General features: G+C 59.5%; 58 protein-coding genes (1 of these 58 cut by a window edge). 28 read left to right on the top strand and 30 right to left on the bottom strand.

The genetic code is table 11. The features are described 5' to 3' along the window. Positions 1-369, top strand: partial view of a cytochrome c oxidase subunit 3 gene (locus tag KW840_RS04250; protein ID WP_057712610.1) — the end only. It extends 519 nt beyond the left edge of the window; only the last 369 of its 888 coding nucleotides appear in the window; the start codon falls outside the window, past its left edge; its stop codon occupies positions 367-369. 8 nt (positions 370-377) lie between these two features. On the opposite strand, the gene KW840_RS04245 is transcribed toward KW840_RS04250, so the two are convergent. Further along, entirely contained in the window at positions 378-581 is a 204-nt protein-coding gene (locus tag KW840_RS04245; RefSeq protein ID WP_057712609.1) for a twin transmembrane helix small protein, read from the bottom strand. 71 nt (positions 582-652) lie between these two features. On the opposite strand from KW840_RS04245, the gene KW840_RS04240 reads away from it, so the two are divergent. Genes KW840_RS04240 through KW840_RS04220 form a run of 5 tightly spaced genes read left to right on the top strand, consistent with a single transcriptional unit; the run spans position 653 to position 4,552 of the window. Further along, positions 653-1,393 (top strand): SURF1 family protein, encoded by a 741-nt coding sequence (locus KW840_RS04240; protein WP_218494531.1) that lies wholly within the window; start codon positions 653-655, stop codon positions 1,391-1,393. Then, positions 1,359-1,952: a hypothetical protein gene (locus KW840_RS04235; protein ID WP_090457722.1), complete on the top strand. Its 594-nt coding sequence runs from the start codon at positions 1,359-1,361 to the stop codon at positions 1,950-1,952. The genes KW840_RS04240 and KW840_RS04235 overlap by 35 nt, the downstream gene beginning before the upstream one ends. A gap of 10 nt (positions 1,953-1,962) precedes the next feature. Further along, on the top strand, positions 1,963-3,033 hold the full coding sequence (locus tag KW840_RS04230; protein WP_150812643.1) for a heme A synthase: 1,071 nt from the start codon (positions 1,963-1,965) through the stop codon (positions 3,031-3,033). Further along, positions 3,021-3,920 carry a heme o synthase gene (cyoE, locus tag KW840_RS04225; protein WP_008045805.1) on the top strand — a complete coding sequence of 300 codons (900 nt, stop codon included), beginning with the start codon at positions 3,021-3,023 and terminating at the stop codon, positions 3,918-3,920. Before KW840_RS04230 ends, cyoE begins: the two co-directional genes overlap by 13 nt. Beyond that, the gene (locus KW840_RS04220) at positions 3,917-4,552 is read left to right on the top strand and encodes an SCO family protein (protein ID WP_057712605.1); all 636 of its coding nucleotides are present in this window, start codon (positions 3,917-3,919) and stop codon (positions 4,550-4,552) included. The genes cyoE and KW840_RS04220 overlap by 4 nt, the downstream gene beginning before the upstream one ends. Positions 4,553-4,726: 174 nt before the next feature. On the opposite strand, the gene KW840_RS04215 is transcribed toward KW840_RS04220, so the two are convergent. Genes KW840_RS04215 through KW840_RS04205 form a run of 3 tightly spaced genes read right to left on the bottom strand, consistent with a single transcriptional unit; the run spans position 4,727 to position 7,239 of the window. Beyond that, positions 4,727-5,497 (bottom strand): MetQ/NlpA family ABC transporter substrate-binding protein, encoded by a 771-nt coding sequence (locus KW840_RS04215; RefSeq protein ID WP_218494530.1) that lies wholly within the window; start codon positions 5,495-5,497, stop codon positions 4,727-4,729. A gap of 60 nt (positions 5,498-5,557) precedes the next feature. Next, positions 5,558-6,232, bottom strand: coding sequence for a methionine ABC transporter permease (locus KW840_RS04210; protein ID WP_218494529.1), 675 nt, complete (start codon positions 6,230-6,232; stop codon positions 5,558-5,560). Next, positions 6,232-7,239: a methionine ABC transporter ATP-binding protein gene (locus KW840_RS04205; RefSeq protein ID WP_057712602.1), complete on the bottom strand. Its 1,008-nt coding sequence runs from the start codon at positions 7,237-7,239 to the stop codon at positions 6,232-6,234. The genes KW840_RS04210 and KW840_RS04205 overlap by 1 nt, the downstream gene beginning before the upstream one ends. A 210-nt stretch (positions 7,240-7,449) precedes the next feature. Here KW840_RS04205 and katE point away from each other — a divergent pair, with 210 nt between their 5' ends. Then, positions 7,450-9,588, top strand: coding sequence for a catalase HPII (gene katE, locus KW840_RS04200; protein ID WP_218494528.1), 2,139 nt, complete (start codon positions 7,450-7,452; stop codon positions 9,586-9,588). 122 nt (positions 9,589-9,710) lie between these two features. Here katE and KW840_RS04195 read toward each other — a convergent pair whose 3' ends face one another. Genes KW840_RS04195 through zur form a run of 4 tightly spaced genes read right to left on the bottom strand, consistent with a single transcriptional unit; the run spans position 9,711 to position 12,513 of the window. After that, on the bottom strand, positions 9,711-10,427 hold the full coding sequence (locus tag KW840_RS04195; protein WP_218494527.1) for a PA5502 family lipoprotein: 717 nt from the start codon (positions 10,425-10,427) through the stop codon (positions 9,711-9,713). A gap of 37 nt (positions 10,428-10,464) precedes the next feature. Further along, positions 10,465-11,253, bottom strand: a complete 789-nt coding sequence (gene znuB / locus KW840_RS04190) for a zinc ABC transporter permease subunit ZnuB (RefSeq protein WP_057712600.1) — start codon at positions 11,251-11,253, stop codon at positions 10,465-10,467. Then, positions 11,246-12,031, bottom strand: a complete 786-nt coding sequence (znuC, locus tag KW840_RS04185; protein WP_007989407.1) for a zinc ABC transporter ATP-binding protein ZnuC — start codon at positions 12,029-12,031, stop codon at positions 11,246-11,248. Before znuC ends, znuB begins: the two co-directional genes overlap by 8 nt. After that, the gene (zur, locus tag KW840_RS04180; protein ID WP_008045818.1) at positions 12,031-12,513 is read right to left on the bottom strand and encodes a zinc uptake transcriptional repressor Zur; all 483 of its coding nucleotides are present in this window, start codon (positions 12,511-12,513) and stop codon (positions 12,031-12,033) included. The genes znuC and zur overlap by 1 nt, the downstream gene beginning before the upstream one ends. A gap of 66 nt (positions 12,514-12,579) precedes the next feature. Here zur and znuA point away from each other — a divergent pair, with 66 nt between their 5' ends. Further along, positions 12,580-13,500 (top strand): zinc ABC transporter substrate-binding protein ZnuA, encoded by a 921-nt coding sequence (znuA, locus tag KW840_RS04175; RefSeq protein ID WP_218494526.1) that lies wholly within the window; start codon positions 12,580-12,582, stop codon positions 13,498-13,500. 114 nt (positions 13,501-13,614) lie between these two features. On the opposite strand, the gene KW840_RS04170 is transcribed toward znuA, so the two are convergent. Together KW840_RS04170 and KW840_RS04165 are read right to left on the bottom strand one after the other, a co-directional pair. After that, on the bottom strand, positions 13,615-14,565 hold the full coding sequence (locus KW840_RS04170; protein ID WP_007969797.1) for a homoserine kinase: 951 nt from the start codon (positions 14,563-14,565) through the stop codon (positions 13,615-13,617). A 60-nt stretch (positions 14,566-14,625) separates the two neighbouring features. Continuing rightward, positions 14,626-14,913 carry a DUF2782 domain-containing protein gene (locus KW840_RS04165; RefSeq protein ID WP_057712597.1) on the bottom strand — a complete coding sequence of 96 codons (288 nt, stop codon included), beginning with the start codon at positions 14,911-14,913 and terminating at the stop codon, positions 14,626-14,628. 74 nt (positions 14,914-14,987) lie between these two features. Between KW840_RS04165 and polA the strand changes: the two genes are divergently transcribed. Then, positions 14,988-17,792, top strand: coding sequence for a DNA polymerase I (polA, locus tag KW840_RS04160; RefSeq protein WP_218494525.1), 2,805 nt, complete (start codon positions 14,988-14,990; stop codon positions 17,790-17,792). Positions 17,793-18,141: 349 nt separating this feature from the next. Here polA and yihA read toward each other — a convergent pair whose 3' ends face one another. Beyond that, complete coding sequence (yihA, locus tag KW840_RS04155) at positions 18,142-18,786, bottom strand: ribosome biogenesis GTP-binding protein YihA/YsxC (RefSeq protein ID WP_057712595.1); 645 nt, start codon at positions 18,784-18,786, stop codon at positions 18,142-18,144. 191 nt (positions 18,787-18,977) lie between these two features. On the opposite strand from yihA, the gene KW840_RS04150 reads away from it, so the two are divergent. From KW840_RS04150 to KW840_RS04120, 7 genes are all read left to right on the top strand, one after another. After that, the gene (locus KW840_RS04150) at positions 18,978-19,268 is read left to right on the top strand and encodes a cytochrome c5 family protein (RefSeq protein WP_218494524.1); all 291 of its coding nucleotides are present in this window, start codon (positions 18,978-18,980) and stop codon (positions 19,266-19,268) included. Positions 19,269-19,313: 45 nt separating this feature from the next. Further along, positions 19,314-19,943 carry a cytochrome c4 gene (locus KW840_RS04145; RefSeq protein ID WP_057712594.1) on the top strand — a complete coding sequence of 210 codons (630 nt, stop codon included), beginning with the start codon at positions 19,314-19,316 and terminating at the stop codon, positions 19,941-19,943. A gap of 199 nt (positions 19,944-20,142) precedes the next feature. Further along, on the top strand, positions 20,143-20,784 hold the full coding sequence (gene dsbA, locus KW840_RS04140) for a thiol:disulfide interchange protein DsbA (protein WP_218494523.1): 642 nt from the start codon (positions 20,143-20,145) through the stop codon (positions 20,782-20,784). A gap of 14 nt (positions 20,785-20,798) precedes the next feature. Further along, a complete protein-coding gene (locus tag KW840_RS04135) occupies positions 20,799-21,677 on the top strand; it encodes an endonuclease/exonuclease/phosphatase family protein (protein ID WP_057712592.1) in 879 nt (292 codons plus the stop codon). Next, the gene (locus KW840_RS04130) at positions 21,674-23,632 is read left to right on the top strand and encodes a GGDEF domain-containing protein (protein WP_218494522.1); all 1,959 of its coding nucleotides are present in this window, start codon (positions 21,674-21,676) and stop codon (positions 23,630-23,632) included. Before KW840_RS04135 ends, KW840_RS04130 begins: the two co-directional genes overlap by 4 nt. A gap of 103 nt (positions 23,633-23,735) precedes the next feature. Continuing rightward, complete coding sequence (locus tag KW840_RS04125; protein ID WP_057716533.1) at positions 23,736-24,515, top strand: N-acetylmuramoyl-L-alanine amidase; 780 nt, start codon at positions 23,736-23,738, stop codon at positions 24,513-24,515. A 76-nt stretch (positions 24,516-24,591) separates the two neighbouring features. Beyond that, entirely contained in the window at positions 24,592-26,205 is a 1,614-nt protein-coding gene (locus KW840_RS04120) for an EAL domain-containing protein (protein ID WP_057712590.1), read from the top strand. A gap of 7 nt (positions 26,206-26,212) precedes the next feature. Here KW840_RS04120 and KW840_RS04115 read toward each other — a convergent pair whose 3' ends face one another. Then, on the bottom strand, positions 26,213-28,003 hold the full coding sequence (locus KW840_RS04115; RefSeq protein ID WP_218494521.1) for a KinB sensor domain-containing domain: 1,791 nt from the start codon (positions 28,001-28,003) through the stop codon (positions 26,213-26,215). A 10-nt stretch (positions 28,004-28,013) separates the two neighbouring features. Beyond that, positions 28,014-29,360: a sigma-54-dependent response regulator transcription factor AlgB gene (gene algB / locus KW840_RS04110; RefSeq protein ID WP_057712588.1), complete on the bottom strand. Its 1,347-nt coding sequence runs from the start codon at positions 29,358-29,360 to the stop codon at positions 28,014-28,016. A 436-nt stretch (positions 29,361-29,796) separates the two neighbouring features. On the opposite strand from algB, the gene KW840_RS04105 reads away from it, so the two are divergent. The 4 genes from KW840_RS04105 (at position 29,797) to KW840_RS04090 (ending at position 33,910) form a co-directional block, all read left to right on the top strand. Next, positions 29,797-30,084, top strand: a complete 288-nt coding sequence (locus KW840_RS04105; protein ID WP_057712587.1) for a hypothetical protein — start codon at positions 29,797-29,799, stop codon at positions 30,082-30,084. A 71-nt stretch (positions 30,085-30,155) separates the two neighbouring features. Beyond that, a complete protein-coding gene (locus tag KW840_RS04100; protein WP_090452337.1) occupies positions 30,156-30,320 on the top strand; it encodes a DUF1328 domain-containing protein in 165 nt (54 codons plus the stop codon). An 839-nt stretch (positions 30,321-31,159) separates the two neighbouring features. After that, positions 31,160-32,491 (top strand): glutamate/aspartate:proton symporter GltP, encoded by a 1,332-nt coding sequence (gene gltP / locus KW840_RS04095; RefSeq protein WP_057712586.1) that lies wholly within the window; start codon positions 31,160-31,162, stop codon positions 32,489-32,491. Between the two features lie 189 nt (positions 32,492-32,680). Then, on the top strand, positions 32,681-33,910 hold the full coding sequence (locus tag KW840_RS04090; RefSeq protein ID WP_057712585.1) for a nucleoside recognition domain-containing protein: 1,230 nt from the start codon (positions 32,681-32,683) through the stop codon (positions 33,908-33,910). Here the strand turns inward: KW840_RS04090 and KW840_RS04085 are convergent. Continuing rightward, positions 33,892-34,989, bottom strand: coding sequence for an aminopeptidase (locus KW840_RS04085; protein ID WP_218494520.1), 1,098 nt, complete (start codon positions 34,987-34,989; stop codon positions 33,892-33,894). The genes KW840_RS04090 and KW840_RS04085 overlap by 19 nt on opposite strands. A 59-nt stretch (positions 34,990-35,048) precedes the next feature. On the opposite strand from KW840_RS04085, the gene KW840_RS04080 reads away from it, so the two are divergent. Both KW840_RS04080 and KW840_RS04075 read left to right on the top strand, forming a co-directional pair. Then, positions 35,049-35,471 carry a hypothetical protein gene (locus KW840_RS04080; RefSeq protein WP_090452343.1) on the top strand — a complete coding sequence of 141 codons (423 nt, stop codon included), beginning with the start codon at positions 35,049-35,051 and terminating at the stop codon, positions 35,469-35,471. A gap of 40 nt (positions 35,472-35,511) precedes the next feature. Continuing rightward, complete coding sequence (locus KW840_RS04075; protein WP_218494519.1) at positions 35,512-35,931, top strand: hypothetical protein; 420 nt, start codon at positions 35,512-35,514, stop codon at positions 35,929-35,931. A 4-nt stretch (positions 35,932-35,935) separates the two neighbouring features. Here KW840_RS04075 and KW840_RS04070 read toward each other — a convergent pair whose 3' ends face one another. Next, positions 35,936-36,169, bottom strand: a complete 234-nt coding sequence (locus KW840_RS04070) for a DUF1161 domain-containing protein (protein ID WP_057712581.1) — start codon at positions 36,167-36,169, stop codon at positions 35,936-35,938. A gap of 179 nt (positions 36,170-36,348) precedes the next feature. Further along, positions 36,349-36,780 (bottom strand): OsmC family protein, encoded by a 432-nt coding sequence (locus KW840_RS04065; protein WP_090452349.1) that lies wholly within the window; start codon positions 36,778-36,780, stop codon positions 36,349-36,351. A gap of 239 nt (positions 36,781-37,019) precedes the next feature. Here KW840_RS04065 and KW840_RS04060 point away from each other — a divergent pair, with 239 nt between their 5' ends. Continuing rightward, entirely contained in the window at positions 37,020-38,021 is a 1,002-nt protein-coding gene (locus KW840_RS04060) for an LLM class flavin-dependent oxidoreductase (RefSeq protein WP_057712580.1), read from the top strand. 68 nt (positions 38,022-38,089) lie between these two features. On the opposite strand, the gene KW840_RS04055 is transcribed toward KW840_RS04060, so the two are convergent. After that, positions 38,090-38,311 carry a DUF1161 domain-containing protein gene (locus tag KW840_RS04055; RefSeq protein ID WP_218494518.1) on the bottom strand — a complete coding sequence of 74 codons (222 nt, stop codon included), beginning with the start codon at positions 38,309-38,311 and terminating at the stop codon, positions 38,090-38,092. Positions 38,312-38,433: 122 nt separating this feature from the next. Then, complete coding sequence (locus tag KW840_RS04050; protein ID WP_057712579.1) at positions 38,434-38,649, bottom strand: dodecin; 216 nt, start codon at positions 38,647-38,649, stop codon at positions 38,434-38,436. Between the two features lie 157 nt (positions 38,650-38,806). Here KW840_RS04050 and KW840_RS04045 point away from each other — a divergent pair, with 157 nt between their 5' ends. Next, the gene (locus KW840_RS04045) at positions 38,807-39,130 is read left to right on the top strand and encodes a YqjD family protein (RefSeq protein WP_150812634.1); all 324 of its coding nucleotides are present in this window, start codon (positions 38,807-38,809) and stop codon (positions 39,128-39,130) included. On the opposite strand, the gene KW840_RS04040 is transcribed toward KW840_RS04045, so the two are convergent. Beyond that, positions 39,127-40,020 (bottom strand): LysR family transcriptional regulator, encoded by an 894-nt coding sequence (locus KW840_RS04040; RefSeq protein WP_154909705.1) that lies wholly within the window; start codon positions 40,018-40,020, stop codon positions 39,127-39,129. The two genes, KW840_RS04045 and KW840_RS04040, sit on opposite strands and share 4 nt — an antisense overlap. Positions 40,021-40,144: 124 nt before the next feature. On the opposite strand from KW840_RS04040, the gene trpB reads away from it, so the two are divergent. Together trpB and trpA are read left to right on the top strand one after the other, a co-directional pair. After that, on the top strand, positions 40,145-41,365 hold the full coding sequence (gene trpB / locus KW840_RS04035; protein ID WP_008002146.1) for a tryptophan synthase subunit beta: 1,221 nt from the start codon (positions 40,145-40,147) through the stop codon (positions 41,363-41,365). Next, the gene (gene trpA / locus KW840_RS04030; RefSeq protein ID WP_090452353.1) at positions 41,365-42,177 is read left to right on the top strand and encodes a tryptophan synthase subunit alpha; all 813 of its coding nucleotides are present in this window, start codon (positions 41,365-41,367) and stop codon (positions 42,175-42,177) included. Before trpB ends, trpA begins: the two co-directional genes overlap by 1 nt. 153 nt (positions 42,178-42,330) lie before the next feature. Here the strand turns inward: trpA and KW840_RS04025 are convergent, their stop codons facing one another. From KW840_RS04025 to KW840_RS03975, 11 genes are all read right to left on the bottom strand, one after another. Next, entirely contained in the window at positions 42,331-44,256 is a 1,926-nt protein-coding gene (locus KW840_RS04025) for a DUF4105 domain-containing protein (protein WP_256353209.1), read from the bottom strand. Positions 44,257-44,288: 32 nt separating this feature from the next. Next, complete coding sequence (locus KW840_RS04020) at positions 44,289-44,609, bottom strand: DUF2388 domain-containing protein (RefSeq protein ID WP_057712574.1); 321 nt, start codon at positions 44,607-44,609, stop codon at positions 44,289-44,291. 28 nt (positions 44,610-44,637) lie between these two features. Next, on the bottom strand, positions 44,638-44,955 hold the full coding sequence (locus KW840_RS04015) for a DUF2388 domain-containing protein (RefSeq protein WP_218494516.1): 318 nt from the start codon (positions 44,953-44,955) through the stop codon (positions 44,638-44,640). A 108-nt stretch (positions 44,956-45,063) separates the two neighbouring features. Continuing rightward, entirely contained in the window at positions 45,064-45,384 is a 321-nt protein-coding gene (locus tag KW840_RS04010; protein ID WP_057712572.1) for a DUF2388 domain-containing protein, read from the bottom strand. A 142-nt stretch (positions 45,385-45,526) separates the two neighbouring features. Further along, positions 45,527-45,736 (bottom strand): DUF1127 domain-containing protein, encoded by a 210-nt coding sequence (locus tag KW840_RS04005; protein ID WP_079246815.1) that lies wholly within the window; start codon positions 45,734-45,736, stop codon positions 45,527-45,529. 258 nt (positions 45,737-45,994) lie between these two features. Next, positions 45,995-46,210, bottom strand: coding sequence for a DUF1127 domain-containing protein (locus tag KW840_RS04000; protein WP_008018491.1), 216 nt, complete (start codon positions 46,208-46,210; stop codon positions 45,995-45,997). A gap of 319 nt (positions 46,211-46,529) precedes the next feature. Beyond that, positions 46,530-48,023: an acetyl-CoA hydrolase/transferase family protein gene (locus tag KW840_RS03995; RefSeq protein WP_090452357.1), complete on the bottom strand. Its 1,494-nt coding sequence runs from the start codon at positions 48,021-48,023 to the stop codon at positions 46,530-46,532. 213 nt (positions 48,024-48,236) lie between these two features. Then, positions 48,237-49,688: an NAD(P)(+) transhydrogenase (Re/Si-specific) subunit beta gene (locus KW840_RS03990; RefSeq protein WP_218494515.1), complete on the bottom strand. Its 1,452-nt coding sequence runs from the start codon at positions 49,686-49,688 to the stop codon at positions 48,237-48,239. Then, complete coding sequence (locus KW840_RS03985) at positions 49,685-50,038, bottom strand: NAD(P) transhydrogenase subunit alpha (RefSeq protein ID WP_057712569.1); 354 nt, start codon at positions 50,036-50,038, stop codon at positions 49,685-49,687. Before KW840_RS03985 ends, KW840_RS03990 begins: the two co-directional genes overlap by 4 nt. Positions 50,039-50,049: 11 nt before the next feature. Then, complete coding sequence (locus KW840_RS03980) at positions 50,050-51,171, bottom strand: Re/Si-specific NAD(P)(+) transhydrogenase subunit alpha (RefSeq protein ID WP_102685615.1); 1,122 nt, start codon at positions 51,169-51,171, stop codon at positions 50,050-50,052. Positions 51,172-51,606: 435 nt separating this feature from the next. Then, positions 51,607-52,506, bottom strand: a complete 900-nt coding sequence (locus KW840_RS03975) for a LysR family transcriptional regulator (protein ID WP_218494514.1) — start codon at positions 52,504-52,506, stop codon at positions 51,607-51,609. 157 nt (positions 52,507-52,663) lie between these two features. Between KW840_RS03975 and KW840_RS03970 the strand changes: the two genes are divergently transcribed. Both KW840_RS03970 and KW840_RS03965 read left to right on the top strand, forming a co-directional pair. Beyond that, positions 52,664-53,845, top strand: coding sequence for an acyl-CoA dehydrogenase (locus KW840_RS03970; protein WP_008053124.1), 1,182 nt, complete (start codon positions 52,664-52,666; stop codon positions 53,843-53,845). 11 nt (positions 53,846-53,856) lie between these two features. Beyond that, positions 53,857-55,077 carry a CaiB/BaiF CoA-transferase family protein gene (locus KW840_RS03965; protein ID WP_218494513.1) on the top strand — a complete coding sequence of 407 codons (1,221 nt, stop codon included), beginning with the start codon at positions 53,857-53,859 and terminating at the stop codon, positions 55,075-55,077. Positions 55,078-55,408 lie beyond the last annotated feature (331 nt).

The following is a 55,408-nucleotide window of genomic DNA, read 5'->3' as shown; positions in this document are numbered from 1 at the left end:
GTGACCGTGACCATCGCCCACCATGCCTTGAAAAAGGGCCATCGCGGCGCACTGAAACTCTGGCTGGCGCTCACTGTATTGCTCGGCAGTGCGTTCCTCATCTTCCAGGCCGAAGAGTACATGCACGCCTACCGCGAACTGGGCCTGACCCTGGGCTCGGGCATCTACGGCGCGACCTTCTTCATGCTCACCGGGTTCCATGGCGCCCACGTCACCATCGGCACCATCATCCTGTTCGTGATGCTGATGCGGATCATGCGCGGGCACTTCGACAACGAGCACCAGTTCGGTTTCGAAGCGGCGACCTGGTACTGGCACTTCGTGGATGTGGTGTGGATCGGGCTGTTTGTTTTCGTCTATGTGCTTTAAAGCAGCAGTTACCAGGGGGCATTGGAAACCAGCTGGCCGCTGAAAAAGCCCCAGGCAATCAAGCCAAGGGTAAGGGCGGCCAGGGTCACACGAACACTCAAGGCAATGACGAGGCGGTTTGAGCGGCTGTCGTCCTTGACCAGAAAAAACAGGCCGCTGAACAGGCTGACAACCGTGGCAATCAGCATCAGGACGATGGCTGCTTTGAGCATGGTGAGACTCCGGGGGGACAAGCGATGTACTTGAGTATAGCTATCGCGATGACCGATTTTCTGGCAATGCCATGAAGTGCTTTCGGCCAGGTATCGTGCCAACGCTGGTGGTGGCGCTGCTGCTGCCGCTACTGGTGTCCCTGGGGTTCTGGCAGTTGAGTCGGGGCGCGGAGAAAAGCGCGCTGCTGCAAAGCTACACCGAGCGGCGGGCCGCCGAGCCGATGGCCAGCACCGAACTGCAACACACGACAGACCCGGCCTTCCGTCGGGTTCACCTGTACGGCCGGTTCGATGCCGAACACAGCCTGCTGCTGGATAACAGTCAGCGCAACGGCAGGGTTGGCGTCGAGCTGTTGCAACCCTTTCACGATCAGGCCACCGGGCTTTGGCTGCTGGTCAATCGCGGCTGGTTGCCTTGGCCGGAGCGCCGCACACCACCGCAATTCAAGACACCCACCGAGGCGGTAAGCCTTGACGCGTGGGTCTACGTCTCCCCTGGGGCGACGTTCCAATTGCACGCAGATCCCACAACGTTGACATGGCCGAAGCTGATTACGGCCGTTGAGCCAGACAAGCTCTGGACAGCACTGAATCGCGAAGGCTTTGCCTACGAACTACGTGCCGAAACCGGACCCGCCATCTACCAGGCCGACTGGCCCGTAGTCGCCATGGGCCCGGAAAAACACATCGCTTATGCCGTGCAGTGGTTCGCCATGGCGATCGTCCTGTTCGGTCTTTATCTCTATCTCGGCTGGCACAACGCAAAGGAGAAACACCATGGGAGCGGCCATGAATCCACCCAGCATGTCTGAGGCGAAACCGTTGGTGAACCGGCGCAAGGGCCGTATGCAACTGCTGCTGATCCTGCTCGGGGTGATCGGTCCGATGATCCTTGCCACCGGCATGTACAAGCTGAATTTCTGGGTTCCCGAGGGCCGCAGTTATCACGGCGAGCTGATCGGTAACGGTCAGACCCGGGCGGACATCGGCGTGCAGGCCCAGGAAGAGCGTTGGCAGATACTGGTGACCGCGCCCAAGGATTGCGCGGTGGACTGCCAGCAACTGGTGTATCTGGCGCGGCAAATCCAGATCGGCCTGGGCCGCGATGCGTCCCGCGCCAGCCATGCATTGGCCACCGCGCAGACGCTGAACAGCGATTACGAGACTAAACTTCAACGCGAGTACCCGCAGTTGCAACGTTATTCACTGGACTTGCCTGCCTACACAAAAGGCGCTCAGAGCAATGACGTGCCGCACCTGTGGATCATCGACCCCCACGGCAATCTGGTGCTGCGCTACGACCCGTCGGTGAAGGGCAAGGACTTGCTCAACGATCTGCGCCACCTGCTGAAACTGTCGAACATCGGATAAGGGCATCGTCATGGCCAAGCCTGGATTTCGCCTCGCGTTGTTTGCCACCTTGCTGGCACTGATTGTGGTGTTGCTCGGCGCCTACACCCGCCTGACCCACGCCGGCCTCGGCTGCCCGGACTGGCCCGGCTGCTATGGCTTCATCAGCGTGCCGAAAAGCGAAGCCCAACTGGCCCATGCCGAATTGCATTTCCCGGACGCTCCGGTCGAGGCCCATAAGGGCTGGAACGAGATGATCCACCGCTACTCCGCCGGCACGCTGGGGCTGTTAATCGCGGTGTTGGCGGGTCGTGCGTGGGTGCATCGCCGCCATCCCGGACAGCCGGTGAAGCTGCCGTTGTTCCTGTTGGCGGTGGTTTTTGGTCAGGCCGCGTTCGGCATGTGGACGGTAACGCTCAAGCTCTGGCCGCAGGTGGTCACCGGGCATTTGCTGGGCGGCTTCGCGACCTTGAGCCTGTTGTTTCTGCTGACCTTGCGCCTGTCCGGCGTACTGCCGGCGTTGACGGTGCCACGACGTTTACAGCACTGGGCGACGGCAGGGCTGTTGCTGGTGATCGGGCAAATCGCCCTCGGGGGCTGGGTCAGTTCCAATTACGCCGCCGTGGCCTGCATCGACTTTCCGACCTGCCACGGCCAGTGGTTGCCAGCGGCGGACTTCGCCAACGGCTTTCACCTGACCCAGCACATCGGCCCGAACTACCTCGGCGGGCAACTGGACAGCGATGCCCGTACGGCCATTCACCTGACTCATCGCATCGGCGCGTTACTGGTCACCCTGGTATTGCTCGGTCTGGCCTGGCAACTGAAGGCGGTTGGCATGACGCGCCTGGCAGGCCTGGTGCTGATCGCCCTCGGCGCACAAATCACCCTGGGCATCAGCAACGTGCTGTTCCATCTGCCGCTGCCGGTGGCCGTCGCGCATAACGCGGGCGGCGCGGCGCTGTTGCTGACCATGGTGCTGGTCAATTACCACGCCCGAACCAGTCTGGTTCGGGTCAAGCAAGCGCGCTGGCACTTCAGCCCACGTAAACACTCAGCCGGGCCCATAACAATAAAAGGAGAAATGCCATGGCGATTCTGATCGGCGAACGTCCCAGTCAGGCGATCTGGCGTGACTACCTGGAACTGACCAAGCCCAAAGTCGTGGTGCTGATGCTCATCACTTCGCTGGTGGGGATGTTCCTCGCGACCCGCGCCGGGGTGCCGTGGACGGTGCTGATTTTCGGCAACCTGGGCATCGCCCTGTGTGCCGGTGGCGCGGCGGCGGTCAATCATGTGGTGGACCGGCGCATCGACGCGGTGATGGCGCGCACCCACAAGCGGCCGCTCGCCGAAGGCCGGGTTTCGCCGACCGCCGCGCTGACGTTCGCGCTGGTATTGGCGGTCCTCGGGCAAGCCATGCTGCTGGCGTTCACCAACCCGCTGACCGCGTGGCTGACCCTCGCCTCGTTGCTCGGCTACGCGGTGGTCTACACCGGATTCCTCAAGCGCGCGACCCCGCAGAACATCGTCATCGGTGGTCTGGCCGGTGCCGCGCCGCCATTGCTCGGCTGGACCGCCGCCACCGGTCACGTCAGCGCCGAACCGCTGCTGCTGGTGCTGATCATCTTCGCCTGGACCCCGCCGCACTTCTGGGCGCTGGCGATCCATCGCAAGGAGGAATACGCCAAGGCCGACATCCCGATGTTGCCGGTCACCCATGGCGAGCACTACACCAAGATTCACATCCTGCTTTATACCTTCGCATTGCTTGCCGTCAGCCTGATGCCTTATGTGATCCACATGAGCGGCACGCTCTACCTGGTCTGTGCGCTCGGGCTGGGCGCGCGGTTTCTGCAATGGGCCGTGGTGCTGTACCGTGGCACTCGGCCGCACGCGGCGATCAACACGTTCAAGTACTCTATCTACTACTTGTTCCTGCTGTTTATCGCCCTGCTCGTAGACCACTACCTATTGTTGAACCTATGACTCGAACCCAGAAAACCGTCTTCATACTTGTCGCCCTGGTCGCACTGATCCTGGGCCTGACCGTCAACAAGGTGCTGTCCGGGAAAAACCAGGGCGATCCGACGGCACTGATCGACGCCGGCATCATCTTGCTGCCGCAGAGCCGTAATCTGCCGGACGTGATGATGACCAATCAGGACGGCCAGCCGGTCGCGATCAATGAATTGAAAGGCAAGTGGAGCCTGCTGTTCTTCGGCTACACCTTCTGCCCGGACATCTGCCCGACCACCCTCGCCCAGTTGCGGCAGATAAAGAGCGAGTTGCCGCCCGAGGCTGTGGATAAATTGCAGATCGTGCTGGTCAGCGTCGACCCGAACCGCGATACGCCCAAGCAGCTCAAGCAGTACCTGGGCTACTTCGACCCGCAGTTCATCGGCCTGACCCCGGCGTCGACCGATGAACTGCAAACGATCGCCAACGCGGTGAGCATTCCGTTCATTCCGGCTGACACGAGCAAGCCGAACTACACCGTTGACCACAGTGGCAACCTCGCGGTGATCGGGCCGGATGGGACGCAGCGTGGGTTCATTCGGGCGCCGTTGAACAATGCGAAGCTGGTGGCGCAGTTGCCGGTGATGCTCAAGCGCAACTGAAAACACCACCAAACCCTGTGGGAGCGAGCTTGCTCGCGATGGCGGTGGATCAGTCAGCTTGGATGTTGAATGTTATGGCCCCATCGCGAGCAAGCTCGCTCCCACTGGGGCCGTATTTCCAGGCACAAAAAAGGGGATGCACTTGGCATCCCCTTTTGCATTGCAGCAGTTCGATCAGAACGCCGGCACTACTGCGCCTTTGTACTTCTCGAGAATGAAGGCCTTCACTTCCGGGCTGTGTAGGGCAGCCACCAGTTTCTTCATCGCATCGGTGTCCTTGTCGTCTGGACGGGCAACGAGGATGTTCACGTAAGGCGAGTCGCTGCCTTCGATGAACAGCGCGTCCTTGGCCGGATCAAGCTTGGCTTCCAGCGCGTAGTTGGTGTTGATCAGCGCCAGGTCGACCTGAGTCAGCACGCGCGGGATGGTCGCGGCTTCCAGTTCGCGGATTTTCAGATCCTTGGTGTTCTCGGTGATGTCCTTGACGGTCGACAGGATGTTGTTCGAATCCTTCAACTTGATCAGGCCGGACTTGGCCATCAGCAACAGCGCACGGCCGCCGTTGGTAGCGTCGTTCGGGATGACCACGTTGGCACCGCCAGGCAGTTCAGCGATGGTCTTGTACTTGCTGGAGTAAGCGCCCAGGGGCTCCAGATGCACGCCAGCCACAGAAACCAGATGGATGCCCTTGGCCTTGTTGAACTCATCCAGGTACGGCTGGTGCTGGAAGAAGTTGGCGTCCAGGCGTTTTTCCGCGACCTGCACGTTCGGCTGGATGTAGTCGGTAAATACCTTGACCTTCAGGTCCACGCCTTCTTTGGCCAGGGCCGGCTTCACGAATTCGAGGATCTCGGCGTGCGGAACCGGAGTGGCCGCGACGGTCAGGGTTTCAGCGTGGGCAGAGAATGCCGCAACGGCCGCGAAGGCCACGAGTAGTTTTTTCATTCAGCTAACTCCATGTGAGGCGCCCGTTTGGCGCCTGCCAGCGAATGGCCGGCTCATGTCTTACTTACGGGAAAAGTGGACGACCAATTTGTCGCCAACGGTTTGCAGTATCTGGACCAGTACCAGCAGCAACACCACTGTCACCACCATCACATCGGTCTGGAAACGCTGGTAACCGAAACGGATCGCCAGGTCACCCAGACCACCAGCGCCAACGACTCCGGCCATCGCCGTGTAGGACACCAGTGTAATGGCGGTCACCGTAATCGCCGCGAAGATGCCCGGACGAGCCTCAGGCAGCAAGGCATTGGTGATGATCTGTCGTGTAGTCGCGCCCATGGCCTGGGTCGCTTCGATGATGCCGCGATCCACTTCACGCAGGGCGGTTTCCACCAGACGCGCGAAAAACGGCGTGGCACCCACTACCAGCGGCGGAATTGCACCGGCGACACCAAGGGAGGTACCGGTGATCAACACGGTGAACGGAATCATCACGATCAGCAGGATGATGAACGGCAGCGAGCGCAGGATGTTCACCACCAGCGACAACATCGCGTAGATGCCTTTGGCTTCCAGCAACTGGCGCGGGCTGCACAGGAACAGCAGCACACCCAGCGGCAGGCCAAGCAGTACGGTGAACAACAGCGAACCACCCAGCATCAGCAAGGTGTCACCGGTGGCCAGCCAGATTTCGAACCAGTCGATATTGGCGAAGAAACTTGTCAGGGCTTCCATTAGCGCAGCACCTCCATGTGGACGTCGGCTGCGGTGAAGCGGGCGAAGGCTGCTTCCATGTCGCCGCCGGTCACGGCCAGGGTCAGTTGCCCGTAGGGGATGTCTTTGATGCGGTCGATGCGACCGGCCAGGATGCTGTAGTCCACGCCGGTTTCCCGGGCGACGGTGCCCAGCAACGGCGCGTAGGTTGCGTCGCCCTGGAAGGTCAGACGCACGATGCGGCCTGGCACGTGAGCGAAGTCGTCACGCTGTTCGCTTTCGTCGATCTGCTCGTCTTCCTGCACGAAGCGCTTGGTGGTCGGGTGCTTCGGATGCAGGAACACTTCGGCCACCGAGCCTTGCTCGACGATCACGCCGGCGTCCATCACGGCTACCTGGTCGCAGACCCGGCGGATCACGTCCATCTCGTGGGTGATCAACACGATGGTCAGTTTCAGCTCGCGATTGATCTCGGCCAGCAATTGCAGGACCGATGCGGTGGTTTGCGGGTCGAGGGCGCTGGTGGCTTCGTCGCACAGCAGGATTTTTGGCTTGGTCGCCAGTGCACGGGCAATGCCGACACGCTGCTTCTGCCCGCCGGACAATTGCGCCGGGTACTTTTTCGCGTGGTCGGACAAGCCGACCCGCGCCAGCAACTCGGCCACGCGCGAATCGATCTCGCTGCGCGACAATTCGCCGGCCAGGGTCAGAGGCAGCGCGACGTTGTCGGCGACAGTCTTGGAGGCCAGCAGGTTGAAGTGCTGGAAAATCATCCCGACCTGCTGACGGAAGCGGCGCAGGCCGTTGGCGTCGAGTGCAGTGACTTCTTCACCGTCGACGGTGATTTTGCCGCCACTGGCGTTTTCCAGGCGATTGATCAGACGCAGCAGGGTGCTTTTTCCTGCGCCGGAATGACCGATCAAGCCGTAAACCTGCCCGTTCTCAATCGTCAGACTGGTCGGATGCAGGGCGGGGATTTCCTTACCGGCGACGCGGTAGGTTTTATGGACGTTTTGAAACTCGATCACGTAGCGAACCTTGTGGGGCGCGTTAGAAAAGGATCAGCGGTTAGCCGGGCGCGCATTTTAGCCTGTCCGTATAGAGGTTCTTAGCATTTATTTCGTATTTGTCCTGTCATTTGGCAATAACGCGATCAAAGGTCAGAAAAAAGGAACGGCTGAAGAAGCACGTCAGTCACTACTTAGGCCACTGGAATACGCCTGAGGAGTTCACGCCTGATGAGTACCAAGAAGCCTGCCGCCACCCGGAGTGCCCTGGCCGGGTCCGATACCCCGGACCGCCACAACACCAACGCCAAGCTCGACAGCCTGGAAACATTTCGCTCCGATGCCACTGAGCAAGCCTTGCGCACCAACCAGGGCGTAAAAGTGGCGGACAACCAGAACACCCTGAAGGCCGGGGCCCGCGGGCCGTCTTTGCTGGAAGATTTCATCATGCGTGAAAAGATCACGCATTTTGATCACGAGCGGATCCCGGAGCGTATCGTTCACGCTCGCGGGACCGGTGCCCATGGTTATTTCCAGAGTTATGAAAGTCACTCTGTGCTGACCAAGGCCGGTTTCCTGCAGGATCCGGCGAAGAAAACCCCGGTCTTCGTGCGCTTTTCCACGGTACAGGGGCCGCGAGGGTCCGGCGATACCGTGCGCGACGTGCGAGGTTTCGCCGTGAAGTTCTTCACCGACGAAGGCAATTTCGACCTGGTGGGCAACAACATGCCGGTGTTCTTCATTCAGGACGCCATCAAGTTTCCTGACTTCGTGCACGCGGTCAAACCCGAGCCACACAACGAAATCCCTACCGGGGGCTCGGCCCATGACACCTTCTGGGACTTTGTCTCGCTGGTGCCGGAGTCGGCGCATATGGTGATGTGGGCGATGTCCGACCGGGCGATCCCGAAAAGCCTGCGCAGCATGCAGGGCTTCGGCGTGCATACCTTCCGCCTGATCAACGCCGAAGGAAAATCGCGGTTCGTCAAATTCCACTGGCGACCCACGGCCGGCACTTGCTCGTTGGTGTGGGACGAAGCGCAGAAGCTTGCGGGAAAAGATGCCGACTACCACCGTCGTGATCTGTGGGAGTCGATCGAGATCGGCGACTACCCGGAGTGGGAGTTGGGCGTGCAGATCATCGAAGAAGAGAACGAACATGCCTTCGATTTCGACATTCTCGACCCCACCAAGCTGATCCCCGAAGAATTGGTCCCTATCACGCCGCTGGGCAAGATGGTGCTGAACCGCAACCCGGACAACTTCTTCGCCGAAACCGAGCAGGTTGCCTTCTGCCCCGGGCATATCGTCCCGGGGATCGACTTTTCCAACGACCCTCTGCTGCAAGGTCGATTGTTTTCCTACACTGACACGCAAATCAGCCGACTTGGTGGGCCGAACTTTCACGAGATCCCGATCAACCGTCCGGTGTCACCCTTCCACAATGGCCAGCGGGATGCGCAGCACCGCACCACTATCGACAAGGGACGTGCCTCCTATGAGCCGAACTCCATTGATGGCGGCTGGCCGAAGGAAACGCCGGCCTCCGCTCAGGACGGCGGGTTCGATAGCTACCCGGAACGCATCGACGCCAACAAGATTCGCCAGCGCAGCGAGTCGTTCGCGGACCACTTCTCCCAGGCTCGCTTGTTTTTCCACAGCATGAGTAAGCATGAGCGGGAGCACATCATCTCGGCCTATAGCTTTGAGTTGGGCAAGGTTGAGCGCGAAGCGATCCGCGTCCGGGAAGTGAACGAAATCCTCGCCAATATCGATCTGGAGTTGGCCAGGCGCGTGGCGCAGAACCTTGGATTGCCTGCGCCCAGTCGAGGAACCATCGAGGTGCGCAAAACTTCACTGGATCATTCACCTGCACTGAGCCAGGCCAATCTGTTGCCGGAAACCATCAAGACGCGAAAAGTCGCGTTTTTGGTGGCAAACGGCGTTGATGTCGCTTCGATCGCTGCAATGAAGAAAGCGCTGGAAGCAGAGGGCGCCCACGCGAAACTGTTAGGGCCGAGTTCGGCGCCAGTGAAAACGGCTGATGGCAAAACCCTGGCTGTCGATGCTTCGATGGAGGGTTCGCCGTCAGTGGTGTTCGATGCGGTGTACGTGCCGGGCGGAGCCGCGTCGATCAAGGGGTTGAGCACTGACGGGGTGGCGCTGCATTACTTGCTGGAGGCATACAAGCATCTGAAGGCTATTGCCTTGCAGGGCGAGGCGAAGCAGTTGCTGGATGTGTTGAAACTGGAGGCTGATGCGGGATTGATCGTGGGTGCGGATGCGAAATTGATCAAACCGTTTTTGGCCGCGATCGGGCAGCATCGGGTTTGGGACAGGGAGGCGAAGGCCAAGGCGATTCCGGCCTGAAGATCTGCGGAGCCAGGGAGACCGCCATCGCGAGCAAGCTCGCTCCTACAGTAGAGAAGTGTTGGTCACAAAATGTGTGGGCAACCCGAAACCCTGTGGGAGCGAGCTTGCTCGCGATGCTTTTAAGATTTACGAGGTGTTAGAACCATCTGCGCCGGGACACTGCGCAAAATCTGCCGCTCCAGCTTCAGATCAAACTCAGGATCGAGTTTCTTTACCCGTTTGGTCAGCAAGTTGGCCAGCCAAGGGTAATCATTAGTGCGTGGAGCCTGAATGCTCACGTCGCACTGAAAATTCACCACATCGGCGGCAATGGCATCCAGTTGGCGACGCAGTTTGCCCATATCGTTGATATTGAGCACGACCGTGGTGCTTTCAGCCGTCAGGTCGATAACCTTGGCTTTTGGCTTGGCTTCGGCAGCCTTGAGGGCGGCTTCGGCTCTTTCCAGTTCGGCCTTGCGCGCCTGGGCAATCGAGCCGTTGACTCCGCCGGTCAGTGCCGGAGCCTTGGGCATCAACGCGCGGGCACGGCTCAGGGCAGTTGCTGCGGCATCCACGTCACCCTTTTGCAGCACGATCTGGCTGCGGCGCAGATAGGCTTCGGCCAGCTGCCGCTGGTATTGCTCAAGGGAAGTATCGTTGGGCGATTCGGCCTGCAAGGCTGCCAATTGGTCTTCGGCGATGGCCAGTTCATCGCTGGCGATGTTTTGTTCCAGTTGTACGATGGCCGCGGCCCGCGCATCGGCGGCTTCGGTGGCCGCCGGTGGCGTGCTTTGGCAGGCGCCCAGCAGCAAAGAAAATGCGACAAGGAGCAGATAACGGGAGGCGAACGACTTCATTCCTGCGACTCTCTATTTGCGCAAAAAACGAGCAAGTCTACACCCCTCGACGGGGCAGAACAAAACTCAGCAGAAATAGCGCGGCGGCCGTCACCACAATCGACGGGCCAGCCGGGGTGTCCTTGAACCAGGACAGCGCCAGCCCGCCACACACGGCGAGTATGCCCAGCAGGCTCGCGCCCAGTGCCATCTGTTCCGGCGAGCGAGCATGACGTTGTGCCGCCGCCGCCGGGATGATCAGCAACGAAGTGATCAGCAACACGCCGACGATTTTCATCGCCACGGCAATTACCACGGCGATCAACAGCATTAACGCCAGGCGCAATCCCGCCACGGGCAAACCTTCGACCCTGGCCAGTTCTTCATGCACCGTGATCGCCAGCAATGGGCGCCACAACGTAACCAGCAAGACCAGTACCGCCGCGCTGCCGCCAAGAATCCAGGCCAGATCGGTCGGGCTGATCGCCAGCAGGTCACCGAACAGATAGGCCATCAGGTCGATCCGCACTTCGTGCATGAAGCTTAGTACCACCAGGCCCAGAGAGAGCGTGCTGGGTGCGAGAATTCCCAAAAGTGTGTCGGATGCCAGCGGCTGGCGTTGTTGCAACGTCACCAGCATCACCGCCAACAGCAAGCAGCCAACAGTGACGGCAACGGTCGGGCTGACATCCAGCAAAAAGCCCAGGGCCACGCCGAGCAATGCCGCGTGGGACAGGGTGTCGCCGAAATAGGCCATGCGCCGCCAGACCACGAAAGACCCCAGCGGGCCTGCGACGACGGCCAGGGCCAGGCCTGCAAGCAGGGCGTAGAGCAGAAAATCAGCCATGCTTGCAGCTATCTCCGTGAACATGGGGTTGGCCCGACGCGGGCGCCTTGACCACCGAGCCATGCAAGTCGTGGGCGTGGTCGTGATGGTGGTGATAAATCGCCAGGCTTTGTGCGTTCTTTCCGAACAGCTCGACGAAAGCCGGATCGCCGCTGACCTGCTCGGGATGGCCGGAACAGCATACGTGACGATTGAGGCAAACCACCTGGTCCGTGGTGCTCATCACCAGATGCAAATCGTGGGAGACCATCAGCACACCGCAACCATGACGGTCACGCAGGCGGGTGATCAGGCTGTACAGCTCGGCCTGGCCGGCCACGTCGACGCCCTGTACCGGTTCGTCGAGTACCAGCAGTTCCGGTTCGCGCAACAAGGCACGGGCCAGTAACACACGTTGCATTTCGCCACCGGAAACGCTTTGCACCGGGCTGTCGATCACCTGTTCGGCGCCGACTTCCTTGAGTGCAGCCAAGGCCATCGCACGGTCCACCCCCGGTACCAGGCGCAGGAAACGCAGGACCGACAGCGGGAGGGTCGGATCGACATGGAGTTTTTGCGGCATGTAACCGACCCGCAGTTTCGGCTTGCGCCAGACGCTGCCGCTGTCCGGTTTCAACAGGCCGAGCACGGCACGCACCAGGGTGGTTTTGCCTGCGCCGTTGGGGCCGATCAGGGTAACGATCTGCCCCGGCTCGACGCTCAGTTCGATGTTGTCCAGCACCGGTTGCCCGGCGAACGTGACGGCAACCTGCTCAAGACGGATCAGCGCGTTGCTCATCAAGCCCCCTGGCAACCGGAGCAGAGACCGACCACTTCAACGGTCTGGCCTTCGACGACAAACCCGACATCCCTGGCGCTGGCGATGATCGCGTCGCTGATGGATTTTTGCTCAAGTTCGATCGCGGCGTGGCACACACGGCAGATCAGGAACTGACCCTGGTGAGCATGTTCCGGGTGGTTGCAGCCGATGAAGGCGTTGAGCGAGGAAATCCGATGGACCAGGCCGTTTTCCAGCAGGAAATCCAGCGCGCGGTACACCGTCGGCGGTGCGGCGCGACGACCGTCCTGTTCGCTGAGGACCGCGAGAATGTCGTAGGCACCCAAAGGCTTGTGGCTTTGCCACACCAGCTCCAGCACTCGCCGGCGCAACGCGGTCAGGCGCAGACCTTGACGTGCGCACAGGGCATCGGCCTCGGACAAAGCGCTGTGAACGCAATGTGAGTGGTCGTGGGGACGGCTGGCGATCGGTGTTTTTAGCATGAGCGGCGACGAGGTTTGTGAGAGACGTTATTATGTTACCCGTTCTCGCCTCTTCGAGTGGTCATCGTGTCCCGACTTTTTTCTGTTTTTGTCGCATTTATCGCAAGTTTTCTGCTGATCGGTTCGGCGCAGGCCGAGGTCAAGGTCCTTACCAGCATCAAGCCTCTGCAACTGATCGCCGCGGCGGTGCAGGATGGCGTGGCGATCCCCGAGGTTTTGCTGCCACCGGGTGCCTCACCGCATAACTATGCGTTGCGCCCTTCCGACGTACGCAAGGTGCAATCGGTGGACCTGCTGTACTGGATCGGCCCGGACATGGAGGGCTTCCTGCCACGTGTGCTCAATGGCCGTACGTTGCCCAACGTCGCCGTGCAGGATTTGCCGGGCATGAAACTGCGTCACTTTGCCGAAGATAACCACTCCCACGCTGAAGAAGCCGACGAACACGACCACGATCACCGTCCGGGCAGCCTGGATGCGCACTTGTGGCTGTCGCCGGTCAACGCCCGGGTCATCGCCACGAAAATGGCGGCTGATCTGAGTGCCGCCGATCCTGCAAATGCCGCGCGCTATCAGAGCAATCTGAAAGCCTTCGACGAGCGTCTCGATGCACTGGATGCGCGCCTGAAGAAGCGCCTGGCCGAGGTTCAGGGCAAGCCCTACTTCGTTTTCCACGAAGCCTTCGACTACTTCGAAGACGCCTACGGCCTCAAGCACGTGGGTGTGTTCAGCGTCGCGGCCGAAGTGCAACCCGGTGCCCAGCATGTCGCGGCGATGCGCGCGCGATTGCAGGAAGTCGGCAAGACCTGCGTGTTCAGCGAACCGCCGCTGCGGCCCCGTCTGGCGGAAACACTGGTGGCGGGTTTGCCGGTGAAACTGGCTGAACTGGATGCGCTGGGCGGGTACACGCCGGCGACGGCCCAGGGCTATGAGCAGGTGTTGGAGAAATTGGGGAATGATCTGGCGGGGTGCCTGGAGTCGTTGTAACCGACACCAGACCCTGTGGGAGCGAGCTTGCTCGCGAAGGCGGCATTACATCAACATCAATGTTGACTGACCTGCCGCTATCGCGAGCAAGCTCGCTCCCACAGGTCAAAGCCTTTAAAGGGCGAAAGGCAACGGCGTATTGACCGTCTGCCGCTGCGCCAGGCGCAACTGGAACTCCATCGGATCGTGAATCAACACATCCTGTCCGGCAAACGACTCCGCCGCGATCAGGCGTGACAACCAGAACCGTACGCAAGCCACCCGCAGCATGGTCGGCCACAACTCGGCTTCAGCGGCGGTGAACGGTCGCAAGGCCGCGTAAGCGCCCAGCAAGGCCCGCGCTCGCGGTCCATCGATTACGCCATCGTCGTCCGAGCACCAGTCGTTCAAGGCAATCGCCACGTCGTAGAGCATCGGCCCGGAGCAGGCGTTGTAGAAGTCGATCAGCCCGGTCAGGTGCGTGCCTTCGAACATCGCGTTGTCGCGGAACAGGTCGGCGTGAATGTTCGCCCGCGGCAGTGCCAGGATTTTTTCCTTCTGCCGGGTGATTTCTTCCAGCGCCCGTTGCAGCAGGTCTTTCTGTTCGGCATCGAGGTGCGACAAAAACTGTGTGCCCTCCTCCAGCATCCAGTCCAGGCCGCGATCGGTTTTGCGCTTGATCATATTGGCCTGGGTCGCCAGGTGCAGATGGCCGAGCAATTCACCCACCTGCGCGCAATGTTGCGCGTTGGCTTGCTTGATGTGCTTGCCGGCCAGGCGCGGTTGCAGCAACGCAGGTTTGCCCGCCAGTTCGCGCAAGGCCACACCGTCTGTGGTGCGCAAGGCGTAAGGCACCGGCAGGTCGGCGCCGTGCAGTACGTCGAGCAGTTCGATGAAGAACGGCATCTCCTGAACCGGGCCGCGCTCGACCAAGGTCAGGACAAACTCGCCCTGCTCCAGGCTGATAAAGAAGTTGGTGTTTTCGCTACCGGCGGCAATCCCCTGGAAATCAAGCAGGCGGCCGAGGCCATAAGGGGCGAGAAAAGCTTCCAGCTCGGGCCGAGCCAGGGGGGTGAACACAGACATGTTTAAACTGCCAGTACGGGCGCCGCTGTTGAGCCGGCGCCGATTAAAGTTAAGGACGACTTACCACTTAAAAATTTCCCACGCCGGAATCAGCATATCCGGGTAGTCGGAACGGACGAAGTTTCCCTCCGAGCCATCCGCGCGCACCAGGAAATACGGTTTGCCAACCTTTGGGGTGACCTTGATGGCGTACAAAAAGCCGTTTTGCCGGTATTCCTGAATGAGTTTATCCCCTTCCGTGCGAATGGTGACATCCGGGTCCGCCGATGGCGCATCGTCCGCCGCCATCACGGCCGATGGTGCGATTGCAAACAAGCCAGCCAGCAACAGGCGATTTAGTGTGCGCATGATAACCTTGTCCCTTTGTCGTCAACGGTCCCGCTATTCTAGCGCCGGACCCGCCGAAAAGGTTGATCCTGCTCATGAGCCAAGCCCCCCTCGTCCTGGTGGACGGTTCTTCTTACCTGTACCGCGCCTTTCACGCGCTGCCACCGCTGACCACGTCCAAAGGCCTGCCGACCGGCGCGGTCAAGGGCGTGCTGAACATGCTCAAGAGCCTGCGCAAGCAATATCCGGACAGTCCGTTCGCCGTGGTGTTCGACGCCAAGGGTGGGACTTTTCGCGATGAGATGTTCGCCGAGTACAAGGCCAACCGTCCGAGCATGCCCGACGATATGCGCGTGCAGATCGAGCCGCTGCACCAGAGCGTGATCGCCCTGGGCTTCCCGCTGCTGTGCGTCGAAGGCGTCGAGGCCGATGACGTGATCGGCACCCTGGCCCGCAGCAGCGCGGCGGCGGATCGTCCGGTGATCATCTCCACCGGTGACAAGGACATGGCGCAACTGGTCGACGGTCACATTACCTTGGTCAACACCATGACCGGTAGCAGCATGGACGTGGAGGGCGTGAAGGAGAAATTCGGCGTCGCTCCGGAGCAGATCATCGATTATCTGGCGCTCATGGGCGATTCTTCCGACAACATTCCGGGTGTTCCAGGCATCGGTCCGAAGACGGCTTCCGGCCTGCTGGTCGGTGTGAACGGCGGTCTGACCGAGCTCTATGCGCAACTCGACATCGTGCCGACCCTGCCGATTCGCGGCGCCAAGACCCTGCCGGCCAAGCTCGAAGAGCACAAGGAAATGGCCTTCCTGTCCTATCAGCTGGCGACCATCAAGGTTGACGTGCCACTGGACGTTGGCCTCGACGACCTGAAAATGGGCGCGGAAGATCCTGCGAAACTCTACGAGTTGTACTCCCTGCTGGAGTTCAAGAGCTGGCTGAACGACCTTGATCGCGACGCCAAACGCCTGGAACTGAGCGCTGCTACCGAGCCAGCACCGGCCGCCGATCTGTTCAGCGAACCAGAGGCCGAAGCACCGGTCGTCGCTGCTGAAGCCGCCTATGAAACCATCCTCGATCAAGCGCGGTTCGATGCCTGGCTGGAAAAACTGAACAACGCCAGACTGTTTGCCTTCGACACCGAAACCACCGGCATCGATGCGCAGCAGGCGCAACTGGTGGGCCTGTCGTTCGCGGTTCAGGCTAACGAAGCGGCCTACATCCCGTTGACTCATTCCTACATCGGCGTGCCACAGCAGCTGGATCGTGACACGGTCCTGCGCGCGCTCAAGCCGATTCTGGAAGATCCGAACAAGCTCAAGGTCGGCCAACACGCCAAGTTCGACATGAACATCCTGGCCAACTGCGCCATCGGCGGCGATCAGGACAACGGTATTACCGTCCGCGGCATCGCCTTCGACACCATGCTTGAGTCCTATGTGCTCAACTCCACGGCCACCCGCCATGACATGGACAGCCTGGCGCAGAAGTATCTGGACCACACCACGGTCAGTTTCCAGGACATCGCCGGCAAAGGCGTGAAACAGCTGACGTTCGATCAGATCGCCCTGGAGCAGGCCGGGCCTTACGCCGCCGAAGATGCGGATATCACCTTGCGTCTGCACCAGACCTTGTTCGAAAAACTCTCGGCTATTCCGAGCCTGGCCAGTGTGCTGACCGACATCGAAATCCCGTTGGTGCCGGTATTGGCGCGTATCGAGCGCCAGGGCGCATTGGTCGACGCCGCCTTGCTGGGCGTGCAAAGCATCGAACTGGGCGACAAGATGGTGGCGCTGGAGCGTGAAGCCTTCGAGATTGCCGGCGAGGAATTCAACCTCGGTTCGCCCAAGCAACTTGGCGTGATCCTATACGAGAAGCTCGGCCTGCCGGTACTGAAGAAAACCGCCAAGGGCCAGCCATCAACCGCCGAAGAAGTGCTGGCCAAACTGGCAGAAGACGACTATCGATTGCCGAAAGTGCTCATGGAATATCGCTCCATGAGCAAGCTGAAAAGCACCTATACCGACCGTCTGCCGGAGCAGATCAACCCGCGTACCGGGCGGATCCATACCTCGTATCATCAGGCGGTGGCGTCCACCGGGCGGCTGTCCTCCAGCGATCCGAACCTGCAGAACATCCCGGTGCGCACCGCCGAAGGGCGTCGCATCCGCCAGGCCTTCGTGGCCCCGGTCGGTTACAAGCTGCTGGCTGCGGACTATTCGCAGATCGAACTGCGGATCATGGCGCACCTGTCCCGGGATGAAGGGCTGATGAACGCCTTCCGCCACAATCTGGACGTACACACCGCTACCGCCGCCGAAGTGTTCAAGGTCGAACTGGCCGAAGTGACCTCCGACCAGCGCCGCAGTGCCAAGGCGATCAATTTCGGCCTGATCTACGGCATGGGGGCGCAGAAGCTCGGCAAGGACATCGGCGTGGACACCAAGACCGCCAAGGCCTACATCGATACCTACTTCGCCCGGTACCCCGGCGTTCGCCAGTACATGGACCGCACGCGTGCCCAGGCCGCCGAGCAAGGTTATGTCGAGACGTTCTTCGGCCGTCGCCTGTACCTGCCGGACATCAACTCCAACAAGCCGCAAGAGCGCGCCGCTGCCGAACGCACGGCAATCAACGCACCGATGCAAGGCACCGCTGCGGACATCATCAAGAAAGCCATGGTCGCGGTGGATAACTGGCTGACCGCGTCGGGCCTCGACGCCAAAGTCATCTTGCAGGTGCACGATGAACTGGTGCTCGAGGTGCGTGAAGACCTGGTCGACCAGGTTCGCGATGAAATTCGCGTACACATGAGCGAAGCGGCGAAGCTGGATGTGCCGTTGCTGGTCGAAGTGGGTGTTGGAAATAACTGGGATGAGGCTCACTGAGCCTTCTTGTAGGAGCGAGCTCTGCTGCGGCATAGTGCCGCGGCAGAAGGGCGCAAAAAAATAGCTTGGTTCGGAGGGCTATCAGAGTAATTTCAAAGCTATCTGAAAAAAATCTGAACTAATCTTGCGCACCACCACTCAGAGTTACTGAATGGCTGGTGAAGCCCTTCGATGCTCCTATGTTGTGTTAAGTGTTGGCAGATATCTGGACCCCGCCCTAGCGGTCTAGAGCTTCAACCCCGGAACTTCTCCCTCCCCATATGAAGCCCGGGGTTTTTTTTGCCCCGAGAAAAACTGTCTGTGATGCGCTCAGGCAAGGCAAAAGCGCACCACAAACAGTTTTTGATATTTATTGAATCTCTGCTTCGGCACCCTTGTCCGCCAGCTCCATCCAGCCAGCCAGCACGGTGTAGGCATCTTCCAGGCCCATGCGTTTGGGGGCCGAAAACAGCTGGATTGTCACCAGATCGCCCCAACCCTTGCGGATTTCCGCCTGAACCTTGAGCAGGGTGTTCTTGGCCGCGCCATAGGTCAGCTTGTCCGCTTTGGTCAGCAGAATGTGCATCGGCATCCCGGCAGCCACGGCCCAGTCGAGCATTAGCAGGTCGAAATCGGTCATCGGATGGCGGATGTCCATCATCAGGATCAGACCCTTCAAACTCTCGCGACCACCCAGATATGCCTCCAGGTGACGCTGCCAGTGTTGCTTGAGCGGGATCGGTACTTTTGCATAACCGTAGCCCGGCAGGTCGACCAGACGGCGTTCATCGTCTAGCTTGAAGAAGTTCAACAGCTGCGTGCGTCCCGGGGTTTTCGAGGTGCGCGCCAGGCTGGCGTGGGTCAGGGTGTTCAAGGCACTCGACTTGCCGGCGTTGGAACGCCCGGCGAAGGCGACTTCGAAGCCCTCGTCATCCGGACATTGATCGACTTTGGCGGCGCTGAGCATGAAGGTGGACTGTTGGCACAGACCGAGGATGGGATTCTTGAGTTGCATGGGATTTCCGATGTGGGCGGCGCCAGGAATGGGTGTGGCAAGCAGTGTCGCTTCCGTTTCAGTGACGCCAGTATATAATGCCGCAGATTTTGTGTGCGCTTTGTCCCAGCGTAGGACGAAGTTCACGAGAGCGACAGACCTTGATTGCGCACTAGAACGCAGCTCGCTCTCAACCCTGAAAAGGTCGTTTTATGACGAAATGGCTGCTAGCTGCCGGTGTATTGATGCCGCTTTACAGCGCTCAGGCTACACAGGATCCGGAAGCTGTGTACAACCGTGTTTGTGGTGCCTGTCATTCCGGCCAACTCCCCATGGCGCCGAAAAAAGGCGATCAGGAAGCTTGGACGCCGAGGTTGGCGAAAGGTATGGAGACGCTGGTGCAACACGTGACCCAGGGTTTCAAGGCGATGCCGCCGCGTGGTTTGTGCATGGACTGCAGTGCCGAGGATTACCGAGCCATCATCCTTTGGATGAGCGAGTAAGCCCGGTCCATAACTCTTAACCCTTAGCCGTAGTTGGATTAGCTGATGAAGAAATTGATCGTGAGTCTGCTGTTGACCGTGGGCATCTCCGGCATGGCCCATGCTGCAGGTGAGGCAGTACAACCGGGTGATGCAAAAGCCGGCCAGGCCAAAGCCGCCGTCTGTGGCGCCTGCCACGGCCCGGATGGCAACAGCATGGCGCCAAACTTTCCGAAACTGGCAGGTCAAGGTGAACGCTACCTGACCAAGCAATTGCACGACATCAAGTCGGGCAAGCGCACCGTTCTGGAAATGACCGGCCTGCTGACCAACCTGAGCGATCAGGACCTGGCGGACATCTCTGCCTACTTCGCCAGCCAGAAAGGCAGCGTCGGTGCCGCCGATCCGAAGATCGTCGCTCGCGGTGAGGCCCTGTTCCGTGGTGGTGACCTGGCCAAGGGCCTGCCAGCCTGCACCGGTTGCCACTCGCCAAATGGCGCAGGTAACGCGGCTGCCGGTTTCCCGCACCTGGGTGGCCAGCACGCTCAATACGTCGGCAAGCAACTGGTCGATTTCCGCAAGGAAGAAGGTGGCCGCACCAACGACGGCGATACCAAACCGATGCAGAGCATTGCCAAGAAGCTGAGCGACGAAGACATCGCCGCGGTGTCCAGCTACATTCAAGGCCTGCACTAAGGCCGGTGGATCGGGCGTTGAACGGCGTGCTGATCGCCTGCAACGTTAACGCTCGATTAATCCGTCTCGGCAAGTATAAAAAGGGTGGCCTTGGCCGCCCTTTTTTGTGGCCGCTGCCGTTACACTACAGAACTCAAGCCCGCCAGGATCTGTCTGAAAACAATCGCGCGCGGCGAAAAAATTTGTCCAGGAGTAAAGCATGCGTAATCTGATCATCAGTGCCGTTTTTGCCGCTGCCAGCCTGTTTGGCATGACTGCCCAGGCCGCCGACGCCCCAGCCGCCCCTTATGTCGAGCTGACCAATCCGGTTCCGGTTGCCGTGCCTGGCAAGATCGAAGTGGTGGAGCTGTTCTGGTACGGCTGCCCGCATTGCTATCATTTTGAACCGACAATCAATCCTTGGGCTGAAAAACTGCCATCCGATGTGAATTTCAAGCGTATTCCAGCCATGTTCGGCGGAGCTTGGGATGCTCATGGCCAAATGTTCTTGACCCTTGAGTCCATGGGTGTTGAGCAAAAGGTTCATGCCGCGGTATTCGACGCGATCCAGAACAAAAAAATGAAGCTGATCGACAAGAATGACATGGCTGACTTCCTGGCTACCCAGAGCGTAGACAAGGATAAATTCCTGGCCACCTTCGACTCCTTTGCTATCAAGGGCCAGGTTGTTCAAGCCCGTGAACTGGCCAAGAAGTATGAAATCTCCGGCGTTCCAACCCTGGTCGTCAACGGCAAGTATCGCTTCGACGTGGGTTCTGCCGGCGGTGCCGAACAGGCCCTGCAACTGGCCGACAAACTGATCGACAAAGAGCGAGCGGCTAACAAGGCTGCCGCCAACTAAGGGCAGTCACTGCCATGCGCCGATGGGGTACTGAACGCATCGTTGGCCTGCATGATCCGCGGGTCAACGAGCATCATCTGGAATCCACGGGCCTGCCCGCAGACAGTCGTCTGCGCTTGCTCAGTTTCAATATCCAGGTCGGTATCAGTACCGAGCGCTATCGGCATTACCTGACCCGGGGCTGGCAGCACCTGCTGCCGCACACGGGGCGTGCCGATAACCTGCAGAAAATCGGCAATCTGCTAGGCGACTTCGATCTGGTCGCCTTGCAAGAGGCCGATGGCGGCAGCCTGCGATCAGGTTACGTCAATCAGGTCGAACACCTGGCCCAGCTCGGCGCCTTTCCCTACTGGTATCAACAACTCAATCGTAATCTCGGTCGCCTGGCCCAGCACAGCAATGGCGTGCTCAGCCGATTGCGTCCGTGGGCAATTGAGGATCATCCGTTGCCGGGACCAAAGGGTCGCGGAGCCATTCTGGTACGGTTCGGCGAAGGCCCGGAAGCGCTGGTGGTGGTCATGATGCACCTGGCGTTGGGCGCCCGGGCACGCAGTCTGCAATTGGCCTACATCCGCGAGTTGATCGGCGACTACAAGCATCAGGTGCTGATGGGCGACATGAACACCCATGCCAGTGACCTGCTGCAACATTCCCCGTTGCGCGATCTCGGCCTGCTTGCGCCGCAACTGGAAGCGACGTTTCCCAGCTGGCGCCCACAGCGCTGCCTGGACCATATCCTGCTGAGCCCGAGCCTGACCCTGGAAAAGGTTGAGGTGCTGGCACAGCCCATTTCCGATCACCTGCCGGTCGCGGTAGAGATTCGTTTGCCGGGTTCGCTCACGGCCGATGCATTGCCCGCGTTGAGTCCTGCCCCTCGCGGATCCCATGAATGAGCGACGAAGCACAGCGCTGGAAAGAGAAATACCTCAAAAGCATCGAACAACAGGAAAAGCTCGAACGTCGCTGGGACGCGCGGCTCGACTTGCTGCGTCGCGGGCTGGTGCGCAGCACCCTGGCAGCGGAAGGTACGGACCGCGCCGTTGACCAATGCATGAAGGAAATGCGCGAAGTCGTGCGTACCGATGACATGGACGCCGGCCTGGCTGCGCTGATTCCACGCCTGGAAAAAGCCGTGCTCGACTCCGAACAGCGTCGGGAAACCCGAGTCAACCAGACCAGTGCCGCCTTGACTGCGCTGGTCACGCAACTGCAAACATTGCCATTGCCACGGGATGTGAGTCGGCCACTCAAGAATTTCGCCAAGCACCTGGATGCGCGGGTCAGTCAGGCGCGCGAGATGCCCTTGCTGCTCAGCGAGCTGAGTGGCTTGCAGGGCAAGGCCCTGAGCCAGCTGGAGACCCCAACGGAGAACGGCCGGCCGGGCTTGCTGCAGCGGTTGTTCGGCGGTCGTGAAGCGCAGGAGACGGAGGCATCAACGGCCTCTGCTCCTGCGCTGGCTGCCCCTGTAGCCGAGAGCCCTGCGGCAAGCTGCGAAGTACCCGCTGTTGAGCGAGTCGAGGACGAGTTCGCGCCGACCGAGCCAACCGTGGCTTTTGCACCTCCGGCTGCGGAGCCTCAACCACCCAGTGCAGCCGCGGCGGAAATCGAATCGGCCGAGAAACCGACCCCGGAAACCATCGCGATATCACCTGAGTCGCAAGCGAACCCCGACGAGCTGACCGCGCAAGCATCACCCGATAGCTTGCCCTTACCTCCGATTCCGATGCAGGACGTGGCCGTCGTCGATCATGCGTCATCCGAACACGACATTCTCTACGCACTCCCGGATTCCCCCGAGCCCTCCTACAGCTCGGTGGCCAGCCACATCGAAGACACGTTGCTGGGGCTGCTCGACGACCTGACACTGCCCGAGCGTCATCGTCCACAAGCAGAATCCATGCGCGATCGTCTGAAAAACGGTCTGAACTGGTACGAATTGCTGCCGATTCTCGACGACTTCGCCACATTGATGCTGGCCATTACCGACAGCGGCCAGCATGAGTTCGAAGCCTATCTGCAACGACTGAACGAACGTCTCGAATCGTTCCAGAGCAACTTGCAGGCCGCCACCGCGGGACACGCCGACAACCGTTCGGCTGCGCGACAGATGGACACGCAGATCCGCGAACAGGTCGATGGCCTGCAAAGCAGCATGCAGGAAGCCGCGGACCTGGAAGATCTCAAGCACGTACTGGAAAACCATCTCGAAGGCTTGCTGGGCACCATGGACCAGCACCAGAAACAGCGCGATGAGCGCGAGCAGGAAGTCGCTGCGCGCCTGCACAGCCTGGCCGAGCGGGTCGCCCATATGGAGCAGGAGGCCCAGGGTTACCGCGAGCACCTTGAAGAGCAACGACAGAAGGCATTGGTCGACCCGTTGACCGGGCTGCCCAACCGCGCGGCCTGGAGCGAGCGCCTGGGTCATGAAGTCACACAATGGCAACAACATGGCAACACGCTGTTGCTGGCCATGCTCGACCTCGATCATTTCAAGCGCATCAATGACAACTACGGGCATCTGGCCGGTGACAAAGTGCTGAAAATCATCGCCAGCGTACTGCGCAAGCGGCTGCGCGGAACGGATTTCATTGCCCGGTTCGGCGGCGAGGAATTTGTGCTGTTAATGCCATCCACGGTGCCGGCGGCGGGGCTGAAGATGCTGGAAAGCTTGCGGGCCTCCATTGAAGCCTGTCCGTTCCACTTCAAGGGAGAGCCGGTGACCATCACCGTGTCTATCGGAATGACGGCGTTCAGGCCGGGTGAACATAGCGATCAGGTACTTAAAAGAGCCGATCAGGCGCTGTATCGCGCAAAAAATGCCGGCCGCAACCGAGTGGAACCGAGCTGACGGTGATCTGTTCCATTTTGTTTAATTCGATGGGATTGCCGTCCGCCCGCAAGGCATTACGTTACACTGTTGCATTATTGTCTTGCGTGTACTGCCTTTCGCCATGAAATATTTTGCTCTGATCTTATCGCTGATTGTGCTTGCCGGCTGTGCCAGCGGCCCCCGTTTCAACACCAGCCACTCTTCGGCCAATTACGACAGCCGCGTGCAATTTGTGGTGGTGCATTACACCAATGCCTCGCTGGAGCGTTCGTTGCAATTGCTGACCCACGGTGAGGTCAGCAGCCATTACCTGATCGGCGACGACAAGGGCGCCACCATCTACAAGCTGATGGATGAAAATGTGCGGGCCTGGCACGCCGGGGAGAGTGAGTGGAATGGCCGCACCTGGCTGAACTCCAGTTCCATCGGTATCGAAATCGTCAACCCGGGCTTCGAGGACACCCCGACCGGACGCGTGTGGTATCCCTACACCGAAGACCAGGTCCAGTCGCTGATCGTGTTGCTCAAGGACATTAGCAAACGTCACGGCATAAAACCTCGCGAGATCATTGGCCATAGTGATATTGCTCCCTTGCGCAAGCTGGACCCGGGGCCGCTGTTCCCCTGGAAGCGTCTGGCCGCCGAAGGCTTGGGCATCTGGCCGAATGAACAGTCGGTGGCGCGCCAGCAAATGTTGTTCGCCGAGCAGTTGCCGAGCATCAGTTGGTTTCAGGCGCAGTTGGCCCGCCTGGGTTATGCCTCGCCACAGACCGGCGAGCTCGATGTCGCGACACGACATGTGATAGCGGCATTTCAGATGCATTTCCGTCCGGCGCGTTTCGATGGCACTCCGGATGCGCAAACCGCCGCGCTACTGTGGGTGTTGAACCAGACAAAATAATGACGCCCGCCCGACGGTCAGGGCTTTTTTCCAATCAGCAGCTATAACTCATTGGTAATACATCGGATATTGCACAATGACTGCTGCTCGAGAGACCTTCCGTAGTTGGTTCCATCGCCCCTGGTTCCTGGGGCTGATGTCTACTGTCTTGAGCGCAACATTATTGATGGCCGGCAGCCTGTTCGTCGCCATACACCAGGTCGAGCAAAGCGAAAGCGAAGAAATGAATGCTCAGGGCGAACGCTTCCTCGCCCGTCTCGAACAGCTCTTCGGGCAACTGCGTGAAAGCCTTGATGACCTTGAAGCGCAACCGTTGCGCGGCTGCGATGCTGAAATGATCGCGACCTTGCAACAGGTTACGTTCAATTATCGCTTCGTCTACGAAGCCGCCTACATGGACTCTTCACGAATCTGCTCCAATCGCCCTCGTCAGGAAGGGCTGTCGCTGAGTCGATCGCCAGACATCAAAGGCCCGACTTACAGCTATTGGCTCAATACCACCACTGAACCCGATGAAAACCGTGCCGCGCTGATGCTCGGGCGCGGGAATTTCCGGGTGGCGACCTCTCGCGGGCATTTGACCGATATGGTCGACCTGTCGCCGGGCAGCAGCCTGCTTGTAGTTCTGGACCATGGCGCGCGCGCGATTCCGGTGCTGGGCGCTTCTCAGGTCTGGCCGCCGGCCGAGGCCTGGCCACCGAAAAACCGTGATGCGCTGCAGATCACCCAGGCACGCCTGATATACCGGATGCCCACCGACAACCCGGAATATCAATTGGTGTTGATCAGCCCGCGCACCGGCATGCATATCCCGGCGGTCTGGTGGTGGTTGCTGCCGGCCAGCCTTGCGCTGGGCATATGCGTTGGGTTCCTGGTGTTTTTGCTGGTGCGCCAACGGCAGTCGTTGGACGCCGAGCTGGCCGGCGCGATTCGCCGTGGCGAGTTGCAGGTGCTGTACCAACCGATCTTCGACCTCGATAGCCGCAACTGTGTCGGGGCAGAAGCACTGCTGCGCTGGCGCAGGCCGGACGGTACCCTGACCAGTCCCGACCTGTTCATTCCGATGGCGGAGAACACCGGGCAGATTCGCCAGATGACGGACTTCGTCTTGCAGCGCCTGCTCGAGCAACTCGGCCAGTTGCTGCGTGCGAACCCGCAGCTGTACATCTCGGTCAATCTCGCGGCGTGTGATGTGATGGTTCCGCGGATTGGCCAGGTGATGGCGCGGCTGCTGACCCTGCATCGCGTCGCTGCGCGGCAAATTGCTTTTGAAGTCACCGAGCGCGGGTTGGTCGATGTGGTGGTGGCCCGGGAAAACCTGCAAGCGCTACGGGATGTCGGGCATCAGGTGTTGATCGATGATTTTGGCACCGGCTATTGCAGCCTCGCCTATTTGCAAACCCTGCCAGTCGATTGCCTGAAAATCGACAAGGCGTTCATTGATGCGCTGGGCCATGACGCCGCCAGCAGCGGCGTGGCCCCACATATCATTCATATGGCCCAGTCGCTGCACCTGAAGGTGATTGCCGAGGGCATCGAACATGAGGCCCAGGCCGCGTTCCTGTGCAGTGAAGGCGTGAAGTTCGGCCAGGGCTGGCTGTTCGCCCGCGCGTTGAGCGCAGTGCAGTTCACTGAATTGATTACCCGGGGACGGCGTCGGGCCGGCCGGCGCCTGGATGACGAAGCGTGAGGGTGACCTAAACGGTCAGCGTCATGTAGAACTGAGTACCTTGCCCCGGCCGTGAATAGACACCCATCCGTCCGCCATGCAATTGCACGATTTCCTTGCACAAGGCCAGTCCGAGCCCGGCCCCACCCTTCTTGCGTCCAACCTGCACGAAGGGCTCGAAGATCCGCCCCTGCTGACCGTAGGCAATGCCTTCGCCGTTGTCCTCGACACTGATGATGACCCGGTCACCGTGACGCCGGGCCTGCAAGCGTATCCGCCCGCCGGAGCCGGTGTGACGCAAGGCGTTGTCGAGCAAATTGTCGAGTACCCGCTCCAGTTGCGGCTGGTCGGCCTGCAACCGCGGCAAAGGCCCCTGCACTTCCACCAGCAGATTGATTTCCTTCTCTTCGGCCGATGTGGCAAAACGTGACCGAGCCTGTTCCAGCAACGCCTCGATAGAACACGGCGTCAGGGTGAGTTTCTGCAAACCGTTCTGGTAACGGGAGAAATTCAGCAGGTCATTGATCAACTGCATCAGCCGCTGCATCTCTTCGTTCACGGTATCGAGCAGGTCGGCTTCCCGGGAATCCGGGGCAAAGTGAGCGCGCTCACGGAACAATCCGAAGGCCATGTGCATGCCGGTGACCGGTGTGCGCAATTCATGGGAGGCTCGCAATACGAATTCGCTGCGTACCCGTTCGAACGCTCGTTGCTCCGTGACGTCATGCAGCACCATCACGGCACCCAGAATATGGCCCTGGGTATGGCTGACCGGGGTCAGGCTGTAGGTCAGCAGTCTCGACTCGCCATCGACTTCGACACTCAAGTCTTCCGGCGCCCGCTCCAGCGTGCCGCCGCGCAGCACCAGTTGCAGCTGCTCATCGAGCTCGGGGCGCTCCAGCGCCGTACCCAGCCCCTGACCCAGACGATCTGACTCCCAGCCCAACTGACGCTGGGCTACAGGGTTAAGGTGTTCCAGATGGCCCTGACGGTCGATCATCAGCAGTCCGTCGTCGATGCTGTCGAGCACGGCCTGCAAGCGCTGCTGACCGGCCAGCAGCTCATCTACGTTGGTGGCCTGATGCTCACGCAGCGCCTGGGCCATGATCCCGAAACGCCGGGTCAGCTGGTTCAGTTCCACCGCCGAGGAAATCGGCAGGGTGACATCGAAATTGCCTTGGCCGATATTGTCCGCCGCCTTGGCCAAGGCCTCGATGGGCTCCCCGAAACGCCGGGCGATGGCTTGTGCGGTCACGAAGCCGATGATCAGCACCGCCAGCCCCACCAGGCCAAGCAACCCGGCAAACAGCAGCGCCTGCTCCCGGGCCTGGCGCTCGGTATCGCTGATGTTATCAAGCGCGCGCTTGTGCTCGGCGATCAGGCCATTGCGTAGCGCATTGAATTTTTCCGTCAGGTTGTCGTGGCTGCTGAGCACCTTCGACGGGTCCGGGGACGCTTCATAAGCCTGGATAAAACGCTCGTAGTCGGCTTTGGCTTTTCTGAAACCGTGCTCGCTTGCGGTTTCCTCCGGTTCCTGGGCGATGCCCTCCTCCAGCAGTTGGAAATAACGCTGCTTCGAGGCGGCGAAAGCGGCGGAGTCAGGCTTCTCGCTGAGCATGATGATCAGTTGATCACCCAGGGTCTGACGCAGCTTGAGCCCCAGGTCCAGGGTGATGAAGTTACTGCGGATCAGTGCTTCCTGGCTGCCGGCCATCTGCATCACGCTGACCAGCCCGAGCAAGAGCCCGAGCAACGCGACGGTGATCAGTGCGGAGATGCTCAGGAAAAGCCGGGTCCGCAATTTCATCGCCAGTTTCATCGGCGATTGCTCACAAGTTGTACTGCTTGCGTTTGCGGTACAGCGTCGAGGCATCGATGCCCAGGGTTTTCGCCGCTTGATCCAGGGTATCGGCGGTGGCGAGGACCGCGCCGATGTGGGCCTTCTCCAGCTCATCCAGGCTCAGTGCCGCGCCGATGCGCGGTGCATTGTTGACCGGGGTTTCAGCCATGCCCAGATGACTGATCTCGACCCGTTCCTGCGGACAGATGATGCTCGCCCGTTCGATCACGTTGCGCAGTTCACGGATGTTGCCCGGCCAGCGATAGCCCAGCAGTGCTTCCCGGGCCTCGTCGCTGAAGACGCGCGCGGGACGGGCGTACTCCTTGACGAAGCGTGCCAGGAAACGGTCGGCCAGGTTGAGAATATCTTCGCGGCGTTCGCGTAGCGGTGGCAGGTGCAAGGTAATGACATTCAGGCGATAGAGCAGGTCTTCACGGAAACGACCGTCGCGCACCATGTCCTCAAGGTTGAGGTTGGTGGCCGCAAGGATGCGCACATCGGCACGGCGGGTCACCGGATCACCGACGCGCTCATATTCCTTGTCCTGAATAAAGCGCAGCAACTTCGGCTGCAATGTCAGGGGAAAGTCGCCGATCTCGTCGAGAAACAGCGTTCCGCCGTCAGCTTGGTTGACTCGGCCCAAGGTGCTTTCGCTGGCGCCGGTGAAGGCGCCGCGGCTGTGGCCGAAGAGTTCGCTTTCCATGAGCTCGGCGGTCAGCGACGGGCAGTTGATCGTGACGCAGGATTTCTTCGCGCGTTTGCTCCAGCCGTGAATGGCTTGGGACAGTTCGCCCTTGCCGGTACCGGATTCACCCAGAATCAGGATATTGGCATCGGTCGTGGCAACCTGGCGGGCGGTTTCGAGTACCACTTTCATGGCCGGGCTGTGGGAGTCCAGACCATCCATGGGCTTGCGTACCTCGCCTTCCAGGGCTTCCAGTCGCGCCGACAATTGCCGCACTTCCAGTTGCTTGGCGGTTGCCAGCCGCAATTGATCGGGGCTGCACGGTTTGACCAGATAGTCGGCGGCGCCAGCCTGAATCGCATCCACCGCCGTGTCGACGGCAGAGTGCGCAGTGACGATCACCACCCGCATCCAGGGCGCCTGGATACGCATCTGGGCCAGCACATCGAGGCCGTTGTCTTCACCCAGGCGCAAGTCGAGGAAGCACAGGTCGAAGACCTGCCGTTGCAACAGGGCTTCTGCCTGCGCGGCGCTGGTGGCGGTGGCCACGCTGTAGCCTTCGTCTTCGAGGCAATAACGGAAAGTACGCAGGATGGCGGATTCGTCATCCACCAGCAGAATGCGGCCTTGATGCTCAGTGGCGGACTCCATTTTCCTACGCTCCTTAATGAATGATCGTTATTTAGTCTCGGAGAAATCGGGCAAGTTGCATGATTGATTCTGAGCCATTCCTGTCATGGCAGGGTAGCTTTCATCCCATGTATCGCTTAGCCGGCGAATTTCGTGGGTCTTAAATGGATGCCCGGTTTCCTGCAAAGGCCAGCGTGTATTTCTGACATCCGCGCCCTTCTCTCAATTCAAAAAATTTACGTCTTCCTTCAAACCAATCGTGCAATACGCACGACTGAACAAGAGGCATCGTGCAGGATGCGTGCGAAGTTAATTTTTTATGTTCGTAAAGTATTGATATAAAAAGAAATTATTCAAAATAAAAGCTGGCATGCAGGCTGCAATTGTCTGGTTAACCAGGGCATTCAAAAACAAACGCCCGCAATCGAATACCGACCCCAGTGGTAGGAGCTCCAGGATGAACCGTCAACGTGCCGCCCACCTGCACCTCTCGCCTGTGTCTATCCAGCAAGGGTTGTTTGCCGTTCTGGCACTGTTGATCACCCTGATCGGCGGCCAGCAGTTTCTGCGCTGGGAGCAGAGCCAGCAGCCGGAAGCGCCACGTTTGTCGATTCCGCATCCGACCCAAACCCATTTCAGCGCTGTCAGCAGCGGTCAGGCCGATAGCCCCCCGATGCGCATGATGGATGTCGACCAGGCCGGGCCTGTGGGTGAGATACGTCATCAAGAGCGTTGGGTGTTCTAGGCAAAACTTCCGCCGCACCCCATGCGCCGGGAAACGCAGCACCTTTAAACAGAAGCGTAAGGAGAATCACCATGTTGAGCTGGGCAATCACATTCCTGATCATCGCCATCATCGCTGCTGTACTGGGCTTCGGTGGTATCGCGGGCACCGCCACGGGTATCGCCAAGATTTTGTTTGTCGTGTTCCTGGTGATGTTCATTGTCTCCTTCTTCTTGGGCCGTCGCGGTCGAGGCTGATATGAGAAGGGTTGTTCAAGACTTGGCAGCCGCCCAGCTGTTGGGCGGTAGTGCCATGGCATGAGGGCTGGCGTTTCCCCGATATGCCTGACCTGCCCATGCAGGCTTGTTGACCGGACAGAATTTGTACACGAAGGAGGCCACAGCGCCTCTTTCCACCTGCGCCACCTGAGGAAGGCCGGCGCATGACCAAGGGGTCGGGACGTTCTGCCTGTTTCAGGGGCGGAGTGACCTACGGGTACAGGGAGTACCTGCGCAAGGGCCGGGTCAGGAAAAGCTGCTGCGCAAGTTCGTCGGACCGCCAAGGCTCGACGGACTTGCCAAGGGCTTGATCAAGCAACACATTGAAATAGAGCGCTCGTCTCGATTTCATCAGTGTTATCCCGTCCTTGTCCGTGTTACGTCGGAAAATACTTTTCCCGGTGTTTCATCTGCGACCGTATATCGAGAAAAATCACCTTTCTTTGGCCGCGATTTTTCCCTTCGTCCTGCGCGATTTTGCTGAAAAATCAACGCTCGGCCACTGCTCGAAAAATACTCAATCTGCTCTGTGATGGCCGGTTCACGGCACTTATGCCTGCCGAAATGTCGTATTCGAACCGGTTGGGACGCGCGTTTCGGTAAAAAAACCTCATGCCGATTCGGCATAGGGTAGGCGTTTACGGCATTAGACGGCGCTTCCTTGCATCGGAATAGTTGCGCCTTTTTTCGCCTGCCAGAGAGCCGTAAACACGCGTTCCGGGGCACCTTATACGGGGGGCAGATGCACTGGACTTTTTCGCCACAAGCGTTCCAGTTCGCGCATCTCCCTGAGTCAAACAACAAGTAAGGGTAAAGATATGAAGAAGGCAAAGCTTAGCCTCGCCTGGCAGATCCTCATCGGTCTGGTATTGGGGATTGCAATCGGTGCGCTGCTCAACCATTTCAGTGCCGAAAAAGCCTGGTGGATCAGCAACGTCCTGCAACCGGCAGGCGATATCTTTATCCGTCTGATCAAGATGATCGTGATCCCGATCGTCATTTCCTCTTTGATCGTCGGCATTGCCGGCGTCGGTGACGCCAAGAAGCTGGGGCGCATCGGCTTCAAGACCATCATCTACTTCGAAATCGTCACCACCATCGCCATCGTGGTCGGCCTGCTGCTGGCCAACCTGTTCCATCCGGGTGCCGGCATCGACATGAGCACCCTGGGCACTGTGGACATTTCCAAGTACCAGGCCACAGCGGCCGAGGTTCAGCATGAACATGCGTTCATCGAAACCATCCTCAACCTGATCCCGTCGAACATCTTCGCGGCCATGGTTCGCGGCGAAATGCTGCCGATCATCTTCTTCTCTGTATTGTTCGGTCTCGGTTTGTCGAGCCTGCAGGCGGACCTGCGCGAGCCGCTGGTGAAGATGTTCCAGGGCGTATCGGAAAGCATGTTCAAGGTCACTCACATGATCATGAACTACGCCCCGATCGGCGTGTTCGCACTGATCGCGGTGACCGTTGCCAACTTCGGCTTCGCGTCGCTGATACCGCTGGCCAAACTGGTGATCCTGGTTTACGTCGCCATCGCCTTCTTCGCTTTCGTAATCCTGGGCCTGATCGCTCGCCTGTTCGGCTTCTCGGTGATCAAGCTGATGCGCATCTTCAAGGATGAGCTGGTACTGGCCTACTCCACCGCCAGCTCCGAAACCGTGCTGCCGCGCGTGATCGAGAAGATGGAAGCCTACGGCGCGCCGAAAGCCATTTGCAGTTTCGTGGTGCCGACCGGTTACTCGTTCAACCTCGACGGTTCGACCCTGTACCAAAGCATCGCGGCGATCTTCATTGCCCAGCTGTATGGCATCGACCTGTCGATCAGCCAGCAACTGCTGCTGGTACTGACGTTGATGGTCACCTCCAAAGGCATCGCCGGCGTACCGGGTGTGTCCTTCGTGGTACTGCTGGCCACCCTGGGCAGCGTCGGTATTCCACTGGAAGGCCTGGCGTTCATCGCTGGTGTCGACCGCGTCATGGACATGGCTCGTACCGCACTGAACGTGATCGGTAACGCCCTGGCCGTTCTGGTTATCGCTCGTTGGGAAGGCATGTACGACGACGCCAAGGGCCAGCGCTACTGGAACTCCCTGCCGCACTGGCGCAGCAAGGAAAAACTGCCGGCGGGTGAAACCTCCAGCAATTGATGCAAAACCTGTGGGAGCGAGCTTGCTCGCGATGGTGGCAGGAGCACCGGGCTTATCCAGAATGCCCGCATCATCATTGACGTCCATCGCGAGCAAGCTCGCTCCTACAACAAACCCCGGAGAAATCCGGGGTTTGTCGTTTCTGGCTACCCCGCTATCATTCGCGGATCTTTTGGGGGGATTTGACTGATGCTCAATGGCCTGTGGCTTGGCTTCTTCATCGTGGCAGCTGTATCGGCGCTGGCCCAGTGGCTGATCGGTGGCAACGCCGGGATATTCGCGGCGATGGTGGAAAGCATTTTTGCCATGGCCAAGCTGTCGGTCGAAGTCATGGTGCTGCTGTTCGGCACCCTGACCCTCTGGCTGGGTTTTCTGCGCATTGCCGAGAAAGCCGGGATCGTCGAATGGCTGGCAAGGGCCCTGGGGCCACTGTTTTTGCGCCTGATGCCTGAAGTCCCGCCGGGTCATCCAGCCATCGGCCTGATCACCCTTAACTTCGCGGCCAACGGCCTGGGCCTGGACAACGCCGCCACACCGATCGGCCTCAAGGCCATGAAGGCACTGCAGGAGCTCAATCCCAGCGCTACCGTCGCCAGCAATGCACAGATCCTGTTCCTGGTGCTCAACGCCTCCTCGCTGACCCTGCTGCCGGTGACCATCTTCATGTATCGCGCCCAGCAAGGTGCGCCGGACCCGACGCTGGTGTTCCTGCCGATCCTGCTGGCGACCAGTTGCTCGACCATTGTCGGCTTCCTGTCGGTGGCGTTCATGCAGCGCCTGCGCGTCTGGGACCCCGTTGTGCTGGCCTACCTGATCCCCGGCGCCCTAGCCCTCGGTGGCTTCATGGCGTTGCTGGCGACCCTTTCGGCGACCGCTCTGGCCGGCCTGTCATCGATCCTCGGCAACTTGACGCTGTTTGGCCTGATCATGCTGTTTTTAGTGATCGGCGCGCTGCGCCAAGTGAAGGTCTACGAGGCCTTTGTTGAAGGTGCCAAAGAGGGTTTCGATGTCGCCAAGAACTTGCTGCCCTACCTGGTGGCGATGCTCTGCGCGGTGGGTGTCCTGCGGGCATCCGGGGCACTGGACTTCGGTCTGGACGGGATCCGGCATCTGGTGGAATGGGCCGGTTGGGACACGCGTTTCGTCGATGCGCTGCCGACGGCGATGGTCAAACCCTTCTCGGGAAGCGCCGCCCGGGCGATGCTGATTGAAACCATGAAGACCTCGGGCGTGGACAGCTTCCCGGCGCTGGTGGCAGCAACAATCCAGGGCAGTACCGAAACGACGTTCTATGTGCTGGCGGTGTACTTCGGTGCCGTGGGCATCCAGCGCGCACGCCATGCGGTTGGCTGCGCATTGCTGGCGGAGCTTGCCGGGGTGCTGGGGGCTATCGGGGTTTGCTACTGGTTCTTTGGTTGATCGGCCCCGCCAGCCAACACTTTCAGCGCGGCCTTGCGCTCGCCCGTCGGCAAGGCGCCTAGCTTTTCCACGGCGGTGTAAAATTTGAGCCAGTCGCCACCCTCCTGATGGAACAGCGCGGCAAAAGCCGGCACCCATTGGTCGTACAAACCAAACGGCAATAACCGGGCGTTGTTCATGGGGGCATGGATCCACGCGTCGTAGCGTTTGTCTGCGGCCCACTGACGGTCACGCAATTGCCGGTATTCGCTGCGCAAGCGTTCGAACTCGGCCGCCTTGCGCTGGCGCATTTGTTCGGTTGGCAACGGCAAGGTGTAGAGCTTTTCCAGTCGGGTGCGGGTCTTGAGTACCAACTCAGTGAACTGGTCGCGCTGACGTGCCTGCGCATTGTTATCCGGTGGCATGTGGCGGTAGGCGCGCCATTGGCGAGTACCTTCCTGCTCGACGAAGGTGGCGAAGGATTCGTTGAACTCCGTGTCGTCCTTCACATAGAAACGTTGATGGGCGAGCTCGTGAAAGATCAGCGTGGCCAGTCGCTCATCCCCCCAGCCCATCATCGAACTGATGATCGGGTCGTTGAACCAGCCAAGTGTCGAATAGGCCTCGACGCCGCCAATCGACACGTCCATGCCTTGCAAGCGTTGCAAAGCCGCTGCACCGCGGGCTGCGCTCTGGCTGTAGTAACCGCGATAAGCCACACAACCGGCGATGGGGAAGCAGTGGTTTACGGGCTTGAGGGAAAATTCCGGTGTGGCGAAGACATTCCAGACGACGAAGGGGCGCCCAATGTCCGCGTACAGGCGGTAGCTCTGGTTGTCCGGCAGGTGCAATTGCTGGCTGGCGAAGGTTCGGGCCTTTTGCGATTGCTCCAGGTGTGTACGCAGTTTTTGATCGCGCGCCGGGTCGGCAATCACGCTGGAAACAGGCTCCCTCGCCCGCAGCAACTGCAGTTGGCCGCTGGCCAGTTGGCTGTAATAGCTGGTGCTGGTGCAGCCGTTGAGCAACAAAAACAGCAGGCTCGGAAACAAAACGCGAAAAACGCGATCAAGTAACCCAAGGCTAGGAAGCGGCCTGATCACAATAATTCTTCCTTGGAGAGTCTTTCCACAAGACTATCCCGCCAGACTGGAGCTCCGCTATGCGCATGTTGATACTGTCAGGAGGCCTGCTGATGCTGGCCGGCTGTGCTGGTTTCGGAATACCCCGCCATGATCCTGCGCAAGCCTGGATCGACCTTGATTCGAAGCAGGAAGATACGGCGCTGCAGGCGCTGGAGGTCGATGACAAAATCACTGACGATAAACGCTATTTCCAGGTTCATCCCGGTAGCCATGAGTTGACGGTCCGCTACCAATTCGCAGTCCAGCCCACCAATATCGGCCCGGACGCCGAGCCGTTGTGGCGCGATTGTCAGTTGAGCGTGAAATTCAGCGACTTCAACGCGGGTGAGCGTTATCAACTACAGGCGGGGAACATCGGTTTTCGGCCTTGGGCGAAACTCTACGATCAACAGCGCAAAGTGATTGGCCAAGGCACACCGGCAGGCTGTCAACACACCTGATCGGCGTTATGCTGGATGCATATCCCTTGGGACATCCATCATGCGCAGGTTGATGCTATTACTCGCCGTCGGTGTTGTCGCGGGCTGCCAAAGCCCGATGCCGACACCCAATCCACAGATGGCCTGGATCGAATTCTCGACGCCCTTCCCTAACGACAAGTTGTTGATGGCCGAACGACTGGATAAACAACGCCTGCGCGACGGGCGTTTTTTCGAGGTCACGCCGGGAAGCCATGAACTGATCGTGCGTTTCGACTTTGAAGTACCCGGTGGCGGATTGGGGATGATGGGCGGCCCCTCGGAACGGCTGTGCTACCTGACCATCAATTACGATCATTTCGAAGCCGGTCAGCGTTATGTGCTCGAAGGCCGTTCCATCGCCTTTACCCCCGGTGCCCGGCTGTACAATGCCAAGCGCGAAATCGTTGCTGAAGACCGGGAATCCTACTGCCTGATGTGAGCGGTCAGCGGTCGTTTTTCTGGTAGATGATTTTCTTGGTGCCGTTTTCGCACGAACCCACAACCATGTTCTGGTCATGGACCTCGTCGTTGGTGACGATTTCAAGCGTGTAGGAAGATACGCCGCTGGCCTGGATCTTGGCTTCGATCTCGGCCTTGAGCTCTTCGCAGGGTTTCGGTGCCGCCAAGGCCGAAGTGGCCAGTGCGCAACAGATAACCGCCAAGGCAAAACGTTTCATGGTTGAAGCTCCTTTGAGGCAGCACGCACAATCGTGGTTTTCGCTGCTGTCATTTATTCGACCACAGTTTTAGCGGGCGAGTCTGTCGCGACGCAAAAAAGATCGCAGCCTTGAGCACCTTTTGCCAAATAATCCCGGCAGGTTGCGCAAGGCTGCGATCTTTTCGTTTCAATTAAAATCTAGCCGACCAATGTTGCCTCCAGGCTGATCTTCGCATTCAGCACTTTGGATACCGGGCAGCCCTCTTTGGCCTTGTTGCTGAGTTCTTCGAACTGCGCCTGCGTCGCCCCGGGGATTTTCGCTTTCAGAATCAATTTCACTGCGGTGATCGCAAAACCGCCGTCCACTTGATCCAGAGTGACTTCTGCCTGGGTGTCGATGCTATCGGCCTTCAGGCCGGCATCACCGAGAATCATGGAAAACGCCATGGAGAAACAGCCGGCGTGGGCCGCGCCGATCAACTCCTCCGGGTTGGTGCCCCGGCCGCCCTCGAAGCGCGCCTTGAAGCCATAGGGAGCTTCCCGGAGCACGCCGGTTTCTGTGGAAATCGAGCCGATGCCGGTTTTCAGATCACCTTCCCAATGGGCCGATGCTTTCTTAACGATAGCCATGCCTGTCTCCTCAAGATTGGCGCGAAACGTCGCGCCTTCGTGGTTTTCACTTGCCAGGGTTGTGAGGATAGACAGTGGCGCAAAGTTCATCTCGCCCGATCAGTCTGCTTTTTTCGCGGGATTTTTTACCGGGCTATTGAAACTCGGGTATATGCCCACATTGCATGAATACGCTTTTGGATTCGGCAGGTTTGCGTTCGCAAGAACAAACCTGCGCCCTCAATTGGAGAAGCAGGTTTATGAAACGACTGTCCGATATCAAGTTCTCGACCCTCGATCTGGTGCCCGTGCGCGAGAACGGCAGCGCGGCCCAATCGCTGCGCAACTCGCTGGACCTGGCGCAGCATGTCGAGAAGTTCGGTTACAACCGCTTCTGGGTGGCTGAGCACCACAACATGGATGGCATCGCCAGTTCCGCGACTTCGGTGCTACTCGGTTACCTGGCCGGTGGCACGTCGACCATTCGAGTCGGTTCGGGCGGGGTAATGTTGCCCAACCACGCACCGTTGGTGATCGCCGAACAGTTCGGCACCCTGGAAAGCCTTTATCCGGGCCGGATCGATCTGGGCCTGGGGCGTGCCCCCGGTTCCGACCAGATGACCGCACGTGCGCTGCGCCGCGAACGCTCCGGCAGCGCCGACGATTTCCCGGAAGACGTGGCGGAACTGGTGCGCTACCTTGGGCCACGTACCCCGGACCAACGCATCATCGCCATGCCGGGGACCGGGACCAATGTGCCGGTCTGGTTGTTGGGATCGAGCCTGTTCAGTGCGCAACTGGCCGGTGAGCGCGGTTTGCCCTACGCCTTCGCATCGCATTTCGCACCGCGCTACATGCATGAAGCGATTCGGGTCTACCGCAATCACTTCAAGCCGTCAGCCGTTTTGGACAAGCCCTACGTGATGCTCGGCGTGCCATTGGTGGCCGCCGATACCGACGAGCAGGCCGATTTCCTGGCGACCTCGGTGTTCCAGCGGATTCTCGCCCTGATGCGTGGCCAAAGCCTGGTACAGCGTCCGCCGGTGAAGACGATGGACGGCCTGTGGCTGCCCCATGAGAAAGATGCCGTGCACGATTTCCTTGGCCTGGCGATGATCGGCAGCCCGCAGAAAATCCGCGCCAAACTCGAGGTCCTGATCGAACAGACCCAGGCTGACGAGCTGATTTTCACCTGTGACCTGTACGAACATGCCGATCGCGTGCATTCCTACGAACTGCTGGCGCAGGTCATGCGGGGTTGATGCTCAAACGGCAGGCATAAAAAAGCCGGCGCCACGGCGTCGGCTTTTTCATTCGGGCGAGAATCGGCCTACTTTTTATAGACGATTACTTTGGCACCCGCTTCGCATTTGCCAACAACTTTTCCGCCGCCTGCGGCACCTTTGTCGACAATCTCCAGCGAGTAACCGGAAACGCCCTTGGCATCAAGTTTCGCTGCGATTTCGGCTTTCAGCTCTTCGCATGGCTTGCCGCCCGCCAACGCGCTCCCCGCAAGGCTCAACAAACCTACTGCCAACATAAACTTCTTCATCGGTTGCATTCCCTGGTCGGATCATAGGGGGTAACCAGCCGTCAGCCGGACGCACTCATGTAGTGCTTTGCCATTCCCTATGGCATTCGACCGGCGTGCAAGTTCAGAAGACTAGCCCAAAGTCAGCTGCTGGCAATCCGGAACCCGACTTTCAAGGTCACTTGAAAGTGCGCAGCCTTGCCGTCCCTTATGTGCCCACGGGTCTCGGTCACTTCAAACCATTCCATGTACTTGATGCTTTTGCTGGCTTCGGCCAGCGCGTTGTTGATCGCATCTTCGATACTGCTGGTGGACGAGCCGATCAGCTCGATTTTCTTGTAGGTGTGATGGTCAGACATGGCGTTCTCCTCGGCGTGTGAATTACAGACTAGCAGTGATTTTTCCTATTTCTTCTGTTGGTCGTTCTGAGGGTGAAGTTCAGATTTTCTGCACTTTCTCGAACCCATGAAGTCCCAACCAACACACGCCACTCATCACCAATGCAGGAGAGCCACCATGGCCAACAACTCGTTACGCAAAGCCTCATTGCAAAGCATGGAAGCCGAGATCGAGAGTCTGCTCAAGTCTTTGGAAAGCCTGAAAGACGACGCCTCGGACGAGTCGCGTAAAACCCTCAAGACCCTGAAAAGCAACGCCGAGAATGCCTTGAAGCACTCGCGCCATTTGCTTGGCGATGCCTATGAAGAGGTCAAGGTCAAAACCCGTGAAACCGGGATTGCCACCCGGGACTACGCCCAGGAACATCCTTGGACAACAGCTGGTGTCGCCGTGGGTGCATTAGGCTTGCTGGCCGCTTATCTGTTGTGCAAGCGTGATTAATCCGCGCGACGCAGCTCGTTCTTGAGCCACTGCGCCAGTTGCCGGGCGCGTCCGTCCGCGGCGCGCTTGGGTAGCCACAACGCCAGTTGCGCCGGGGTTTCACTGAAGCCCCAAGGCGCAACCAGGCGGCCGGCCTTCAAGTCCTCCGTCACCAAGGGTTCGGGGGCAATCGCCACGCCCAGACCTGCGACGGCGGCTTCCAGCAAGTAATACAAATGTTCAAATCCCTGGCCGTACTTCAGCGCCCTGGCGTCGAGCCCGCGTGGTTGCGCCCAGTTCGGCCAGGCTTGCGGGCGTGACGTGGTGTGCAGCAAGGGTTCGTTCAGCAGTGCAGTTTCCGGCGCCTGCTTGAGCCGTTCATAGCCGGCGAACCGCGGGCTCATGACCGGGCCGATACGTTCGCTGGCCAGCTCAAAAACCTGCATGTCCGCCGGCCAGGGTGGCTCGGCAAATACCAGCAAGGCATCCAGCCCCGGTCTTCGCGGATCCAGATCGCCTTCTCCGGCCGACAGGTGCAAGCGCAAGTCCGGCAGGTCGGCATTGAGTCTCCCCAGTCTTGGAATAAACCAGCGCGCCAGCAGACTTCCAGAGCAACCGAGCACGAATGGCGCATCGGCGGAGCTTTGTGTGAGTTCGGCGCATACGCCGCGCAGGCGCTCGAAGGCTTCGCTGCTGGCGTCACGCAGGCGTAACCCGGCATCTGTGAGTTTCAGGCCGCGACCGTCCTTGATGAACAGGCTTACGCCGAGGTGTTCTTCAAGTAACTTGAGTTGCCGACTGACTGCGCCGTGGGTGACGTGCAGCTGTTCGGCCGCCTGACTGACGCTGTTCAAGCGGGCGGTGGCTTCGAAGGCGCGAAGCGCGTTCAGCGGAGGAAGGTCATGGCTCATTTGATCTGTGAGTTTTCCTGACAGGTTGTGGCGATCTTATCGGTTTTCAGGCCGAGGCGTCAGGGGTAGAGTGAAGCCCACTATCTCTTTATGCATCACTTCATGCATTCAACTGGAGCGCCCCATGACCCAGACTAATCTGCGCAACGGCCCTGATGCCAACGGCCTGTTTGGCGCGTTCGGCGGCCGCTACGTTGCCGAAACCCTGATGCCGTTGATCCTCGACCTGGCCCGCGAATATGAGTTGGCCAAGGAAGATCCTGCATTCAAGGAAGAACTGGCCTACTTCCAGCGCGACTACGTCGGACGTCCAAGCCCGCTGTACTTCGCCGAGCGTCTGACCGAGTTCTGCGGCGGCGCGAAGATCTACCTCAAGCGTGAAGAGCTGAACCACACCGGCGCGCACAAGATCAACAACTGCATCGGCCAGATCCTGCTGGCGCGGCGCATGGGCAAGAAGCGCATCATCGCCGAGACCGGCGCCGGCATGCATGGTGTGGCCACGGCCACTGTTGCTGCGCGTTTCGGTCTGGATTGCGTGATCTACATGGGCACCACTGACATCGAGCGTCAGCAGGCCAACGTGTTCCGCATGAAGCTGCTGGGTGCCGAAGTGATCCCGGTGGTAGCCGGTACCGGCACGCTGAAAGACGCGATGAACGAAGCCCTGCGTGACTGGGTGACCAACGTCGACAGCACCTTCTACCTGATCGGTACCGTGGCTGGTCCGCACCCTTACCCGGCGATGGTTCGCGACTTCCAGGCCGTAATCGGCAAGGAAACCCGCGAGCAGCTGCAAGCCCAGGAAGGTCGCCTGCCGGACAGCCTGGTGGCGTGTATCGGCGGTGGTTCCAACGCCATGGGCCTGTTCCACCCGTTCCTCGACGACAAGAGTGTCGAAATCATCGGCGTTGAAGCCGCCGGCTATGGCATCGAGACCGGCAAGCATGCGGCCAGCCTCAATGGCGGCGTTCCAGGCGTCCTGCACGGCAATCGTACTTTCCTGCTGCAGGACGACGATGGCCAGATCATCGATGCCCACTCGATCTCCGCCGGCCTGGACTACCCGGGCATCGGCCCGGAACACGCCTGGTTGCATGACATCGGCCGAGTTCAGTACACCTCGGTGACCGACGACGAAGCCCTCGCTGCGTTCCACCAGTGCTGCCGCCTGGAAGGGATCATCCCTGCCCTGGAAAGCGCCCATGCCCTGGCTGAAGTATTCAAGCGCGCCCCGACCCTGCCAAAGGATCACCTGATGGTGGTCAACCTGTCCGGCCGTGGCGATAAAGACATGCAGACCGTGATGCACCACATGGAACAATCTAAGCAGGAGAAACACTGATGAGCCGCCTGCAAACGCGTTTTGCCGAACTCAAGGAACAGAACCGTGCCGCTCTGGTGACCTTCGTGACAGCCGGCGACCCGGGCTATGACACGTCCCTGGCTATCCTCAAGGGCTTGCCGGCGGCTGGCGCCGATGTGATCGAACTGGGCATGCCCTTCACCGATCCGATGGCTGACGGCCCGGCAATCCAGCTCGCCAACATCCGTGCGTTGGGTGCCAAGCAGAATCTGGCGAAAACTCTGCAAATGGTTCGCGAGTTCCGCCAGGACAACAACGAAACACCGCTGGTGCTGATGGGGTACTTCAACCCGATCCACATGTACGGCGTACCGCGCTTCATCGCCGAAGCCAAGGAAGCCGGCGTTGACGGCCTGATCGTGGTCGACCTGCCGCCAGAGCATAACGGCGAACTGTGCGACCCGGCGCAGGCCGCGGGCCTGGACTTCATTCGCCTGACCACGCCAACCACCGACGATGTGCGCCTGCCGACCGTACTCAACGGCAGCTCCGGCTTCGTCTACTACGTATCGGTGGCCGGTGTGACCGGCGCCGGCGCTGCCACGCTGGAACACGTCGAGGAAGCGGTCGCCCGTCTGCGTCGCCATACCGACCTGCCGATCAGCATCGGTTTCGGTATCCGGACTCCGGAACAGGCGGCGTCCATCGCGCGTCTGGCCGACGGTGTTGTGGTGGGCTCGGCGTTGATCGATCACATCGCCAATGCCACCTCCCCGGAACAAGCCGTGGATGGCGTGCTGAGCCTGTGCTCGGCACTGGCGGACGGCGTGCGTAAAGCTCGCGTCAGCTGAGGGTAAAGTGCCTGAGACAGTGGAATTAGAGCCGCGCGGCACAGGCTGAACAGCAAAAAGGGCTTCAGGACTGAGTTCTGAAGCCCTTTTTGCTATGTGTGGCTAAACGCTGTAAATCTTGTGGGAGCGAGCTCGTTCCCACAGGTTGCGGTATCAAGGCAACTCTATCCCGCCTGATGCCTTGTGCAGTTTGCGCAGGTGTTCACCAATCTGCTTCACGTTGGCCTCGTTGGCGGCCATTTCGGCGGCGCGGCCTGGTTCAAGCAATGCCCTCACTTCCTTGTCCAGATCCCCGGACAGCGCCAGGAGCTGCTTCTGGCGCTGGCTGCTTTCCGATTCCAGATGCTCCCACTCGCTCGGTTGCGGCAGGCCATAACCCTTGGTGCCCAGCAGTTCTGCCGGTCGGCTGAGGAAACCACTGTTGGCCAGAATGTCCTTGAGCGTCTCGTTGGCCTTGTCCATGCCGCCATTCTTTAGTTCTCGGGCGCCAAGATAGCGCTGCTTCACTTCATCCTGGGCCAGCAGCAACTGCTGACGGAAGCTGGCTTGTTCCAATAGCAACAACGCCGCGCTGGTGCGCAAATCGGCCTGCTCGAACCATTGCCGACGCTCTGCCGCTTTCAATTCGAGCCAGTCTTCGACGGTTTCCTGTTTGATCGGCAAGTGCTTTTTCAGGATCTCGAACATCGCCTGATAACGCTCGCGAAAGGAGTCGAAACGATAACCCAGGCGCAAGGCTTCTCGTGGGTCGTCCAGCACACTGGCGTCCGCCAGTCCGCGGCCCTTCAGCACTTCGAGCAAACCGTTGGGCATGATGTTGTCGAGTCCCACCAATTGCGGGTTATTGGTGCCGCCACGCAGTAACTTCAGCTCTTCCACCGCGCAGTTGTTCGACAGGAAGAAGTAGTTGCCGTCGTAGCTCCAGTGCATCTCGGCGGCACGTCCGACCACGTCTTCAATCTCTCTGCGCGACAGGTTCAGGGGCACGGAGGCCAGGCTGCGCAGTTCGGTCTTGGTGTATTCGTCGATGACCTGGGATAGCGGCAGGATAAACAGTCGCGACGGGTATTTACCGACCAGGCCATCCCAGCTCGACAGCTGCACGTCGCCGACGAAGGCGCGGTAAGACAGCACCAGATGCTGGTCCAGATCCAATCGGCAATCCGGTCCGCGTGGTCGGCCTGGCGCGCAGATCACCAGGCGCAACATGCTGTGACCCCAGCGGCTGAACAGGTTCTGGTTGGCCTCGGCCAGCAGATAGTCAACGGCATAGACTCGCTCCGGATCGACCTGGCCCAAAGGTGTCTTGGCGAAGTCGCTGCCGGCATTGAGGAACGCGAAGGTCTTGCTACAGGTGTCTTTGGCGGCAGGCGCCCAGCCGAAATGTTCCTGGTAGTAGCGATACAGCGAGGGACGGCGGCAGGCGTAGCTCGGGTCGAGGAGGAAATACTCCATGTTGACCGCGACGAACTCCTTTGGACTGCTGGTCTCGTAGATGTCCGGGCTGCGGGCAATCTGGCGATTGTGCTGTTCGCGTTCACCGCGACGGCCTACGTATTGCTGCCAGCCGGCGAGGTCGAGCAGACGCGGATCGTCACTGAGGGTAAAACGCCGATCGGACTGGCCCCGGCATTGGTCGGGAATGCCAACCAGCCCTGAGCTGTTGTTGCGCTGGGTGCAGCGCTGAATCAGCTTGCGTTCGGCATCCGACCACAGGCGCGAGCGATCATAGATGTGAGTCAGCTCGTGCACCACCGTGGCCAGCATTTCCCGGCGCACGGTGCCATGGGGGCGAAGGGTTTTCTTGGTCGCGGCGCTGCCATCGGTGAGGCTGGCCAGCAGGTTGCGGTTCAGATCGAGTTCGGACACCAGTGATGCCTGACCGTAGGCGTTTCCCGGCATGTCATCCGTCCAGTCGACGTCGATGCGTCGATCGAGTTGCTCGATAAAGCGTGGCGGCAGTGCCTGCATGGCTTCATCGAGCAGCGCCTGGCTGGCTTGCTGTTGCGCGGGAGTCAGACCTTCGGTCTTGAGCTGTAATTGAAGGCCAGCGTGGGCCGTGTTGCCGAGCAGCAACATGGCCCCGGCCAGCAGCCAGGCACCTTGACGCTTCACAGTGCGAGGATGGCTTCGGCGAGATCCTGGTCACTGGCGTCACGAGCTTCCGGCACACGGGTACGCAGTAAATCGAAGGCGGATTCCAGGTGAGCGCCACGAATGTCGCCATTGCTGGCAACGAAACTGGCGGCATCGTCCTGGGCTTCGCGCACGATTTTCGAATCGCGAATGGACGTGGTGGTGTCGGAGGTGAAATCGAGGGTGCGCTGGGTAGCACGGATCAGAATATTACTCGTGGCAACCAGAGTATGTGCCTGGGCCACATCGGCCAACAGCAGCAGACCTAAGGTGGCAGCAATCAGCGGGTTACGCATGGAATGACTCCAGAAAAAACAGGGATAACTATTGGACGAGAATTGCTTGTGCCAGTTCAAGGTCGTTGGCACGAAGTTTTGCCTGGGTCCGACGCAGATACCGCAAGGCAGACTCCAGTCGTGCGCCTCTCAGTTGGCCGTCACTGGCAATGAATGCCGCGGCGTCATCATGGGCAGCGAGCAGCAGTTTATGGTCGAAGGGGGCGGAGGTCACCAAACTTGTGGCGTAACCGCTGGCGACGATGCCTTGGGTGGACAGGTTGAAGGCGTCATAAGCGTGGGCCGATCCGCAGTAACCAAGGGAAAGAAAGGCTGGAGCGATCAAGAAACTTGAAGGAAAACGCATGAGACTCGACAGTTGAAAGTGAGTCCCAAGGCTAGCGCAAGGCCCGTTCTAGAGCCAGCGCCGAAACATTAGGGCACGTCGGGCGTGCCCCATGCCTTGTGCAGTCGTTTAGATCGTCAGGATCGCCTGCGCCAGTTGTGCGTCGGTTGCGTTCAGCTGTGGCGCCTGGCGGTGAATGTGGTCGATGGCGCTTTCCAGTTTCACTCCGCGAATGGAACCTTCGCTGGCGACGAAACTGGCGGCGTCATCACGGGCCGCGAGGACGATCTTGTCATCCTTGAAGGACGACGATATGACGTCGGAGGTCGCATCGGATGTGGCTTTGAGCGCGTTAACTACAGCGTCGGTGGTCACGATGAAGCTGGTTGCGCTGGCATTGGCTGCCACGGCAAACAGGGCTGCAGCGCTGAGCAGGCGGAGACGGGACATGGGTAACTCCTTTGGGTAAACCAGTTGAAAAATGGCGCAGTGTCTGCAAAGTCAGACGCCAGGCGCTTGGTGCTCGCCACGTTCTGACTTGATATTAGGCCTGAGTGTGTCAGTTCGAACAGCCCGTCATGCAAACAGGCAGTCAGCGCCAGAACGGTTTATCCAGTTCATTGATGCGCTCAGCGTCGCTGATGCCAAGATCCGATAGCTGACGATCATCGAGTTGAGCCAGTAAACGTCGTGTTCTCGCCCTTTCCAGGCTAGCGAAGAATCCTGTCAGCAGATCTCTGACCCAGTGCAGGCAAGGTCTTGATCGAAATGATGGGGTCGAAACATCCTGTAAAGAACTCATGGCGCGTTCCCTGTCCTGATAAGTGGAGGGCTCCATGCTGACACCGGTCGAATCTCCGTTGCAGACACACTGCGACGATATTGTACTCATTCAGTTTGTAGTTTTTGCAAACTGTACTGGTGTTCAGGGTTCCCTACTGTAAAAGCGGATTTGACAGGCCAAAACGACAAAACCCGTCGTGGCTTCCCACGACGGGTTTTGTTTTTTCAATTCGGGTTGCTGGCGGTGGACCTTCAGGTCAGAGCCAGCGACGCTAACTTAGCGCCAGAACGGCTTGCTCAGCTCTTCGTAGCGTTGTGCTTCGCTAATCCCGGCGTCAGCCAGCAGGCGCGAATCCAGACGAGCCAGTTGATGGCGGCTGGTGATGCGGCGCTGCCACAGCATCAAGTTGGCGATAACGCGCAGAGGCAGGGAAGCCTGGGTTTTTGCAGCGGTGTCTTCGAAGAACAGTTCGGAACTGAGTGTACGTTCCATGGTTTTCATCCTTCCGCTTATGGCGGGATTAGGTAGTGGCTTAACTGGTGCCCATGATCCTCTCGTTTGCCTAGTCTCTGTAGATACAGTTCATCTGTATTGTGCGAGCTCAGTTAACTGTTTATAGGGGGTGTACTGGTCGAATTTGAGGCAACTGTACCTATCTGCACTGTTAAGGTGCAAAATTGCTGTTTTGACTCGATAAGGTAGGAATTTCCCCTAGGAAATTACCGGTACAGTAGTACAGTTTTTTTCAGAGTGTGAAGTAGTAAGAGCAAGCTGACGAAACTGTGTTTGCGCCAGCTGCTATCTGTACCAATTACTTCTTCAGCATTTGCCCGGTTTCTTCCAGGTTGATGTGCCAGCTCAGGGCATCACGCAGGATGTGCGGGGTGTGCCCGCCGATGCCGCACGCGGTGGTGAAGTAATCATTCAGCGCCTGGCGGTAATCCGGGTGCACGCACTTGTCGATGATGACCCGGGCACGCTCCCGAGGCGCCAGGCCTCGCAAGTCTGCCAGGCCCACTTCGGTCACGAGGATGTCGACGTCATGTTCGGTGTGGTCAACATGGCTGACCATCGGCACCACGCTGGAGATCGCACCGCCCTTGGCGATCGACTTGGTCACGAACACGGACAGGTGCGCGTTGCGCGCGAAGTCGCCCGAGCCGCCGATGCCGTTCATCATCCGCGTGCCGCAGACGTGAGTGGAGTTGACGTTGCCATAGATGTCGAACTCCAGTGCCGTGTTGATGCCGATGATGCCAAGGCGGCGCACGACTTCAGGGTGGTTGGAGATCTCCTGCGGACGCAGAACCAGTTTGTCCTTGTAGCGCTCCAGATTGCCGAACACGTCGGCATTGCGCCGGCTCGACAGGGTGATCGAACTGCCCGAGGCAAAACTCAGCTTGCCCGCGTCGATCAGGTCGAAGGTCGAGTCCTGCAGCACCTCGGAATACATTGTCAGGTCTTCGAACGGCGAGTCGATCAGGCCACACATCACCGAGTTGGCGATGGTGCCGATACCGGCTTGTAGCGGGCCGAGCTTGTTGGTCATGCGCCCGGCTGCCACTTCCTGTTTGAAGAAGTCGATCAGGTGGTCGGCAATGGCTTGGGTCTCGACGTCCGGCGCCAGCACAGTGGAGGGCGAGTCAGCCTGGTTGGTGACAACGATGGCGACGATTTTTTCCGGTGGAATCGGGATGGCGGTGCTGCCAATGCGATCGTCGACCTTGACCAGCGGAATCGGTGTACGGGTCGGGCGGTAGGTCGGAATGTAGATGTCGTGCAGACCTTCGAGATTCGGGTTGTGCGCCATGTTGATTTCGACGATCACGTGCTTGGCGAAAATCGCGAAGCTGGCCGAGTTGCCGACCGAGGTGGTTGGCACGATATGCCCTTGCTCGGTGATCGCCACGGCTTCAATCACGGCAATGTCCGGCAGCTTCAATTGCTGGTTGCGCAATTGCTCCACGGTTTCCGACAAGTGCTGGTCGATGAACATGACTTCGCCGGCATTGATCGCCTTGCGCAGAGTGCTGTCGACCTGAAACGGCATGCGCCGCGACAGCACGCCAGCTTCGGTCAACTGCTTGTCGAGGTCGTTGCCCAGGCTTGCGCCGGTCATCAGGCTGATCTTGAGCGGCGTGACCTTGGCACGCTCGGCCAGCGCCTGGGGAACGGCCTTGGCTTCGCCTGCGCGAGTAAAGCCACTCATGCCGACGGTCATGCCGTCCTCAATCAGAGCGGCAGCGTCGGCAGCGCTCATCACTTTGTCCAACAACGAAGGCAGGCGAATACGGTCACGGTACATGGATTGTTATCTCGGGTAACAGGTAGCAGGACGTGCAGTCTAGTGAATTGCGCTGGCTTCTGTCCCGCTACCAAGGTCGCAATCGAGGCGTCTATTCCGGGCCTTTCAAGCAAAACACCGTTACCGGATCGGTAACAAAAGGATAGTTTGTCCGACGATTTGCGCAAACAAAAACGCCCCGACGAGTCGGGGCGTTCCGTGTGCCGCAGAGGGTTACTCGACGGCTTTGACCATGTCTTCGATGACCTTTTTAGCGTCGCCGAACACCATCATGGTCTTGTCCAGGTAGAACAGTTCGTTGTCCAGGCCGGCGTAGCCGCTGGCCATCGAGCGCTTGTTGACGATGATGGTCTTGGCCTTGAACGCTTCGAGGATCGGCATGCCGGCAATCGGCGATTTCGGATCGTTCTTCGCGGCCGGGTTGACCACGTCGTTGGCGCCCAACACCAGCACCACGTCGGCCTGGCCGAACTCGGAGTTGATGTCGTCCATCTCGAACACCTGGTCGTAAGGCACTTCGGCCTCGGCCAGCAACACGTTCATGTGGCCGGGCATACGACCGGCAACCGGGTGGATCGCATACTTCACGGTCACGCCGCGATGGGTCAGCTTCTCGGTCAGCTCTTTCAGCGCGTGCTGCGCACGTGCCACCGCCAGACCGTAGCCCGGCACGATGATCACGGTGTCGGCGTTGGTCAGCAGGAAGGTCGCGTCGTCGGCCGAACCGGACTTCACCGGACGGGCTTCTTTCGAACCCGCCGGGCCGGCCGCGTCCGCCGTATTGCCGAAGCCACCGAGCAGCACATTAAAGAAGGAGCGGTTCATCGCCTTGCACATGATGTACGAGAGGATTGCACCGGACGAACCTACCAGCGAGCCGGCGATGATCAGCATCGAGTTGTTCAGCGAGAAGCCGATGCCCGCCGCTGCCCAGCCGGAGTAGCTGTTGAGCATCGACACGACCACGGGCATGTCCGCGCCGCCGATCGGGATGATGATCAGCACGCCGAGCACGAAGGCCAACGCCAGCATCACGCCGAAAGCGGTGTAGTCGCCGGTGAGCATGAACGTCACGCCCAGGCCCAGTGTGGCCAGGCCCAGCAGCAGGTTCAGCTTGTGCTGGCCACTGAACTGTACCGGTGCCCCCTGGAACAGGCGGAACTTGTACTTGCCGGACAGCTTGCCGAAGGCGATCACCGAGCCGGAGAAGGTGATTGCACCGATGGCGGCACCGAGGAACAGTTCCAGGCGGTTACCGGCCGGGATCGCGTCACCGAGTTGCTTGACGATGCCCAGCGACTGCGGCTCGACCACGGCAGCCACGGCGATGAACACTGCGGCCAGGCCGATCATGCTGTGCATGAAGGCGACCAGCTCCGGCATCTTGGTCATTTCAACGCGTTTGGCCATGATCGAACCGGCAGTGCCGCCGATCAGCAGGCCGACGATCACGTAGACGATACCGGCCTGGGCCCCGCCTTGTTCAAAAGAGAGCGCAGCCAGCTTGTAGATCAAGCCGATAGTGGTGAGGATCGCCAGGCCCATGCCGAGCATGCCGAACAGGTTGCCACGGCGCGACGTGGTGGGGTGCGAGAGGCCCTTGAGCGCCTGGATGAAGCAGACCGAGGCGATCAAATACAGGGACGTAACCAGGTTCATGCTCATGCTTGCTGCACCTCAGCCTTGACTGCTTCAGCTTTGGCGGCCGGAGCTTTTGCCGGCGCTTTCTTCTTGAACATTTCCAGCATGCGGCGGGTGACCAAAAAGCCACCGAATACGTTGACCGCGGCCAGGGCCACGGCCAGGGTGCCCATGGTCTTGCCCAGTGGCGTCACGGTCAAAGCCGCTGCCAGCATGGCACCGACGATCACGATCGCCGAGATCGCGTTGGTCACCGCCATCAACGGGGTGTGCAGCGCAGGCGTGACGTTCCAGACCACGTGGTAACCGACATAGATCGCCAGCACGAAGATGATCAGGTTGTAGATACCGTCAGAGATCAGCATGTCTTCCATTGTTTTTATCCTCAGCCGTTCTTGCGCACGATCTGGCCGTCGCGGCACATCAGGCACGCGGCGACGATATCGTCTTCAAGGTTGATCACCAGTTGTCCTTCTTTATCGAACAACAGTTTCATGAAGTCCAGCAGGTTGCGGGCGTACAGCGCCGAAGCGTCAGCCGCCACGGCGCTGGCCAGGTTGGTCGGGCCCACGATGGTCACGCCGTTTTCGACGACCACCTGGTCGGCCACGGTCAGCGGGCAGTTGCCGCCCTGGGCGGCCGCGAGATCGATGACCACCGAACCCGGTTTCATCTGGGCCACGGTTTGCGCGCTGAGCAGCGTCGGCGCCTTGCGGCCCGGAATCAGCGCGGTGGTGATAACGATGTCCGCCTGCTTGGCGCGTTCGTGCACGGCCGCGGCCTGGCGCTGCATCCAGCTGGCCGGCATCGGGCGAGCGTAACCGCCGACACCGACGGCGCATTCGCGCTCTTCATCGGTCTCGTAGGGCACGTCGACGAACTTGGCGCCGAGGGATTCGATCTGCTCTTTTACCGCAGGACGCACGTCAGACGCTTCGATCACCGCCCCCAGGCGCTTGGCGGTAGCGATGGCCTGCAAACCGGCCACACCGGCACCCAGAATCAGCACGCGCGCCGCTTTCACGGTGCCCGCAGCGGTCATCAGCATCGGCATGAAACGCGGGTAGTAGTGCGCGGCCAGCAACACGGCTTTATAGCCGGCGATGTTGGCTTGCGACGACAGTACGTCCAGGCTCTGGGCGCGGGAGGTGCGCGGCGCGGCTTCCAGGGCAAAGGCGGTAATGCCGCATTCGGCCATTTTGGCGATGGTTTCATTGCTGAACGGATTGAGCATGCCCACCACTACGGTGCCGCTCTTGATCAGGGCGAGCTCGCTGTCGCTGGGCGCGACCACCTTCAGAATCAGCTCGGCAGCAAACGCATCGTTGGCGCTGCCAATGCTTGCGCCTGCCGCTTCATAGGCACTGTCGACAACGCTGGCGTTAATGCCGGCGCCGCTTTGTACAGTGACCTTATGGCCCTGGCCGATCAGCTTCTTGATGGTTTCCGGGGTTGCAGCAACCCGTGTTTCACCGGTCTGGGTTTCGAGAGGAACACCAATGTGCACGTCAAATCTCCTGCGTGATCTTATTGAGTAAACCCATGCACTACGGATGGTGCGGCTGGGGCGGCCGATCAGCACGATCCCGCCAAATCAGGGCGGGGCGCGGCATTTTGCAGGCGAACTTTGTGCCCTTCAAGGGATTATGACGGGTGACGGAAAATTAACTACAAGTCACCCCGTGACCGAATGTCGCAACCAACCGGCTCAATCCCTTGCAGACCGTGCTTTTCAAGGATTCTGGCCGAAATTGAAGAATTTACACATCGGCCGTATGAATGATGCGGCATTGCCTCGAAATAGTGGCGCAAAGCCGCGTCATCAGGCGCTTGTGGGACGTTTGTACGACTTGTCGATACAGTTTGCTGCCATGCGACAAATACGTATATCTGTAGGGCTTTTGTTTTGCTGACTACGGGGTCAAGTAACCTTGTAGAGCCTTTATCCCTCTAGGCTGTAGCTGTACGCCTGATTTACCAGCCAGTCACGAAATGCCTTTAAAGACGCGGATTCGACCTTTCGCTCAGGAATCATCAGGTAGTAAGCCTTGATACTGGACAGTGCTTGGGGGTTGGCGATCACCAGGCGTTTCTCTTTCAGCTCCCTTTGAATCAGGAACGGTGGAATCAGGGCAATGCCCATGTCGTGCATGGCTGCCTGGGCGAGCATGGAGAATAGCTCGTAGCGGGGGCCCGTCATGTCTCGCGGGACATTCAGGTGTTGGGAGTCGAACCATTGGCGCCAGGCATAGGGGCGAGTGGTTTGTTGCAGAAGAGGCAAGTCGGCGATTTCCCCGGGCGTCAGACTGGTCTTGTTTCCGAGCAGGTTGGGGCTGCAAACGGGCATCGGATTTTCACCCATCAGCCTGTGGGATTCTGTACCCGACCAATCCGCGTCGCCGAAGTAGATGGCGGCATCAAAATCCGTGTCGGCGAACAGGAACGGCCGCGTGCGGTTGGTCAGGTTGACCGTCACTTCCGGGTGTTTCTGCTGGAAATCCTTGAGTCGCGGCAGCAGCCATTGGGTGCCGAAGGTCGGAACTACGGCCAGTTCGATCACGTTGGTGCCCTGCTGGCCCATCACGGACAAGGTGTCGCGCTCAACGGCATCGAGCTGAGTGGCCACCCGACGGCTGTAGGAGAGTCCGGCTTCCGTCAGCTTGACCCCGCGCCGCGAGCGTCGGAACAGTTCCACACTGAGGAACTCTTCAAGGCTGGCAATCTGTCGGCAAATCGCTCCCTGGGTCAGCGAAAGCTCCTGGGCGGCCTTGGTGAAGCTCTCGTGGCGCGCCGCGGCCTCGAAGCTGATCAGGGCGGTGGTGCTGGGTATCTTTCTGCGCATGTACGTCAACCTCACTAATACATCGCATAAAAGCTCTTTTGCGACGTTTCGGAGTGAGAAATTAGCACAACAGTATGCAAAATCCTCGTTTGCCGTCGCGCCGATCCGGGCCTAGGATCAGCCTACGTTATTTGACCCGATTCGAGAGGACACACTCATGGGCGGTAAAGCTAGCTTCAACTGGATCGATCCCCTGCTGCTGGATCAACAGCTCACTGAAGAAGAACGAATGATTCGCGACACGGCTGCGCAATTCGCTCAGCAAAGCCTTGCGCCGCGCATCCTCGAAGCTTTCCGTCATGAGAAGACCGATCCGGCGATCTTCCGCGAAATGGGCGAAGTCGGCCTGTTGGGCGCAACCATCCCCGAGCAATACGGTGGCAGCGGCCTGAACTATGTCAGCTATGGCCTGATCGCCCGTGAAGTCGAGCGCATCGACTCCGGCTATCGCTCGATGATGAGCGTGCAGTCCTCGCTGGTGATGGTGCCAATCAATGAATTCGGTACCGAAGCGCAGAAGCAGAAGTACCTGCCGAAACTGGCGTCGGGAGAGTGGATCGGCTGCTTCGGCCTGACCGAGCCTAACCACGGCTCCGACCCGGGCGCGATGATCAGTCGTGCGCGCAAAGTGGAAGGCGGCTACAGCCTTACCGGCAGCAAGATGTGGATCACCAACAGCCCGATCGCCGATGTGTTCGTGGTCTGGGCCAAGGACGATGCCGGTGACATTCGCGGCTTCGTTCTGGAGAAAGGCTGGAAAGGTCTGAGCGCTCCAGCGATTCATGGCAAGGTGGGCCTGCGGGCATCGATCACCGGTGAAATCGTGATGGACAACGTGTTCGTTCCGGAAGAGAACATCTTCCCGGACGTCCGTGGTCTGAAAGGTCCTTTCACTTGCCTCAACTCGGCACGTTACGGCATCTCCTGGGGTGCGCTGGGTGCAGCCGAGTTCTGCTGGCACACCGCTCGCCAGTACACCCTGGATCGTCAACAGTTCGGTCGCCCACTGGCCGCTACCCAGTTGATCCAGAAGAAGCTGGCCGACATGCAGACTGAAATCACTATGGCGCTGCAAGGCTGCCTGCGTCTGGGTCGTATGAAGGACGAAGGTACCGCTGCGGTCGAAATTACCTCGATGATGAAGCGCAACTCTTGCGGCAAGTCCCTGGACATCGCGCGCATGGCTCGCGATATGTTGGGCGGCAACGGCATCTCCGATGAATTCGGTGTGGCGCGTCACCTGGTCAACCTGGAAGTGGTGAACACCTATGAAGGTACTCACGACGTCCATGCACTGATCCTCGGTCGTGCGCAAACCGGCCTCCAGGCGTTCTATTAAGGAGAACGTCCATGGGCGCGCTATCGCATCTACGGGTACTGGATTTATCGCGGGTGCTGGCCGGGCCTTGGGCCGGGCAGATCCTGGCCGACCTTGGCGCTGAAGTGATCAAGGTCGAGCGTCCGGGTAACGGCGATGACACGCGCGCCTGGGGACCGCCGTTCCTTAAAGACGCTTATGGCGAGAATACCAGCGAGGCTGCTTATTACTTGTCGGCCAATCGCAACAAGCAATCTGTCACCATCGACTTCACTCGCCCTGAAGGGCAGAAGCTGGTGCGTGAACTGGCGGCCAAGTCGGACATCCTGATCGAGAACTTCAAGGTCGGCGGTCTGGCGGCTTATGGCCTGGACTATGAAACGCTGAAGACGATCAATCCGGATCTGATCTATTGCTCGATCACCGGGTTCGGCCAGACCGGTCCTTATGCCAAGCGTGCGGGTTATGACTTCATGATCCAGGGGCTCGGCGGCCTCATGAGTCTGACGGGGCGACCTGAAGGCGAAGAGGGTGCGGGGCCGGTGAAGGTTGGCGTGGCGCTGACGGACATCCTCACCGGGCTGTATTCGACTGTCGCGATCCTGGCTGCGCTTGCGCATCGGGATCACGACGGCGGTGGTCAGCATATCGATATGGCACTGTTGGACGTACAGGTGGCTTGTCTGGCCAATCAGGCAATGAACTACCTGACGACAGGCAACGCGCCTAAGCGCTTGGGTAATGCTCACCCGAACATCGTGCCTTATCAGGATTTTCCTACGGCGGATGGCGATTTCATCCTTACCGTCGGGAACGATGGTCAGTTCCGCAAGTTTGCGGAAGTGGCCGGGCAGCCGCAGTGGGCGGACGATCCGCGTTTTGCCACTAACAAGCTGCGGGTGGCAAACAGGGCAATACTGATTCCGCTGATCCGCCAGGCGACGGTGTTCAAGACTACCGCTGAATGGGTGGCGCAACTGGAACAGGCTGGCGTGCCATGCGGGCCTATCAATGACGTGGCCCAGATGTTTGCCGATCCTCAGGTCAAGGCGCGTGGGTTGGCTATCGAACTGCCGCATGCGCTGGCCGGGATGGTGCCTCAGGTGGCGAGCCCGATTCGATTGTCGGAGACGCCGGTTGAGTATCGTTTTGCACCTCCTCTGCTGGGTGAGCACACGCTTGAAGTTTTGCAGCGTGTGTTGGGTCTGGATGTCGGAGCGGTGTCCGCATTCAAGGCTTCTGGCGTTCTCTGATAGGTCTCTTCTATATAGAGGGAGTTTCGGCTCCTCTATATAGGCACCCTTTGGGGTGTTTTGCTGCTTTCCGCAGTTTATTGATAGAAAACCTGAATCAGTGCTTGACGGCAGATTCCAGGTGTCTATAATTCGCCCCACTTCCGGCGCAGTCGAAACGGAAAACTCCTTGGTAAACAAAGAGTTACGCAGTTTTCGGCAGCGGGTTGCTTCAGTTCATCGAAGCCGAAAGGGAGTTGAAAAAGAGGTGTTGACAGCAGCGTGTAACGCTGTAGAATTCGCCTCCCGCTGACGAGAGATCTGAAGCGCAAGTGGTTGAAGTTACAAAGGA

The sequence above is a fragment of the Pseudomonas sp. PDM30 genome, assembly GCF_019218985.1.
Classification (GTDB): Bacteria; Pseudomonadota; Gammaproteobacteria; order Pseudomonadales; family Pseudomonadaceae; genus Aquipseudomonas; species Aquipseudomonas jessenii.
This window is presented reverse-complemented; position numbering and strand designations above follow the sequence as displayed.

Excerpts from the sequence above, each read along its gene's own strand:
- KW840_RS04235 (WP_090457722.1), top strand. The coding sequence starts at position 1,359 with ATGGGAGCGGCCATGAATCCACCCAGCATGTCTGAGGCGAAACCGTTG.
- KW840_RS04125 (WP_057716533.1), top strand. The coding sequence starts at position 23,736 with ATGAAATATTTTGCTCTGATCTTATCGCTGATTGTGCTTGCCGGCTGT.
- KW840_RS04010 (WP_057712572.1), bottom strand. The coding sequence starts at position 45,384 with ATGTCCCGTCTCCGCCTGCTCAGCGCTGCAGCCCTGTTTGCCGTGGCA.
- KW840_RS04135 (WP_057712592.1), top strand. The coding sequence starts at position 20,799 with ATGCGCCGATGGGGTACTGAACGCATCGTTGGCCTGCATGATCCGCGG.
- KW840_RS04195 (WP_218494527.1), bottom strand. The coding sequence starts at position 10,427 with ATGAAGTCGTTCGCCTCCCGTTATCTGCTCCTTGTCGCATTTTCTTTG.
- dsbA (WP_218494523.1), top strand. The coding sequence starts at position 20,143 with ATGCGTAATCTGATCATCAGTGCCGTTTTTGCCGCTGCCAGCCTGTTT.
- KW840_RS04105 (WP_057712587.1), top strand. The coding sequence starts at position 29,797 with ATGAACCGTCAACGTGCCGCCCACCTGCACCTCTCGCCTGTGTCTATC.
- KW840_RS04070 (WP_057712581.1), bottom strand. The coding sequence starts at position 36,169 with ATGAAACGTTTTGCCTTGGCGGTTATCTGTTGCGCACTGGCCACTTCG.
- znuC (WP_007989407.1), bottom strand. The coding sequence starts at position 12,031 with ATGAGCAACGCGCTGATCCGTCTTGAGCAGGTTGCCGTCACGTTCGCC.
- KW840_RS04100 (WP_090452337.1), top strand. The coding sequence starts at position 30,156 with ATGTTGAGCTGGGCAATCACATTCCTGATCATCGCCATCATCGCTGCT.
- KW840_RS04230 (WP_150812643.1), top strand. The coding sequence starts at position 1,963 with ATGGCCAAGCCTGGATTTCGCCTCGCGTTGTTTGCCACCTTGCTGGCA.
- KW840_RS04005 (WP_079246815.1), bottom strand. The coding sequence starts at position 45,736 with ATGAGTTCTTTACAGGATGTTTCGACCCCATCATTTCGATCAAGACCT.
- KW840_RS04075 (WP_218494519.1), top strand. The coding sequence starts at position 35,512 with ATGCGCAGGTTGATGCTATTACTCGCCGTCGGTGTTGTCGCGGGCTGC.
- KW840_RS04120 (WP_057712590.1), top strand. The coding sequence starts at position 24,592 with ATGACTGCTGCTCGAGAGACCTTCCGTAGTTGGTTCCATCGCCCCTGG.
- KW840_RS03965 (WP_218494513.1), top strand. The coding sequence starts at position 53,857 with ATGGGCGCGCTATCGCATCTACGGGTACTGGATTTATCGCGGGTGCTG.
- KW840_RS04165 (WP_057712597.1), bottom strand. The coding sequence starts at position 14,913 with ATGCGCACACTAAATCGCCTGTTGCTGGCTGGCTTGTTTGCAATCGCA.
- KW840_RS04090 (WP_057712585.1), top strand. The coding sequence starts at position 32,681 with ATGCTCAATGGCCTGTGGCTTGGCTTCTTCATCGTGGCAGCTGTATCG.
- KW840_RS04040 (WP_154909705.1), bottom strand. The coding sequence starts at position 40,020 with ATGAGCCATGACCTTCCTCCGCTGAACGCGCTTCGCGCCTTCGAAGCC.
- KW840_RS03990 (WP_218494515.1), bottom strand. The coding sequence starts at position 49,688 with ATGAGCATGAACCTGGTTACGTCCCTGTATTTGATCGCCTCGGTCTGC.
- KW840_RS04050 (WP_057712579.1), bottom strand. The coding sequence starts at position 38,649 with ATGTCTGACCATCACACCTACAAGAAAATCGAGCTGATCGGCTCGTCC.
- KW840_RS04065 (WP_090452349.1), bottom strand. The coding sequence starts at position 36,780 with ATGGCTATCGTTAAGAAAGCATCGGCCCATTGGGAAGGTGATCTGAAA.
- KW840_RS03970 (WP_008053124.1), top strand. The coding sequence starts at position 52,664 with ATGGGCGGTAAAGCTAGCTTCAACTGGATCGATCCCCTGCTGCTGGAT.
- KW840_RS04220 (WP_057712605.1), top strand. The coding sequence starts at position 3,917 with ATGACTCGAACCCAGAAAACCGTCTTCATACTTGTCGCCCTGGTCGCA.
- KW840_RS04170 (WP_007969797.1), bottom strand. The coding sequence starts at position 14,565 with ATGTCTGTGTTCACCCCCCTGGCTCGGCCCGAGCTGGAAGCTTTTCTC.
- KW840_RS04245 (WP_057712609.1), bottom strand. The coding sequence starts at position 581 with ATGCTCAAAGCAGCCATCGTCCTGATGCTGATTGCCACGGTTGTCAGC.
- KW840_RS04150 (WP_218494524.1), top strand. The coding sequence starts at position 18,978 with ATGACGAAATGGCTGCTAGCTGCCGGTGTATTGATGCCGCTTTACAGC.
- KW840_RS04000 (WP_008018491.1), bottom strand. The coding sequence starts at position 46,210 with ATGGAACGTACACTCAGTTCCGAACTGTTCTTCGAAGACACCGCTGCA.
- KW840_RS04215 (WP_218494530.1), bottom strand. The coding sequence starts at position 5,497 with ATGAAAAAACTACTCGTGGCCTTCGCGGCCGTTGCGGCATTCTCTGCC.
- polA (WP_218494525.1), top strand. The coding sequence starts at position 14,988 with ATGAGCCAAGCCCCCCTCGTCCTGGTGGACGGTTCTTCTTACCTGTAC.
- yihA (WP_057712595.1), bottom strand. The coding sequence starts at position 18,786 with ATGCAACTCAAGAATCCCATCCTCGGTCTGTGCCAACAGTCCACCTTC.
- KW840_RS04055 (WP_218494518.1), bottom strand. The coding sequence starts at position 38,311 with ATGAAGAAGTTTATGTTGGCAGTAGGTTTGTTGAGCCTTGCGGGGAGC.
- KW840_RS04130 (WP_218494522.1), top strand. The coding sequence starts at position 21,674 with ATGAGCGACGAAGCACAGCGCTGGAAAGAGAAATACCTCAAAAGCATC.
- cyoE (WP_008045805.1), top strand. The coding sequence starts at position 3,021 with ATGGCGATTCTGATCGGCGAACGTCCCAGTCAGGCGATCTGGCGTGAC.
- KW840_RS04210 (WP_218494529.1), bottom strand. The coding sequence starts at position 6,232 with ATGGAAGCCCTGACAAGTTTCTTCGCCAATATCGACTGGTTCGAAATC.
- KW840_RS04020 (WP_057712574.1), bottom strand. The coding sequence starts at position 44,609 with ATGCGTAACCCGCTGATTGCTGCCACCTTAGGTCTGCTGCTGTTGGCC.
- katE (WP_218494528.1), top strand. The coding sequence starts at position 7,450 with ATGAGTACCAAGAAGCCTGCCGCCACCCGGAGTGCCCTGGCCGGGTCC.
- trpA (WP_090452353.1), top strand. The coding sequence starts at position 41,365 with ATGAGCCGCCTGCAAACGCGTTTTGCCGAACTCAAGGAACAGAACCGT.
- gltP (WP_057712586.1), top strand. The coding sequence starts at position 31,160 with ATGAAGAAGGCAAAGCTTAGCCTCGCCTGGCAGATCCTCATCGGTCTG.
- trpB (WP_008002146.1), top strand. The coding sequence starts at position 40,145 with ATGACCCAGACTAATCTGCGCAACGGCCCTGATGCCAACGGCCTGTTT.
- KW840_RS04145 (WP_057712594.1), top strand. The coding sequence starts at position 19,314 with ATGAAGAAATTGATCGTGAGTCTGCTGTTGACCGTGGGCATCTCCGGC.
- algB (WP_057712588.1), bottom strand. The coding sequence starts at position 29,360 with ATGGAGTCCGCCACTGAGCATCAAGGCCGCATTCTGCTGGTGGATGAC.
- KW840_RS04060 (WP_057712580.1), top strand. The coding sequence starts at position 37,020 with ATGAAACGACTGTCCGATATCAAGTTCTCGACCCTCGATCTGGTGCCC.
- KW840_RS03995 (WP_090452357.1), bottom strand. The coding sequence starts at position 48,023 with ATGTACCGTGACCGTATTCGCCTGCCTTCGTTGTTGGACAAAGTGATG.
- zur (WP_008045818.1), bottom strand. The coding sequence starts at position 12,513 with ATGCTAAAAACACCGATCGCCAGCCGTCCCCACGACCACTCACATTGC.
- znuB (WP_057712600.1), bottom strand. The coding sequence starts at position 11,253 with ATGGCTGATTTTCTGCTCTACGCCCTGCTTGCAGGCCTGGCCCTGGCC.
- KW840_RS04015 (WP_218494516.1), bottom strand. The coding sequence starts at position 44,955 with ATGCGTTTTCCTTCAAGTTTCTTGATCGCTCCAGCCTTTCTTTCCCTT.
- KW840_RS03985 (WP_057712569.1), bottom strand. The coding sequence starts at position 50,038 with ATGGAAGACATGCTGATCTCTGACGGTATCTACAACCTGATCATCTTC.
- KW840_RS04240 (WP_218494531.1), top strand. The coding sequence starts at position 653 with ATGAAGTGCTTTCGGCCAGGTATCGTGCCAACGCTGGTGGTGGCGCTG.
- KW840_RS04045 (WP_150812634.1), top strand. The coding sequence starts at position 38,807 with ATGGCCAACAACTCGTTACGCAAAGCCTCATTGCAAAGCATGGAAGCC.
- KW840_RS03975 (WP_218494514.1), bottom strand. The coding sequence starts at position 52,506 with ATGCGCAGAAAGATACCCAGCACCACCGCCCTGATCAGCTTCGAGGCC.
- KW840_RS04080 (WP_090452343.1), top strand. The coding sequence starts at position 35,049 with ATGCGCATGTTGATACTGTCAGGAGGCCTGCTGATGCTGGCCGGCTGT.
- KW840_RS04025 (WP_256353209.1), bottom strand. The coding sequence starts at position 44,256 with ATGTTGCTGCTCGGCAACACGGCCCACGCTGGCCTTCAATTACAGCTC.
- KW840_RS04115 (WP_218494521.1), bottom strand. The coding sequence starts at position 28,003 with ATGAAACTGGCGATGAAATTGCGGACCCGGCTTTTCCTGAGCATCTCC.